Origin of the sequence: Pectobacterium brasiliense (assembly GCF_016950255.1) — a bacterium.
Classification (GTDB): Bacteria; Pseudomonadota; Gammaproteobacteria; order Enterobacterales; family Enterobacteriaceae; genus Pectobacterium; species Pectobacterium brasiliense.
Genome location: NZ_JACGFN010000001.1, coordinates 3,109,413 through 3,167,083 on the forward strand (window position 1 = coordinate 3,109,413; position 57,671 = coordinate 3,167,083).

Sequence of the window (57,671 nt, forward strand, 5' to 3'; positions counted from 1 at the left end):
GTTCAAAAAATAGTAAAAACAATATGAAACCGGTTGCATATTATTTTGTGTCTTGCTTGAATAATAAAAAAACGGACGGTGAGGTGCAGTATGAATAAGATTTTACTCTGTTGCGCAGCAGGAATGTCTACCAGCATGCTGGTACAGCGAATGGAAAAGGTCGCCGAGAAAAATGCGATCGCTGTTGAGATAAAAGCCGTGGGTTTTGAAGAATTTAATGAGCTAATTGATGAATATGACTGCTGCCTTCTGGGGCCGCAGATTAAGTATAAACTTCCTGAATTCAAAGTGATAGCTGACGAGAAAGCGAAGCCGATTGCGGTCATTAATATGGTTGATTACGGCATGATGAATGGGGAAAAAGTCCTCAATGATGCCCTGGCGATGATCAATTAGTATAACGGGAGGAATAATGAGTAAATTAAGCGAGTCATTATTCAGCGTTATCGAAAACCGTATTAGCCCCATTGCGGCAAAACTCTCTAGCCAGCGCCATGTTGTAGCAATTAAAGATGGCTTCATTGCCTCTATGCCATTTTTAATTGTCGGCTCTTTTATGATGTTATTCGCTCATCCACCTTTTAGCCCGAATAGTGAATGGGCTTTTGCGCAGTGGTGGCTGGGGATGGTGGAACGCCACGGCGAACAAATCATGATGCCCTATAACATGACGATGGGCATTATGGCGGTGTATATCACCAGCGCCATCGCTTATAACCTGGCACAAAGCTATAAAATGAACGGTTTCATGGCTGCCAGTCTGGCGCTGATGTCGTTTATGGTCGTTGCGGCGCCACAAATCGACAAAAGCCTGCCGGTCGGGTCGCTGGGCGGCGAAGGGATTTTCACCGCGATTATCGTGGCGATCTATTCGACGGAGCTGATGCACTTTTTGCAGAAGCGCAATATTGGCATCCGCCTGCCGGAACAGGTGCCGCCGAAAATCCGCCAGTCTTTCGATCTGCTGATCCCGATTCTTGCCATCTTCCTGACGCTCTTCCCGCTTAGCCTGTTTATGCAGAGCCAGTTCGGCATGCTGTTACCGCAGGCAATCATGGCCGTCTTCGCGCAGATTATCTCGGCATCCGACTCGCTCCCCGCCATCCTGATTGCGGTGCTGCTCTGCCACCTGCTGTGGTTTGCCGGGATTCACGGGGCGGTTATCGTCGGCGGCATTTTGCAGGCGTTCTGGCTGACTAACTTAGGGATCAATCAGGAAGCATTTAACGCGGGCGCACCGATCACCAAAATTTTTATTGAACCCTTCTGGCAGTTCTTCATTACGGTGGGCGGCTCGGGAGCGACCATGGGGCTGGTCTTTCTCTACTTGCGTAGCCGTTCTGCTCACCTGCGATCCATCGGCAAACTGGCCGTGGTGCCGAGCATGTTCAACATCAACGAACCGGTGATTTTTGGTTCACCCGTTGTGATGAACCCGCTGCTGTTCATCCCATTTATTACCGCGCCGCTGGTGAACGCCACCCTTGCCTATATCGCATTAAAAACCGATTTGGTGCACCGCGTGATTTCTCTTGCGCCCTGGACAACGCCGGGCCCGATTGGCGCAGCCTGGTCTACGGGGTGGGACTGGCGTGCGGTGGTGCTGGTGGGGGTACTGATTGTCGTCTCGTCCTTAATCTATTACCCCTTCTTCAAAATGTATGAACGTCAGCTGGTCGCACAAGAAGTGGGGACAGCAGAGGAGGCCGTGAGTGATGCGCGATGAAACCATTCTTGATGAAACGACAGTAATGGAACTGATTATCTATGCGGGAGAGGCGCGTTCCAGCTCAATGGAAGCGCTGAGCGCCGCCAGAAAATACGACTGGGACAGGGCTGATGAACTGCTGAATACGGCTTCTGTGGCGGCGCGCAAAGCCCATCAAATCCAGACGGCCCTGATTGGTGCTGATGAGGGCAGCGGAAAAATCCCGGTCAATCTGATTCTGGTTCACGCGCAAGATCACCTGATGAACGCGATGCTATGCCGTGAGCTGGTGGAGGAACTGATTCAACTGCATCGGGAAATCTCCGCCCTGAAACAGCTTATAAATGAATAACGTGTAAACCTGAAATAAGAAGGAAACAAGATGTCTGCTCAACAATTACCGAAAGACTTTCTGTGGGGCGGCGCGGTAGCGGCGCATCAAGTTGAAGGTGGTTGGGATCAAGGCGGCAAAGGCGTCAGCATTTGTGATGTCCTGTCCGGCGGTGCTCACGGCGTTGACCGCGTGATTACCGATGGCGTACAGCCTGGTGTCAGTTATCCAAACCATCAGGCGGTGGAGTTCTACTCCCACTATAAGCAGGATATTGCCCTGTTCGCCGAAATGGGCTTCAAATGTTTCCGCACCTCGATTGCCTGGACGCGTATTTTCCCCAATGGCGATGAGCTGGAGCCGAATGAAGCAGGCCTGCAATTCTATGACGACCTGTTTGATGAGCTGCTGAAATACAACATTGAGCCAGTGATTACGCTGTCTCACTTTGAAATGCCGCATCATCTGGTTAAGCAATACGGCGGCTGGCTGAACCGTAAAGTGGTGGATTTCTTTGTTCGCTACAGCGAAGTGGTCATGAAGCGTTACCAGTCCAAAGTGAAATACTGGATGACCTTCAATGAGATCAACAACCAGCGTAACTGGCAGTATCCGCTGTTTGGCTACTGCTGTTCCGGCGTGATTTTTACCGATCACGACAAGCCAGAGCAGGCGATGTACCAAACGCTGCACCACCAGTTTGTCGCCAGTGCGAAAGTGGTGAAGCTGGGTCATGAGATTAACCCGAACTTCAAAATTGGCTGCATGTTGGCGCTGGTGCCGATCTACCCGTGGTCATGCCACCCGGATGACGTGATGTTTGCACAGGAAGCGATGCGTGAGCGTCACCTGTTCGGTGATGTGCAGCTGCGCGGTTACTACCCGTCTTACATCCTGAAAGAGTGGGCGCGCAAAGGCTATCATATTGATATGCAGCCGGAAGATGAACAGACGCTGCGCGAAGGTTGCACGGACTATCTGGGCTTCAGCTACTACATGAGCAGCGCGGTGCAGCTGGCGGCAAAAGGCCAGAAAAAAGAAGATGCGATTACGGGCTTTGACGGTGGCGTGAAAAACCCGCATGTGAAGGCATCTGAGTGGGGCTGGCAGATCGACCCGGTTGGCCTGCGCTATACGCTGAACAGCTTCTACGAGCGTTATCAGAAACCGATGTTTATCGTCGAAAACGGCTTTGGCGCGGTAGACAAGGTGGAAGCCGACGGCAGCATTAACGATGATTACCGCATCGAATACCTCAAGGCGCATATCGATCAGATGAAGAAGGCCGTCGTCGAAGACGGCGTGGAGCTGATGGGCTATACCCCGTGGGGCTGCATCGACTGCGTGTCGTTCACCACCGGCCAGTACAACAAACGCTACGGTTTCATCTACGTAGATAAACACGATGATGGCACCGGTACCTTCAAGCGCTCGAAGAAAAAGAGCTTTGACTGGTACAAGAAGGTGATCGCCAGCAACGGCGCCGAATTATAACGGCGATTGCAGGAAACGTTGGTCACAGAGCCGTGCTTAACCGCACGGCTTTTTACGTTGCGCGTCATACGACTGTCACCCTGCTGTATTTCACTAACGACTTCATCGCTGAATCGCGTTAGCATGAAAACAGATAACTTGATGCTGGAAAAACTATGTCTGTAAAACTGATCGCTATTGATATGGACGGGACGTTGCTGACGCCCCAAAATCAAATTTCACCTGCGGTAAAAGCCGCGATAGCCGCTGCCAGAGAGAAAGGCGTACAGGTGGTGCTGGCAACCGGTCGCCCTTACATCGGTGTCGAACGCTACCTGATGGAGCTGGATTTGCAGCAGGAAGGCTGTTACTGCATTACCAATAACGGTGCGCTGGTGCAGCGTACGGTCAATGGTGACTGTGTGGCGCAAACGGCGCTGAGCTTTGATGATTATCTCTATTTCGAAGCGCTGGCCTGCAAACTGGGCGTCCATTTCCACGCGTTGGACTTCAATTTCGTCTATACCGCCAATAAAGACATCAGCCCTTACACCATTCATGAATCTCACCTGACCGGGATGCCGTTGAAGTATCGCGCAGTTGAAGAAATGGATCGCAGCCTGACGTTCCCGAAAGTGATGATGATTGATGAGCCTGAGATCTTGGATCGCGCCATCAGTCAGCTGCCACCGGAAGCCTTTGAACGCTACACCATCATGAAGAGCGCCGAATACTATCTGGAAATTCTGGATAAGCGCGTCAACAAAGGTGAAGGCGTGAAGATGCTGGCGGAGCACCTCGGCATTCCACGCGAAAGCGTCATGACGCTGGGCGACCAGCAGAACGATCTGGCGATGATTCGCTATGCGGGCATCGGCGTCGCGATGGGTAATGCCATCGACGAAGTGAAAGAAGCCAGCCAGTTCGTCACCAAAACCAACATGGAAGACGGCGTCGCTTATGCGATCGAGAAATTTGTGCTGAATGCTTGATTAGAAATATATAACGCCGAATAGCCATCAACCGATGGCTATTATTTAAAAATAATAACTCCGCTATTTATTTTTTATAAATCTATTTCCCCGTCGTCATTATTCAATAAATACATTAATAAAAATAACGGCTTTGGCTGGAAATTATTTTAATTCCAGACTGCTCGCTATTTTTTCTTTCATAACCTGAGTGATGTGATTCACCACCTGGCTGCGGGGAATTTGCGGGGGATAAACCGCGCAATACGCCATTTTTATATCAGGATTGAAAGGCTTAACGATAACCGGCGAAGGGCTGTTCAGGGCGGTAATAAAATCCACCACGCCGATGCCGACGTTTCTTGAGGCCAGCACGCAGCAGTTAGCCATTGAGGTTTCGATGGGGTTATGCAGATAGATCTGCTCTTTTCTGGAGGAGATATCGAGCTGCGCCCGCAGCGGGGTGGTTCTTCCTGGCAGAATAGCGCGCGTACCGGCCAGGTCGGCAAGCGTAACTTCATCCGCTGTGGCAAGAGGGTGATCCACCGCTAACACCGCGACAGCACTGGCGTCCGCCAGTGGTTCGGCTTCCAGCCCTTTGATGCCCGGCTGACCAAAAATAAAGCCGACGTCATACTGATTTTCAGAAATGGCGCTCGTAATATGGCTGCTGCTTTCGATGTCTAAAAACAGGGAAAGATCGGGGTATTTCTTGAGTAAGGTAGGAAGAACCTGATCTGAACAAAGAAACGAGAGCGCTTGAACGGCGGCGATGCGCAGCACGCTGCCCTTGGCGTGGCGAATTTCATCCGCAATCATCCCGATGTGATCCAACCCCAGATAAAGACGCTCGACTTCGCGATACAGCTTCATCGCCTCTGCGCGTGGAATCAGGCCGCGCCCGTCCCTATCGAACAGCTTAAGATTCAGTGCGTCTTCAAAGTCTTTAATCAGTCGGCTGACCGCAGGCTGGGTGATGTACATCATGTTGGCGGCAGCGGTGATGCCTCCGGTGAGGATGACTTTATGAAAGGCTTCAACCTGGCGGGGATTGATACGCATGCTCGTCACCTTAAAACATAACATTTGGTTATCAATTTAACACAAAATGCAATTTTTCATTATCCAATCTAGCGCATAGACTCACAATCATAAGATTTAATACACTTCATCAGTACTCAATCATGGAATAGAGGATTAGTGAATGAAGAAATCGACTCTGGCGTTATTGTTTACCGTTTTATTTTCATCTTCACCTTTGGTTTATAGCGCGGACCTGAATATCGGTTTGGCTTCCTCCACCACATCAATGGATCCGCAGTTTTATGTGAGTGGGGCGAATAGCGCAATGGCGCGCAATATTTTTGACGGTTTGGTTGTACAGGATGAAAAACAGCAGATTGCACCTGCCCTGGCAACCAGTTGGAAAGTGATTGACGACAAGACGTGGGAGTTTGTATTGCGTCCTGGCGTTAAGTTCCACGACGGCAGTGATTTTACGGCTAAAGATGTGATTGCCAGCATTAAGCGTGTTGCGCTGGCATCGAAAAACAGCCCTAGCTCTTACGCACCTTACGTCAGCGACATTGCTGAAGTAATAGAAGTGAATCCATTAACGGTGCGGATTAAGACAAAAGAGGCTTCGCCGCTGCTGCTGAATAATTTAAGTCGGATTTCGATTTTACCGGCCCGACTTGAAAACGTCCCAACGGAAACGTTGAATTCAGGAAAAGATGTGATTGGTACAGGGCCATTCAAATTTGTTTCCTGGGTGCCGGATGACCGGGTAGTCCTTAGTCGTAATGACGATTACTGGGGAGGAAAAGCAGAGTGGGACAACGTTACTGTCCGTGTATTTAAAAACAGTAGTGCACGTGTAGCAGCAGTATTATCCGGTGATGTGGACATGATTGAAAACGTTCCAACAGCCGACAGCAGTAATATTGAAAAAAATCAGCAGTTAAAAACGATTTCAACACCAGGGAATCGTGTTATTTACCTTCACATGGACCAGCAGCGAGATGAATCACCGTTCGCCAAAGGTCCTGATGGTAAAAACCCATTACTAAAAAAAGAAGTACGCCAGGCGATGTCTTTAGCTATTAATCGCCAGGCAATCGTCGACCGTGTGATGGAGGGGCAGGCTGTTGTCGCCTCTCAGCTTGTACCGAAGGGGTACCCAGGCTATTCCGCTTCCATTCCTGCGCCGGTTTATAATCCGGAGAAAGCCAAACAGGAACTGGCGGCGGCGGGTTACCCCGACGGCTTCACGCTGACCTTCCACGCGTCGAACGATCGTTATCCTAATGATTCTAAAATTGCTCAGGCCATTGGCCAAATGTTCACACGTGCCGGTATCAAAACCGAGGTTGTTACGATGCCCGGCAGTGTGTACTTCTCACGTGCGTCTCGTCTCGAATTCAGTTTGATTATGGGCGGGGCCGCGATTGAAACCGGGGAAGCTTCTGGAGTGTTGGGGCCATTGTTAGAAACCTTTGGCCCCAATGCAGGACAGGGTAATCGTGGTCGCTATTCCAATCCTGTCTTTGATAAAGCGCTGAACGAAGCACGCGTCACGCTGGATGAAACCAAACGTGATGCGTTGCTGGCTGAGGCGATGAACGTTGGCATGAACGATCTGGGTGTCATTCCAGTGATGTTCCTGTCCAACACCTGGGCGATGAAAAAGCAGTATACCTACGTGGGCCGTTCCGATGCCTACACGCTGCCATACTTCGTCCGTTCTGCGAAATAGTCACCTGTCATTTATGATTCAAATAAGGGGTGAGTATTCACCCCTTATCTATCCAACAAGGAGAGCGGAGTGAATACATTTAGCGGTGTTTTTCCCTATCTGGTGTCACCCGTCAGGCCCGATGGTCAGGTAGATAAGCCTGTTCTGGCGCAGCTCACTGAGCATCTGATTCAATGCGGTGTACATGGCGTCGTGCCGTTAGGTAGCACCGGTGAATTTGCCTATCTCTCTGCGGCTCAGCGTTTGGATGTCGTTAAAACGGTGATCGAAACGACGGCGTGCCGTGTGCCGGTTATCGCCGGTGTTGCGTCGACAACCATTCAGGATGCCGTTGAGCAAACGAAACGCTACGTCGAACTGGGTGCGGATGGCATTTTGGCGGTACTTGAAGCCTATTTCCCCCTGAAAGACGAAGGCGTCGAACAGTATTTCCGCGCCATTGCCGAAGCCGCACAGGGCAAACCGGTGGTGCTTTATACCAATCCTCAGTTCCAGCGTTCCGATTTGAGTTTGCCCGTCATTGAACGCCTGAGCCATGTGAATAACATCCGCTATATCAAAGACGCCTCGACCAATACCGGGCGCTTGCTTTCCATCATCGAACGTACCCGTGGCCGAATGGATGTCTTCTCCGCGTCCGCCCATATTCCCGCCTGCGTCATGCTGATTGGCGGCGTGGGGTGGATGGCTGGCCCGGCGTGTATCGTTCCCAAACAGAGTATTGCTTTGTATGAAGCCGCCCGCGCGGGTGACTGGAACAAAGCAATGGAGCTTCAGCGTCCGCTGTGGCGCATCAATGAAATCTTTGCCCGTTATTCCATTGCCGGCTGTATTAAAGCGGCGCTGCAATTGCAGGGATTTGCGGTAGGCGATCCGTTGCCGCCTCAGTTGCCGCTGGATGAAAAGGCGCGTAAGGAGATCGCGGATGTTTTAGCATCCGTCGATTCCCTCTAACGCAAAATACATTTTGTTATTTTTCACGCTGTAGAGGTGTGGGGTTTTCTGCACCTTGATGTTCGGCAGTACCTATTAAAAAGAGAAAAGGAATCATCGAAGGATGAGCGCTTTACCTATTATTATTGATTGTGATCCGGGGATAGATGACGCGATTGCGTTATTAAGTGCATTTGTGGCACCAGAGTTGGATATTCGCGGTATCTGCACGGTGTGCGGTAACCAGCCGCTGGACAAGACGGTGCATAACGCGCTGCAAATTGTTGAACTGGGTCAGCGTACGGATATTCCCGTTTTTGCCGGCTGCCATCGGCCACTGTTGCGCGACCCTATTCATGGCCAGTTTCACGGCGAAAGCGGACTCGGTCAGACGGTGCTGCCTGCGCCGCAAAAACAGGCCGACGCGAAACATGCGGTGAATTTTATCATTGAGCAGTGTCGTCAGGCGATCGCTGACGGCACGCCGATCACGCTCTGTACGTTAGGGCCGTTAACCAACGTGGCGATGGCGCTGCGTATGGCACCCGAGATTGCCGACGGTATTGCACGCATCGTGATGATGGGCGGCGCGTACCGCGAAGCGGGCAACCGCAGCCTGACGTCTGAATTCAATATGCTCGCCGATCCACAGGCGGCGAAGATAGTGTTTGATTCATCGATTGCCATCGTCGCGCTACCGCTGGATGTCACGCATCAGGTGATTTTAACGCCGGAATTGGTGGCGCGTTTCATTGCGTTATCTGGACGCATCTCCGCGCCGTTGGGTGAAATGATGGCGTTTTGGGACCGCAATGATATCCGTCGCTATGGCTCACGCGGCGGCCCGCTACACGATCCGCTGGTCATCGCCTGGGTGCTGGCACCGCACTGCTTCACGACGGAAAAAGCCAGCGTTTACATTGAGCAGGAAAGCGAGCTGTGCATGGGGCAGACCGTTGCCGACTGGTACGGAAAAACCGATCGTCAGCCGAATGTCGATGTGGTGACGGGGGTGGATGCTAAACAGGTTGTCGAGCTGTTTGCTGACCTATTGAGCCGCTACAGAGAGGGTGTCTGACATGGTTCGAGAACGTATTATTATTGATACCGATCCCGGCGTTGACGATGCGATAGCCATCTGGCTGGCATTGGCGTCGCCCGAATTAGACGTACTCGGGATTACCGTGGTGGCAGGTAATGTACCGCTTGCTGCGACATTGCCGAACGCCTGCAACGTGGTGGGTGTAACGGGCAGAACCGATGTGCCGATTTTTGCGGGTGCTTCGCGCCCGCTCATCCGCGATCAGGTTTTCGGTAAATACGCCCATATCGGCAAGTTTTCCTCTGACTGGGTGCCAGAAAGCACGCTGTCGCCGGAAGAGGAACACGCCGTTGATTTTCTGGTGCGAATGACGCGTCAGGCGGCGGCCGATAATAACCCGATCACCATTTGTTCACTTGGCCCGCTGACGAATCTGGCGTTGGCGCTGTGCTTCCATCCTGATGTCGCTCGCGGCATCAAACAGATTGTGTCCATGAGCTGTGCCTTTACCGCGATGGGGAATCGCGTACCGTGGGCGGATTTTAACGTTTATGCCGATCCGCATGCGGCGGAGATCGTTTTTTCTTCCGGCGTACCCATCGTCATTATGCCGTTGGATGTGACCTTTCAGGCACTGATTCAGACTGAACAGGTTGATGCCATCGCACGTAGCGGCGGTGCGCCAGGTAAGGCGATGGCGGCATTGTTACGCATGTTTGACCGTAGCGAAGTCGAGCGTTTTGGCCGTGAAGGTGGACCGATTCATGATGCGACCGTCATTGCGTGGCTGTTGAAGCCTGAGCTATTTAAGTCAAAACACGTTCGCGTCGGGGTAGAAGTTTCCGGCAAAACCATGGGTTACGTGTTTGCCGATTTTTATAACAAGCTGGGTGAGCCAGCGAATGCGCTGGTCATGCGGGAAATCGATGAACAAGGGTTCATCGGACTGATTGCCGATCGCCTGTGCCGCTATGATGTTGAAGCACTAAACGGTTCTGAGGAGCGCTAATGATCGCCTACCTGCTGAGCCGAATCGGACAAACGCTGCTGACGCTGGCTGTGATGTCGGTGCTGGTGTTTGTGGGTGTTTACATGGTCGGTAATCCGGTCGATATGCTGTTGAGTGCGACGGCCACGCCGGCGGAACGGCTGGCGGTGATTCAGTCCTTTGGTCTGGATAAGCCCGTCTGGGAACAGTACGGGCTGTTTGTCTGGAACGCCTTGCAGGGCGACATGGGCAACTCGTTTATCTTTAACCAACCAGCGCTGACGCTGATTTTTCAGCGCATGCCCGCCACGCTCGAACTGGCGATGGTGGCGTTCGTGATGGCGCTGGTTGTCGGTATTCCGCTGGGGATCTACGCTGGCCTGAAGCCGGACAGCGCGGTGTCCAAATCCATCATGACTTTCTCTATCCTCGGCTTTAGCCTGCCCACGTTCTGGATTGGGCTGGTGATGATCATGCTGTTCAGCGTGAAGCTGGGCTGGCTGCCGTCCTCTGGCCGGGGCGATACGCATGAGTTATTCGGTATTCCATTCAGTTTTCTGACCCGCGATGGTTTCGAACATCTGCTTTTGCCTGCATTTAACCTTGCGCTGTTTAAAATCTCGCTGGTTATCCGCCTGATGCGCGCGGGCGTGATGGAGTGTCTGCAACAGGATTATGTGCAATTTGCCCGTGCGAAAGGGCTGTCAGAGACCCGTATCGTGCTGGTTCATGTGCTGCGCAACACGCTGATTCCACTGATTACCGTGCTGGGGCTGGAGCTGGGGTCGCTGATCGCGTTCGCCGTCGTCACCGAAACCATTTATGCCTGGCCGGGCATGGGCAAGCTGATTATCGATTCGATCGCCGTGCTCGATCGTCCAGTCATCCTGGCTTATCTGATGATTACTGTCGTGATGTTCAGCGTGATTAACCTGCTGGTCGATTTGCTGTATGTGCTGGTCGATCCGCGTGTGCGGCTGGGAGGAGACAAGGGATGACGGGAAATACGATACACCAGCCCGCGGCCGTGCAAAAAACCGCTCATCCGGTGATGCGCGTGGTGATGGCGCTGATTAACGATAGGCTGGCGCTGTGCGGGCTGATCATGCTGGCAATTTTTGTGCTGCTGGCGCTGTTTGCCCCGCTGCTGTCGCCGCAGAATCCTTACGATCTGATGCAACTCGACATCATGGATGGCCGACTCGCGCCGGGTGCGCAGAGCATGGCGGGCATGACGTATTGGCTGGGGACGGACGATCAAGGGCGCGACCTGTTCAGCGCCATTCTGTACGGCACCCGCATCAGCCTGATAGTGGGTTTCTCCAGTGCGGTGCTTGCGCTGCTGATTGGCGCCTCGCTGGGGCTGATTAGCGCCTACGTCGGTGGAAAAACAGATGCCACGATCATGCGCATCGTGGATATCCAACTCAGCTTCCCGCCGATCCTGATTGCGCTGATCCTGCTGGCGGTGCTGGGGCAAGGCGTCGACAAGATCATCATGGCGCTGGTGGTGACCCAGTGGGCTTACTATGCGCGCACGATTCGCGGGTCGGCGCTGGTGGAGCGTCGCCGCAGCTACGTGGATGCGGCGCGCAGCATGGCGCTATCCAACCGCCGCATCCTGTTTCGCCATATTTTACCGAACTGTCTGGCACCGCTGATCGTAGTGGCGACGATGCGTATCGCCTACGCCATCATGCTGGAAGCCACGCTCTCGTTTTTGGGGATCGGGCTGCCAGTGACGGAACCGTCGCTGGGGCTGCTGATCTCAAACGGTTTTGAATACCTGATGTCGGGCGATTACTGGATCAGCTTCTTTCCGGGGCTGACGCTGCTGCTGCTAATTGTGGCGATCAATCTGGTCGGGGATGCGCTGCGCGACATCCTCAATCCGCGGAATTAATCTGTGGGAACGCCCATAGGAATAAGGGGTAACGCACACATGACAGCGCCGATTATGTCCGTTTCGCATTTGACCACTGCCTTTCAGGTGAACGGCGAGTGGATGAACGTGGTGCGGGATTTGTCCTTCACGATTGGCGAGAAAGAGACGGTCGCCGTGGTGGGGGAATCCGGTTCAGGAAAAAGCGTGATGGCGAAATCCATCATGCGCTTGCTGCCACCCGGCCAAAGCCGGGTTGAGGGTCAGATTCATTTCGACGATACCGAGCTGCTGTCGCTACCTAATAAAGCGATGCAGGACGTGCGTGGGAACCGCATCGGCATGATTTTTCAGGAGCCGATGACCAGCCTGAATCCGGTCTTGCCGATTGGCTACCAGATTACGGAAGTGCTGCGACGCCATCGCGGTATGGGCAAAGCCGAAGCGCGTGCCGAAGCGGTGCGCCTGCTGGAAAAAGTCCGTATTCCGGCGGCTAAATCACGGCTGAACGAATATCCGCAGAGCTTCTCCGGTGGGATGCGCCAGCGCGTGGTAATTGCGATTGCGCTGGCTTGCCACCCGAAGCTGCTGATTGCCGATGAGCCGACGACGGCGCTGGACGTCACGATTCAGGCACAAATTCTGACGCTGATAAAAACCCTTCAGGAAGAAGAAGGGATGTCGGTGCTGTTTATTACCCATGACATGGGCGTGGTGGCGGAAGTATCCGACCGCACGCTGGTGATGTATCAGGGTGAAATGGTGGAAAACGCCGTCACGCGGGAGATCTTCCATCATCCGCAGCAGCCCTATACCCGCATGCTGCTGTCCGCAGTGCCCAAATTAGGTTCGATGTCTGGTAGCGCATGGCCGCAGCGCTTTCCGCTGGTCGATCTCAAAACGGGAGAGCGTCAGCCGGTGCCGGAGGCGGTGAATACCGTGTCGGGCGAGGAGCCAGTGCTGACGGTAAAAAATCTGGTTACTCGATTTGATATCCGATCAGGTTTTTTCCGTCGGCTGTCCGGGCGCGTTCACGCGGTGGAAAATGTCTCGTTCGATCTCTGGCCGGGCGAAACGCTCGCGCTGGTCGGGGAATCAGGCTGCGGTAAATCGACCACGGGTCGGTCGATTATTCGTCTCAACGAGGCCGTCAGCGGTGACATTCAACTGCTGGGAAAAAATATCCTGACGGCGGATAAGCGTGAGCTGACGGATTCGCGGCGGCAGATTCAGATGGTATTTCAGGATCCGTATGAAAGCCTGAATCCGCGCATGCGGATAGGGGAAGCCATTGCCGAGCCGATGCTGTTGCACGGTCTGGCGACCCGACAGAATGTAAATGCGCGGGTAAGCGAACTACTGGAACAGGTGGGATTATCCGGCGATATGGCTTCGCGTTTCCCGCACCAGTTCTCCGGCGGGCAGCGGCAGCGCGTTTGTATTGCGCGTGCGCTGGCGCTGGAGCCAAAAGTGATTATTGCTGATGAATCGGTGTCGGCGCTGGATGTGTCCGTCAAGGCGCAGGTCATCAACCTGATGCTGGATCTCCAGCAGAAGCTGGGGCTGTCATTCCTGTTTATCTCGCATGATATGGCGGTGGTCGAACGAATCAGCCACCGCGTAGCGGTGATGTATCTCGGTGAAATCGTGGAGATCGGGCCACGTTCGGCGATCTTCGACAATCCGCAGCATGACTACACCCGACGTCTGATTTCCGCGGTGCCCGTGCCGGATCCGGATACCCGTCCGGTGCGTAATATCACTAATGATGAACTGCGCAGTCCGGTACGCGCCCCTGATTTCCACCCTCCCGCACGTCGCTATAAGCAAGTTGGAGAGGGGCATTTCGTTCTGGAGTGAACGAATCGCGTTTACTGAAAATCCAGAACGACTTAATTACAAAGTAAGCGCGATACGCTTACCATCAGGCAAGGTCACATCTAGCGTAAGCTTGCCGCCTAGGGCAGTGACATAGCGTTTCAGCGTTGACAGTTTTGGGTCATTTTCGACCTTCTCCATCTTAACAATAGATGGCTGCTTGACGCCCAATGCTAACGCAAGCTGAGTCTGCGACATGTTCAGCTCTTCGCGTAATTTCGCTAAAGTGATTTCCTGACGGATCTCAGCCGTGCGCGCTTCAATGCGGGCGCGGCTCTCCGGTGAACGTTTAGCCATCATTTCTTTAAGCGTCGCCATCTTCTTTTACCTCCGGTGATATCAGATGCGATGCAAACTCAGCGTCTGCGATCTTAATCATACGTTCGTAGAACAACTTTTCATCTTCGCCTTTCTTATCTCCCGCACATAAAACAATCGCTTTACGTGTCCGGTCAAACGCGAAGAATGTTCGGAATGGGTGGCCGCCAACCTGAACTCGAAGCTCCTTCATATTTTTGTATTTTGAGCCTTTAATCTGATCAACCTGTGGTCGCCCTAGCTGTGGGCCATCCTCTTCGAGTATAACGAGGTGTGCCAAAACCTCTTCCTGTACCGTTTCGGTTTGCTCATCAAACCATGTATCAAATAGCGCCCGTGTGACTATTTCCCATGCCAATCTGTAAAACCTCCATGTCCTGCACTCTGTAAACACACTATAACCCACAGGCTATATTAGCAAGCAATCCTTGTTAGGAATAATGGAGCCGCCTTCCAACTTCGCTCGACTTAATCCCTCTGGATGTTGAAATCTGGTAACGCGTGATGTTGCTAAATTGTATTGATTGTCCATTTTGTGATCCAGATTGTAGTACAACATATATTAATGGTACTACAATCAGGCCAAGAAAAGAGGGAAGGGGGCGGTTATTGTGCAACAGTTCGACGACGTCAGGCGGCATGGCGGGTAAAGTAAGTACAGTGATATCAATCCGTTTTGTCTCGTTGAGGTGATGATGAATAAGCAGGAATTAAGCAAAACCGACCGCATCATTCTGGATATTGGCCAACAGATCGTTGGCGGGAAATACGCGCCAGGCACGCCGTTACCCGCAGAAGCTGAGCTGTGTGAAGAGTTTCAGACCTCGCGCAACATCATTCGCGAAGTGTTCAGAGCGCTGATGGCGAAAAGGCTGGTGGAAGTGAAACGGTATCGCGGCGCGTTTGTGGCCGCGCGTAACCAGTGGAATTACCTGGATACCGACGTTCTGCAATGGGTTCTGGCAAGCGATTACGACCCACGGCTGATCAGCGCGATGAGCGAAGTACGTAATCTGGTGGAGCCGACGATTGCCCGCTGGGCTGCCGAACGGGCGACCTCAAGCGAGCTGGCAGTGATTGAAGCGGCGCTGAACGACATGATTTCTAACCATCAGAATCGCGACGCATTTAATGAAGCGGATATTCGCTTCCATGAGGCGGTATTGGCGGCGGTGCATAACCCGGTATTACAGCAGTTGAGCGTCGCGATTAGTTCCTTGCAGCGTGCGGTGTTCGAGCGCACCTATATGCCGGACGAAGACAACATGCCACGGACATTACGTGAGCATCAGGATCTCTACGATGCCATTCGGCATCAGGATATTGAAGCAGCAGAGCGGGCGGCGTTGACCATGATCGCCAGCTCGACCAAACGGTTAAAGGACATTACATGAGTGAAAGCTATATCGCCATTGACTGGGGTTCGACCAATCTGCGGGCGTGGCTGTATCTGGACGGCGTCTGTATCGACAGCGTGAAGTCTGAAGCGGGCGTCACGCGTTTGAACGGTCAGACGCCGCAGCAGGTTTTTCAGCAGATCGTTGCGCCGTGGCAGCAGCACAACGTGCCTGTCGTGATGGCGGGCATGATTGGCAGCAATGCGGGCTGGCTTTCCGTGCCGTATCTGTCATGCCCGACTCGCCTGACGGATGTCGCTCATCGCCTGACGCGCGTGGAAGAAGCCCAGCCGTTGGCCGCTTGGATTGTGCCGGGGTTGAGTATTGCGCAGGACGATAACTGCAATGTGATTCGCGGTGAAGAAACCCAGCTGATTGGCGCATATAGCGAATGTCCTTCCTCTCTTTATTTAATGCCGGGAACCCACTCGAAATGGGTGCGGGCTGATGACAGCAACGTGCTGGATTTTCGCACGGTGATGACCGGTGAACTGCATCACCTGCTGATGACACAGTCGCTAATTGGCGTGGGGCTGACCGAGCAGCAGCCGTCCTCTACCGCTTTCCAGCAAGGGCTGGAGCTGGGCTTTGCCGACGACAATATCATCCGCTGCCTGTTTGAAACCCGCGCGGCGCATGTGCTGGGGCGTCTGGAGAAAAGTGCCGTGAGCGACTGGCTATCCGGGCTGCTGATTGGCAACGAAGTCTCACAAATGCAACGCCACTATCAGGTGGCGGCCGGAGACAGCATCACACTCATCGGGTCCCCTGCGCTGACCGCGCGCTACGAAAAAGCATTACAACAAGCTGGATTGCGCTGGCAGCAGCTGGATGGCGATCGGGCTTTTCAGGCAGGAATAAGGAGCATTGTTAATGAGCTGGAATACTAATCTTCCCTTGATTGCGATTCTGCGCGGTATCACGCCGGACGAGGTGCTGGAACATGTCGCGGCGCTGCTGGATGCCGGATTCGATGCGGTAGAGATCCCGCTGAATTCGCCGAATCCGTATGAAAGTATTCAACTGGCGGTAGAGCATTTTGGCGATCGTGCCCTGATTGGTGCTGGCACGGTACTGAAAGCCGACTATGTCGATAAATTACAGGAAATTGGCAGCAAGTTAGTGGTTACGCCCAACATTTCCCCCGAGGTGATTCGCCGGGCAGTGGGTTACGGCATGATGGTGTGCCCTGGCTGTGCTACTGCGACGGAGGCCTTCACGGCGCTGGATGCGGGGGCGCAATCGCTGAAAATTTTCCCGTCATCCGCGTTTGGGCCTGACTACATCAAGGCACTGAAAGCGGTATTGCCAAAAGACGTTCCCGTCTTTGCCGTCGGTGGCGTCACGCCGGAAAACCTGAAGGATTACCTTAGTGCGGGCTGCATCGGTGCCGGGTTAGGCAGCGATCTGTATCGAGCCGGTCAGTCGGTTGACGTTACCGCGCAAAAAGCACATGCATTTGTTAACGCCTATAAGGACGCTGTTCAATGAAAATTACCAAAATCACCACGTACCGGCTGCCGCCACGCTGGATGTTCCTGAAGATTGAAACCGATGAAGGCATTGTCGGCTGGGGCGAGCCGGTTATCGAAGGCCGTGCACGCACCGTTGAAGCCGCCGTTCACGAGCTGTCTGACTATCTGATTGGGCAAGATCCGGCACGCATCAACGATATCTGGCAGGTGCTTTACCGCGCGGGCTTCTACCGCGGCGGCCCGATCCTGATGAGCGCTATCGCGGGTATCGATCAGGCATTGTGGGACATCAAAGGCAAGGCGCTGGGTGTACCGGTTTATCAGTTACTGGGCGGGCTGGTGCGCGATAAGATCAAAGCCTACAGCTGGGTGGGCGGCGATCGTCCTTCCGAAGTGATCGCAGGCATCAAGAAGCTGACCGACATTGGTTTCGATACCTTCAAGCTGAACGGCTGTGAAGAGATGGGGATCATTGATAACTCGCGCAAAGTGGATGCGGCGGTGGCCGTGGTCGCGGAAATTCGCGAAGCCTTTGGCAACAGCATCGAGTTCGGTCTGGATTTCCACGGTCGTGTGGATGCGCCGATGGCGAAAATCCTGATCAAAGAGCTGGAACCGTACCGTCCGCTGTTTATTGAAGAACCCGTGCTGGCTGAACAGGCGGAATACTATCCTCGTCTGGCGGCGCAAACCCACCTGCCGATTGCAGCGGGTGAGCGTATGTTCTCACGCTTTGATTTCAAACGCGTGCTGGCAGACGGCGGACTGGCCATTATTCAGCCTGACCTGTCTCACGCAGGCGGTATTACCGAGTGCTTTAAAATTGCCGCCATGGCGGAAGCCTATGATGTCGCGCTGGCACCACACTGTCCATTAGGCCCAATTGCACTGGCTTCCTGTTTGCATCTCGACTTTGTTGCGCGTAATGCCGTATTACAAGAGCAAAGTATGGGCATCCATTATAATAAAGGTGCCGAGCTGTTGGATTATGTTATCAATAAAGAAGACTTTGCTATGACTGACGGCCATTTCTATCCATTAAATAAACCGGGCCTCGGCGTGGAAATTAATGAAGAACTGGTTATTGAACGTAGTAAAAATGCGCCAGACTGGCGTAACCCGGTGTGGCGTTATCCTGACGGTGCCGTCGCCGAGTGGTAATGCTCGTCATACCTCAAGCTATATGGGGTGTTGAATAACCGGTAATACATAACGCATTTCCCCGGCACAATGGAATAGAGCAATCATGGATTATCACGAAATACATTATTTCGTGAGGGATTACTGTTTTATTTTATTAGCGTCGGGGAAAGTAATCTTCCATTGATCATGAGTAAGCCACCACCGGGATTTTAAAAATAAAACGCCATTATAAATAGGAAAATATAGTGAGCGTGCGCGGTTATTTATTTCATTAGAAAAATAAAGCATACCAACTGCTGGTGTTGTTGAACGTTCAAAAATAGCGGGTAATAAATATCGCAGCCCGTTTAATAAATAACAGGAACATAAGATGGATATGACATTAACTACCCGTCCTACAAAACGGCGTTATTTCACCTTGCTGATGATTTTTATTACGGTCGTCATCTGCTATGTGGATCGCGCTAACCTGGCTGTGGCGTCGGCACATATTCAGGAAGAGTTCGGCATTACAAAAACACAAATGGGCTATATCTTTTCCGCGTTTGCCTGGACTTATACGTTATGCCAAATACCCGGCGGCTGGTTCCTTGACCGCGTCGGTTCAAAGGTCACCTATTTTATCGCCATTATGGGGTGGTCGATTGCTACGTTGCTGCAAGGTTTTGCCACGGGTCTGGCGTCATTGATTGGTTTGCGTGCGGTGACCGGGCTGTTTGAAGCGCCTGCGTTTCCGACGAATAACCGCATGGTGACCAGCTGGTTCCCTGAGCAAGAACGTGCTTCTGCCGTTGGATTCTATACGTCAGGGCAGTTTGTTGGTCTGGCATTTCTTACGCCATTGCTCATCTGGTTGCAGGAGATCCTGAGCTGGCACTGGGTGTTCATTGTCACCGGCGGCGTCGGTATTGTCTGGGCAATTATCTGGCACTTTGTTTATCAGCCACCGAAGAAAAGCAAAGGGATCAATCAGGCCGAGCTGGATTACATTGCCGAAGGCGGCGGTATCGTTGATGGTGATGCCCCGACTGAGAAAAAAGCGCGTACGCCATTAACGGCGGCCGACTGGAAACTGGTGTTTAACCGCAAGCTGGTCGGCGTGTATATCGGACAGTTTGCCGTGACCTCTACGCTGTGGTTCTTCCTGACGTGGTTCCCGAACTATCTGACGCAGGAAAAACAGATTAGTGCACTGACGGCAGGCTTTATGACGACGGTACCTTTCCTGGCGGCGTTCGTTGGCGTGTTGCTGTCTGGGTTTGTGGCGGACCGTCTGGTGCGTAGCGGAAAATCGATTGGTCTGGCGCGTAAAACGCCGATTATCTGTGGGCTGCTAATTTCAACCTGCATCATGGGGGCGAACTACACCAACGATCCGGTATGGATTATGACGTTGATGGCGCTGGCATTCTTTGGCAATGGTTTTGCCTCCATCACCTGGTCGCTGGTGTCGTCGCTGGCACCGATTCGCCTGATTGGTCTGACGGGTGGGGTATTCAACTTTGTCGGCGGTCTGGGCGGTATCACGGTGCCATTGATTATTGGCTATCTGGCGCAGGATTACGGTTTTGCTCCGGCGCTGACCTATATTGCTGGCGTAGCGCTGGTCGGCGCACTGTCTTACATCTTACTGGTGGGTGAAGTGAAACGTGTAGGCTAACGCTCGTTACTCGCGTGCAGTAGGCTCTGGAAAAAACCATAAAAAAACGGACTTTCCTCTTGGTTGAGGAAAGTCCATTTAATTTTTTGATTGTTTATCAGCAGCCATTATTTGTAGATAACGGCGACGCCGCGCAGTTGGTTGTCACCTGTTGCAGACGTGATAGTGAAGGCGCTGGCACCAGCTTTTTCTGCTTTCTGAGCCAGCTGTGCTTGCAGTGAATCCAGGCTACGGGCGGTAGCACTAACGACACCCACTTTTTCCAGACTCTGTGCCTGTTGCGAAGACACCTGATCGGCAGCGAAAGTACCAAAAGACAGGGCAGACAGTACGGCAGCAGCGGCGAAGAGTTTTACGTTTTTCATGTGATGTATCCTATTCAATGTTGTTTGGAGTGAAAGGTCATTTCCTTTCGATGAAGAGGATATTACGCCGATGCAGGTAGAAGGGAAAACGGAGTTTTTTGAGAATATCTGTCAATATTTTTGATGTTTAATCTGGCGATAAGATGCACAGTCTCGATCGCCAGAATGAAGGCTATATTGCCGCCTGCTGAGGCAACGGCGGTGAAGTCGGTGCCAGCACGCGCTCAAGCACGCGGGCTTCCAGTTCTGCCAGTTTTGCCGATCCACGACGTCGTGGTCGTGGCAAATCAACCGTGATGTCCAGTCCTACGCGGCCTTCTTCGATCAGAATAACCCGGTCGGCCAGCGCAATAGCTTCGGAGACATCGTGCGTCACCAGCAGTACGGTGAACCCGTGTTGGAGCCACAGATTTTCGATCAGGCTTTGCATCTCGATGCGGGTCAAGGCATCCAGCGCCCCAAGCGGTTCATCCAACAGCAGCAAACGTGGATGGTGAATGAGCGCGCGTGCCAGCGCGACGCGCTGTTTCTGACCACCGGACAGCGCGGCTGGCCAGTCATTCGCGCGATCTGCCAGCCCGACGGAGGCTAGCGCCTCCTGCGCTTTCTCACGCCAGTTGCCGCGCAGCCCCAGCCCGACATTATCGATCACCTTTTTCCACGGTAGCAGCCGTGCTTCCTGAAACATCAGTCGTGTGTCGTCTTTCGCGCTACTGAGCGGCGCGGTGCCGGTCAGCAGTTGGCCGCTGCTGGCCGCTTCCAAACCCGCGAGCAGGCGCAGCAGGGTGCTTTTACCGCAGCCGCTGCGACCGACGATGGCAACAAATTGCCCGGACGGAATGCGCAGTTGCACATCATTCAGTACGGTGCGGTGGCCGTAGTGCTTGGTGATAGCATCCAGCGCCAGCGGCGTCCCCTTGGTGAGCGGCGACGGTGAATGCGCGTGCGTTGCAGAATCGGTAAAAGCGGTCATGATGCGTCCCCCGATGAGGTTTGATAAGCCGGATTCCAGCGCAGCCAAATGCGCTCCAGCCCTTGAGCGCTGACATCGGCCAGCTTGCCGAGCAGGGCGTAAAGAATGATGGCGACCACCACCACGTCCGTTTGCAGGAACTCACGGGCGTTCATGGCGAGGTAACCGATGCCGGAGTTGGCAGAGATAGTTTCCGCGACGATCAGCGTCAGCCACATAAAGCCCAGCGCAAAACGAATGCCGACCATGATGGACGGCAGCGCGCCGGGCAGCACCACCTGAGAAAACAGGCTCAGGCCGGACAATCCGTAGCTGCGTGCCATCTCCAGCAGGCCGCGATCGATGTTTTTAATGCCGTGATAAGTGTTGAGATAAACCGGGAACAGCGTGCCCAGCGCCACCAGAAAGATCTTGGCCGCCTCATCAATGCCGAACCACAGAATCACCAGCGGAATCAGCGCCAGATGAGGAACGTTGCGGATCATCTGCACTGAGCTGTCCAGCAGACGCTCGCCCCAGCGCGACAGCCCGGTGATAAAGCCAAGCACCAATCCGATGCTGCCACCGATAGCAAACCCGATCAGGGCGCGCCAGCCGCTGATAGCCAGATGCTGCCACAGTTCGCCGCTAGAGATGAGCGACCAACCTGCGGTAATCACCGAACTGGGCGCAGGCAGAATCCGGTTGGATAGCCAACCGAACTCGACGGATACCTGCCACGCAACCAGCAGCGTTACGGGGAGCAGGAAAGGTGCAAAGCGCTGTGCCAGTGAAGAGAGCGTTCTTGCCATGATCGATTCCTCAGCTTTGCGAGACTTTACGCGGCACATAGCGGTTAGCAATCAACTCTCCCGCGGTGTTCACCGTATGCAGCGGCGTAGGTTGCTGCGCCAGATCGAGGTGTGGGAACAGCAATTCACCCACGCGATATGCCTCTTCCAGATGCGGATAGCCGGACAGAATGAAGGTATCAATGCCGAGATCGGCGTATTCCTGAATGCGCTCGGCCACCGTCGGACCATCGCCAACCAGCGCTGTGCCTGCGCCGCCGCGTACCAGACCGATACCAGCCCACAGATTTGGGCTAATCTCCAGCTTGTCCTTTTTACCACCGTGCAGGGCGGCCATGCGCTGCTGACCAACGGAATCGAAACGCGCCAGCGCCGCCTGCGCATCGGCGATGGTTTTTTCATCCAGATGAGAAATCAGCCGATCGGCGGCCTGCCAGGCTTCTTCGGTGGTTTCCCGCACGATGACGTGCAGGCGAATACCGAAGCGAACCTCACGCCCCTGTGCCGCCGCTTTGGCGCGGACTTCCGCCAGCTTTTCTTTAACCTGCTCAGGCGGTTCGCCCCACGTCAGGTAGAGATCGACCTGTTCTGCCGCCAGATTCTGTGCCGCCTCGGAAGAGCCGCCAAAGTAGAGCGGCGGACGCGGCTGCTGCACGGGCGGGTATAGCAGTTTGGCGTCTTTGACCTGAATGTGTTTCCCTGCGAAATCGACGGTTTTGCCTTCCAGCAGCCTGCGCCAGATGTGGGTAAATTCCGCCGAGGCTTCGTAGCGCTCTTCGTGGCTGAGGAACAGCCCTTCGGCGGCCAGTTCTTCCGGGTCGCCGCCGGTCACCAGATTGAACAGCGCGCGTCCGTTAGACAGCCTGTCTAGCGTGGCGGCCTGACGGGCGGCGATGGTGGGGGAAATCACGCCGGGGCGTAGGGCGACGAGAAACTTCAGCCGCTGCGTCACCGGAATGAGTGATGCCGCAACCAGCCAGGAATCCTCGCAGGAGCGGCCTGTCGGCAGCAGCACGCCGCCAAATCCTTGCCGCTCGGCGGCTTGCGCCACCTGTTGCAGATAGCTGTAGTCAACATGACGTGCGCCCTCGGTGCTACCAAGATAGCGACCGTCTCCGTGGGTGGGCAGAAACCAGAATACGTTAAGACTCATGGTGTGAACTCCTTGAACAGTCTTGTTTGGGGTAAACAAAAGGGTGTGCGACAGGCAAATTAGTTCGCCTTGGGACGCCAGACGCGCTCTGCGATATTGACCTTCACTGGCACCAGACGATTTTCATAAAACAGGTCGGCAGTGGATTGCTGGGCCTTGATCGTGGCAGCATCCAGCGGTTCGACGGTAGTCGGTGGACGATGGTCGAGCGCCGTTTCAATCACTTTTTCCGGCAGCCCTACCGCGTTTGCCAGCAGCGTGACGCTTTGCGCCCGGTCGCTGATCGTTAAGGCATCCGCTTTGGTTAGCACGTCCAGTACCTGACGAATAAAGGTGCCGTGCGCCTCGGCGTAAGGACGGCCAGCCAGATAGAAGGAGCCGGTTTTCTCCAGCCCGCTGCTGTCGATCAGCACGCGAACGCCGCCTTCCAGCAGCGCGGCGGAATAGTAGGGATCCCAGATTGCCCATGCATCGACGTTGCCTTGCTGGAAGGCGGCGCGGGCGTCAGCTGGGGTTAGGTAGGTCGGTTTGATATCGGTGAATTTCAGCCCGTCGCGTTGCAGCGCTCGCAACAGCGTATTGTGTGCGCTGGAACCTTTCTGGAAGGCGACTTTGCGGCCTTTTAAGTCAGCAACGGTTTTCACCGGGCTGTCTTCCCGCACCAGAATCACTTCGGCCTGAGGCTTCGGCGGTTCGACGCCGACATACAGCAGGTCAGCACCAGCGGCCTGCGCAAAAATAGGGGGGATATCACCGGTGCCGCCCAGATCGATGCTGCCCACATTGAGCGCTTCCAGCATCTGCGGGCCGGCGGGGAATTCAACCCAGCTGATTTTGGTGTTGGGGAACTGTTTTTCCAGCAGCTGGTGTGATTTTGCCAGCACCAGACTGACCGAACCTTTCTGATAGCCGACGCGCAGCTGCGTTGGCACGCTGTCCTGTGCATAGGCGGCGGATACGAGCAGCAGGGCGCTGGCGGCCAGAATAGCGGGGAGCTGACGTAGCCGCGCTGTCAGGTTGCTCCACAATGGTGCGTTTTCTCCACGTCCTTCCGTGACCGATTTTTTCATCATCAATGACATGCTTATGGCCCCTCCCTTATAACTAAAAATTAAAATACAGCGAGAAAATGCAACATCAGGTGATAAACATAGCAGGGGGAGGACGGGCTTTTTAAATCTCAATTTGTCGTTTTTATAGTCAAAAGTAGAAAATGCCTGAAATCAGCACACTTAGCGTAATAAGCGCGGCAATAGTGAGTTTTACCCGTCCTTCACGTCTGAAACACGTTTTCCATGACCTGCCTCACATTGTTTCCCGCAATGTCTATCATTTCGTGAACCTATTCTCATATATTGATTTTTTTCATGGAAAACGGTTTCCGTTGTGTTTCCATGATGATGTTTCCAATGGACGTGTTTATTCACGATGCTTTTATTGATGACGTTTTTTTATTCGTAACGCTTTTTATTCATAACGTAATACGACGGGGTATTGAAAATGAAAAGGATCATGCTTTGTTGTTCCGCTGGGATGTCTACCAGCCTTTTGATGAGAAAGATGAAGGAGGCGGCCAGCGCACGTAGTCTGGACGTCGAGATTGCCGCCTACGCCGCCCATGAATTTGATGAGCAGGTCGGGAAGTATGACGTTGTGCTGCTGGGGCCACAGGTGAAATATATGCTGGCGTCCTTTCAGGAGAAAGCCGAGGGAAAAGGCGTGCCCGTGGCAGCGATAGACATGATGGATTACGGTATGCAGCGCGGTGACAACGTGCTGGATTTTGCCTTTTCACTGATCGAAAAATCAGGACAACCGCTATGAGTGGCCTCTATCAGTCGATGGTAAATATCATCGAGCAAAAAATTACCCCGCTGGCGGGTGTGGTGGGACAACAGCGCCACATCATCGCGATTCGTGATGGATTTATCGCCGCGCTGCCTTTTATGATCATCGGTTCATTTATGCTGGTGTTCATCTTCCCGCCGTTTGCACCGGATACCACGCTGGGATTTGCCCGCGCGTGGCTCGATTTCTCCGTTGCTTATCGTGAACAACTGATGCTGCCGTACTACCTCAGTATGGGGGTCATGACCTTCTTTATCTCGGTGGGGATTGGGGCCAGCCTTGGCAAGCACTACAAGCTGGATCCGATCATGACCGGTCTGCTGGCGCTGATGGCATTCTTGCTGGTGGCTGCGCCTTATCAGGATAAGCAAATTTCCACCCAGTACTTCTCTGGGGAAGGGATTTTTACCGCGATTCTGACCGCGATTTATGCGGGTGAAGTGTATGCCTGGCTGAAGAAACGCAACATTACGATTCGCCTGCCGAAAGAGGTGCCGACCGGCGTGGCGCGTTCGTTTGAAATTCTTATTCCCGTGCTGGTCATCGTCGCGACGCTGCATCCGTTTAACCTGTTCATCCAGTCTGTGACCGGCATGATTATCCCAGAAGCTATTATGCATCTGCTTGCACCGCTGATTTCGGCGTCGGATTCGCTGCCTGCGATTCTGATTTCGGTATTTATTTGCCAGATTCTGTGGTTTGCCGGGATTCACGGCGCGCTGATCGTCACCGGGATTATGAATCCGTTCTGGATGACCAACCTGGCGCTGAATCAGGCTGCACTGTCAGCCGGTGCGCCGCTACCGCATATTTATTTGCAGGGCTTCTGGGATCACTACCTGCTGATAGGCGGGGTCGGTTCCACGTTACCGTTGGCCTTTTTGTTACTACGTAGCCGAGCCGTTCATCTGCGCACCATTGGCCGCATGGGCGTGGTACCGAGCTTTTTCAACATCAACGAACCGATTCTATTTGGTGCGCCGATCATCATGAATCCGCTGCTGTTCCTGCCGTTTATTTTCGTGCCGATGGTTAATGCCGTCATTGCCTATACGGCGACGAAGCTCGGTTGGATTGCGCAGGTCGTTTCCCTGACGCCGTGGACGACGCCTGCGCCGATTGGGGCATCATGGGCGGCGAACTGGGCGTTCAGCCCGGTGATCATGTGTCTGCTCTGTATGGTGATGTCGGCCGCGATGTATTACCCGTTCCTGAAAGTCTATGAGCGCACGCTGCTTAAACAGGAGCAGGAGAAACAACAGCAGGCCGCAGGCGAAGCCAGCGCCAGCGCATAAACACGAGTGAAGCAGAGAGGAACGTATGCACGATCATCTTCAGAATGATTTTCGCTTTCCCGCGAATTTTTGGTGGGGTAGCGCCAGCTCGGCACCGCAAACGGAAGGCGAAAGCCTCAATTATGGTAAAAGCGCCACCGTGTGGGACGAATGGTTTGCCACGCAGCCCGGCCGTTTTCACCAGCAGGTTGGGCCAGCGGATACCTCCACGTTTTATCAGCACTGGCGTGAAGATATCGCGCTGCTGAAGACGCTGAATCACAACACGTTCCGAACGTCGATCTCGTGGGCGCGGCTGATTCCCGATGGCGTCGGTGAACCCAATCCGCAGGCAGTCGCGTTTTATAATCAGGTCATTGACGAAATGCTGGCGCAGGGCATCACGCCGTTTATCAATCTGTTCCATTTTGATATGCCGATGGTGATGCAGCGGTTGGGCGGCTGGGAAAATCGAGCGGTGGTGGTGGCCTATGCGGGCTATGCGGCGACCTGCTTCCGCCTGTTTGGCGACAGGGTAAAACACTGGTTTACGTTCAATGAGCCGGTGGTGCCGGTGGAAGGCGGGTATCTGTATGATTTCCACTACCCGAACGTGGTGGATTTCAAGCGTGCTGCGACGGTGGCGTACCATACGATGCTGGCGCATTCGCTGGCGGTAAGGGCGTATCGCGCGCAGTTTCAGGACGGGGAAATTGGCATTATCCTCAATCTGACGCCTTCCTACCCGCGTTCTCAGCATCCGGCCGATGTTAAAGCCGCCAACATCGCCGATCTGATGTTTAACCGCAGTTTCCTCGATCCCGCATTGAGGGGCGAATATCCGCAGGAACTGGTCGATCTGCTGCATCGATACGGCCAACTGCCGATCTGCCAGCCTGACGATCGTGCGCTGCTGGCCGATGGGATTGTCGATCTGCTGGGGATTAACTACTACCAGCCGCGCCGTATTCAGTGCCGCGACAGTCTGGTTAACCCTGATAGTCCGTTTATGCCCGAGTGGTTCTTCTCCAGCTATGAAATGCCAGGGCGAAAAATGAACCCCTATCGCGGCTGGGAAATTTACGAACCGGGCATTTATGACATTCTGACCAACCTGCGGGTGAATTACGGCAATCCGCGCTGCTTTATTTCGGAAAACGGCATGGGTGTCGAGAACGAACAGCGTTTCGACGCTAACGGCCAGATTCAGGATGATTACCGCATCGATTTTGTCCGTGAACACCTGAAGTATGTACACAAAGGGATCGCGGAAGGTAGCAACTGTCTCGGCTACCATATGTGGACGTTTATCGATAACTGGTCGTGGTCGAATGCCTACAAAAATCGCTATGGCTTTGTGCAACTGGATTTGGCGACGCAAAAACGCACGGTGAAGAAAAGCGGGGAATGGTTCGCGGCGACAGCGGCCGAGAATGGCTTTCAAGGTATAACGTCGTAAGTCTATCCACGTCGGTGTGGCATTCAGCCACACCGAATTCATCGCCTTTCCTGCTTTCCCACGAATCTCTTTCGCATAAATAAAAAAACCGGCTTGCCCTGATGAGGAGGCAAGCCGGAAAGAGGGTAATACGTGATGCTTACAGGATGGCTAACTGGGATAAAAACTCAGGGTAAACAACGATTAGTTGAAGATTACCGCAGAGCCACGCAGCTGATCGTTACCGGTCGCAGACGTGATGGTATAAGCTTTAGCGCCTGCTTTTTCTGCTTTCGCCGCGAGCTGAGCCTGTAGTGAGCTGAGGTCTTGAGCGGTAGCGGTAACGACGCCTGCTTTTTCCAGGTTTTGAGCCTGTGCAGGAGATACGTATTCAGCAGCAGAAGCACCGAAAGTCATGGTAGCGAGAACAACAGCAGCGGCGATAGTTTTTACGTTTTTCATGGTGTCTTATCCTTTTCTGATTTGATAGGTGAAAGGGGGCTGCCCTTTCGATATGAAGAATGTTACGCCGATGCTAATAAATTAAAAAACGGATGTTATTGAGTTAGTCTTTCTATTTTTTTGAATGACATTTATCGATGTTGTTTGTTTTTTTTAAATTAAAAACAATAAGTTATACATAAAACTGAAATTGATTTACAAAAAATTGACTGATATTGAATAAGTGGGGTGATGTCTTGTATATTGAGGTTCAGCTAACGTTTAATGCTACTGGTCATCAACTTACCAATATTAATTGCTGGTCATGTGATGGGAATTGGCTGGTTTATGACATAAGACCCTATGGATCTTCATTCTCAGGGCTGACCATTGAGCGCATACACCTGAAAAGCCGGGAAACCGAGGTGATTTATCGGGCGACGGCGGGGGCGCACGTGGGCGTGGTGACCTGTAGCCCGCAGGAACCGCTGCGCTATGTCTTTATCCACGGGCCAGAAAACCCAGATGGCGAGTGGCAGTATGATTTTCACCATCGGCGTGGAACGATAGTGGCGGATCGTCAGCGCGATGAGGCCATCACGCTCGATGCTTTCTCCATTACGCCGCCTTATCAGGCCGGTGCGCTGCGCGGCGGTACGCATGTCCATGTCTTCAGCCCGGATGCCAGCCGCCTGAGCTTTACCTATAACGACCATGTGCTGCATGAGCGCGATCCGGCATTGAACTTGCGCAATGTGGGCGTAGCCGTGCCGCTACAGGCCGTCACCGTTGAAAAACACCATCCGCGTGAATATGACGGTAGCCACTATTGTGTGTTGGTTAGCAGAACGACGCCGCAGCCGCAGCCCGATAGCGATGAGATCAATCGTGCCTATGAAGAAGGTTGGGTAGGAACGGCGGGCTATATCCGACAGGATGGTTCGCGACAGCGCTGGGCACTGGCGTTTATCGGCGATACGCGTGCGGCGGACGGGACAACGGTGCCTGAGATTTTTATTGTCGACTTGCCGGATGCGCTGGAAGAGTACGCCAAAGTGGGCGATGCGCCACTGGCGGGGACGACAACGTCAATGCCTGCGCCGCCAGCGGGCGTGCAGCAGCGGCGTTTAACGTTTACGCACTCGCATCGTTATCCTGGTCTGGTGAATCAGCCGCGCCACTGGCTGCGAGCGTCGCCCGACGGCAGTGAGATTGCTTTCCTGATGCGGGATGAGGCAGGCGTGGTGCAGCTGTGGACGCTTTCCCCGAACGGCGGTGAGCCAAGGCAGGTAACGCGCACGGAACACGGCGTACAGTCGGCCTTTAACTGGCACCCGGATGGACGTTCTCTGGCGTTTGTGTCTGATAACAGCATCATGCTGTGTGAGGCGAAAAGCGGTGAGCTTGTTCGGCTAACGGCGCGGACCGACAGCGCACCGAGTGCGGATGCCGTGGTCTTTTCCCCTGATGGGAAACACATTGCATATATGCGAGAGATTGACGGCTTTAATCAGCTTTTTGTTGTGGCGACGGCGTAACCTGCACGCGCTGATTCAAGGTGAATGCAGGGCTATCAAAGCTGATTATGAGGCATAGTGGCGAGCTGTGAGCTGGCGGTCTGATTTTGCTCTTCGCTGTGTGAAATACGTTCGCGCGTCGACAGTTTGTTCTTATCGCTGCCTGCACGATAGTAGTCGTAGGGCAGCAGCAGGGTGTCGGCCACTGCCGAGAACGGCAGGTCGATAGCGACCAGCGGCATCATCACCCAGCTGGTGTCGTCGTCGCGCAGCATATCCACACCGGCGCGCGTGCCGGAATAGTATCCCTGATCGCCTCCGGTATGCGTCATCACGCTGGAGCAACCGCTGGTTGTCACCGCGCCACTGCCGGTGATGATGAAAGAGAACAACGCACTTTTCAGTAAGGTCATATTATCTGTCCATTAAGAACCTGCTGCCAGAGTGGGTTCCAGAGCCTGCCTATCTTGAGTGTATGTGATAACGCCCGCAGTGCGAGTGAATATTGCATGAAACCCAGCGATTTTTCCTTTTTGCCTCTTGAAAGTCTGAGGGGGGTCACCATATTGATAATAAGTCGGAAGAAAACGATACGCCGTCAGGGTATCTGTCCCGGCTGTGAGCCTGTCCCTAGGGAAGGTAAAAAATAAATCCTCGCTGCATGTTTAGGAGGCTGTTTTATGCGTAACCCCGATTTTTCCCCACTGTACCGTTCCGCTATTGGTTTTGATCGCCTGTTTAATCTCTTAGAAACCGGGCAGACCCAGAGTAACGGCGGCTATCCTCCCTACAACGTCGAACTGGTTGACGAGAACCAATACCGCATTGCGATTGCCGTAGCTGGCTTCGCTGAGCAGGAACTGGACATCACCGCGCACGACAACGTATTGATTGTAAAAGGTGCCCACGCCGGTGAACAGATTGCTCGTAACTACCTGTACCAAGGGATTGCCGAACGTAACTTCGAGCGTAAATTCCAACTGGCCGAACACATTCAGGTAAAAGGTGCCAATCTGGAAAACGGGCTGCTGTATGTCGATCTCGAACGTATCGTGCCGGAAGCGATGAAGCCGCGTCGGATTGAAATCAAGTAAATCAACATCACGTTATTTGCACGAATCGCGCATTGCCTGAAACGGCAGTGCGATGAATGAACGCTTCGTCTGCCGAATGGGGACGACGCCAGCTATAGAACTGTGGCTGGCATAGGGTATGCCCGTATGGGCACCATTAATCTCGCTTCTTAGAAGGAGTCATATTATGCGTAACTACGATTTATCACCTTTATTGCGTCAGTGGATCGGTTTTGACAAATTAGCCAGCTCAATGCAAGGCGGTCAGGAACCGATTGATTTTCCTCCGTATAATATCGAGAAGAAAGACGACAACCACTATCGCATCACGCTTGCGCTGGCAGGGTTCCGACAGAGCGATCTGGACATTGAAGTAGAAGGCCCGCGCCTGACCGTGAAAGGCAGTCCGGCACCGTCCCAGAAAGCCGTGGAATATCTGCATCAGGGGCTGGTGTTTAAGCCTTTCACGCTGAGCTTCACGCTGGCCGAGCATCTGCATGTGTCCGATGCACACTTTGAAAATGGCCTGCTGCATATCGATCTGGTACGTGACGTGCCGGAAGCCTTGCAGCCTCAGCGTATCGCCATCAATAGTGACCGTCCGGCATTGAACCAGCAGCCTGCTGAAGATGCCTCATAACGCGATATCCGCATTATTTGTTTGATGATTTCCCGCGCTCGTATCATTACGGGCGCGGTTTTGTGTTGCCCGCCACGTTTCCCACCCCGGCATTCTGCCAGAATCAAAATATACTCATCATAGAGTATAGCGTCAGTGACATTTCCCAATAAAAACGTCCGCAAAGGATACGGGTATGAGTGATATCGCACTTACCGTGAGTATGCTGGCGCTGGTTGCGGTTCTGGGGTTATGGATCGGCAACTGGCGGATTTATGGCGTCGGTTTAGGGATTGGCGGGGTCCTGTTCGGTGGGATCATCGTCGGGCATGTTGCCCATCAGTACCAGATTCAACTGAATGATGACATGCTGCACGTCATCCAGGAGTTCGGGCTGATCCTGTTTGTCTATACCATTGGCATTCAGGTCGGGCCGGGTTTCTTTTCCTCTTTGCGGGTATCTGGCCTGCGACTCAATGCGTTTGCGCTGCTGACGGTGTTCCTCGGCTGCGTGGTGACCGTCCTGCTGCACAAACTGCTCAATATTCCTTTGCCCATTATCCTCGGTATTTTCTCCGGTGCGGTGACCAACACGCCGTCGCTGGGTGCGGGTCAACAGATTCTGACCGATCTCGGTTCGAGTTCCGCATTGGTGAACCAGATGGGGACGGGCTATGCAATGGCGTATCCGCTGGGGATCTGTGGCATTTTGCTGGTGATGTGGCTGATGCGCGTGCTGTTTCGCGTCGCGGTGGAGAACGAGGCAAAGCAGTTTGAAGTCAGCAATGGTCTGCATCATGAGCAACTGCACACCATGAATGTGTCGGTGACGAATAGCAATCTGCAAGGGCTGGCGATTCAGGCTGTGCCGATTCTGAACCGCGACACTATCGTCTGCTCCCGCCTGAAACGCGGTGATGAACTGATGGTGCCGTCGCCGCAGACGCTTATCCAACTGGGCGATTATCTGCATCTGGTTGGGGCGAAAAACGATCTGGAGCAGGCGCGTCTGGTTATCGGCAATGAGGTTGAGACATCGCTCTCAACGCGTGGCACGGACCTGCACGTTGAGCGGGTGGTGGTGACAAATGAGAAGGTGCTGGGACGTAAGATTCGCGATCTCAATCTGAAGCAAAACTATGATGTCGTGATTTCGCGCCTGAACCGTGCGGGCGTCGAGCTGGTTGCCAGCAATCAGGCTAGCCTGCAATTTGGCGATATTCTGAATCTGGTCGGGCGAAAGGCGGCGATCGATGCGGTCGCGGATATCGTGGGAAATGCGCAGCAAAAACTCCAGCAGGTACAGATGCTGCCCGTCTTTATCGGCATTGGGCTGGGCGTACTGCTGGGCTCGATACCGCTGATTATTCCCGGCTTTCCCGTCGCGCTGCGGCTCGGGCTGGCGGGTGGGCCACTGGTGGTCGCGCTGGTGCTGGGGCGCATCGGCGGGATCGGTAAACTTCACTGGTTTATGCCGCCCAGCGCGAATCTTGCGCTGCGTGAACTCGGCATTGTGCTGTTCTTATCGGTGGTGGGGCTTAAATCTGGCGGCGACTTCGTCGATACGTTATTGAACGGCGATGGGGTGTGGTGGATTGGTTATGGCGCGCTAATTACCATTGTGCCGCTGCTGCTTGTCGGCGTACTGGCGCGGACGCTGGGTAAGATGAACTACCTGACGCTGTGCGGCATGTTGGCGGGCTCCATGACCGATCCGCCTGCGCTGGCGTTTGCCAATGGGCTACACCCGACCAGCGGTGCGGCGGCGCTATCGTATGCGACGGTTTATCCGCTGGCGATGTTTCTGCGCATTATGTCGCCGCAGCTGTTAGCCGTACTTTTTCTTACCCTCTAAATGTTATCAACTGGATAAAAAATAATATTTTCTCGCCGAGTAATGGCGATTTATTTCTTTATTTCTTAATAGGGAAATACCTGAGTGGATAAATAAGGAATGGATAACTGACTGTCTGGAAAAGAATTATATTACCACTATTAGGTATAAGGTTTTTTTATCATTGCGTTGTCGTTAATTTCGTTAATTTTATGTTCTTTAAATGTCAATTATTATTGAATTTCAAGGGTTTTTTATCAGGAAATTAAAACCACGATGGTTTCTTAAATAAATTAATGAACCACTTTAGTAACTAAAGTTACGCTATTTTATAGGCGCATTATAATACTATCTCTTCATTAATCACTTGATTTGATTAGACGAGAGAAGCACCCTGAACCCTTGTTTTCTCGTCTTTTTTTCCGCAGATGATTCCTGTTGCGTTGTTTTCAGCAGGGTGACGAAGGAAGAATAACGAAATACCCACTCCTCCGCACGGGACATCCGTCGTGAATATCTCCTGAATAATTTGAGTGTGACTCGAAGTATGACGGGGAATACAGAATCCGTTTTAATGAAGAGTGGTGTTCTTATGTCTGCGAATAACAGCAGGTTGATAAAGCTTCTAGTTATCCTTTGTATCGCCGGTGGCTTATGGTTATTGCCGGTTCCTGACGGGGTTAAACCCGATGCCTGGCATCTGATGGCGATTTTCATTGCCACCGTTGTCGGTCTGATTCTCTCTCCTTACCCGCTTGGCGCGATGGCGATGTTCAGCCTGACCTCGGTCGCCATATTAGGGTTATTACCCATTAAAGATGTGCTGACGGGCTTTAGCGATCCCACCATTTGGATGATCGCCTGTGCCTTCTTTATTTCTCGCGGCTTTATCAAAACCGGCTTTGGTCGACGCATTGGTCTGCTGTTCATCAGCAAGCTGGGGAATAGCTCTCTCGGTCTGGCGTATGGTCTGGTGTTTACCGACCTGATGTTCGCTCCGGCCATGCCTTCCACATCTGCACGCTGCGGCGGGATCATCACTCCGCTGTTCCGGTCAATCTCCGAAGCCTATGACTCCACGCCGGAAAAAGGCACACAGCGTCGCATTGGTGCGTTTCTGGTACAGTCCATTTTCCAGTGTAACGCCGTGACTTCCGCGATGTTCATGACCTCCATGGCGGGTAACCCGATGGTGGCGAAGCTGGCTTCTCAGTTTGGTATTCACATCAGTTGGACGGATTGGGCGTTGGCGACACTGCTGCCGGGCTTCCTGTCTTTGGCGCTGATTCCTTACCTGATCTACCGTTTCTATCCGCCTGAACTGAAGAAAACCTCAGAAATGCGTGCGATTGCCGTCGAAAGACTGCGTGAAATGGGCAAAATGACCCGCGACGAGTGGGTGGTGCTGGGCGTGTTCCTGGGTCTGGTGACCTTCTGGGTGCTGGGTTCTACGCTGAATATCGATGCAACCCTGACCGCGCTGGCTGGCCTGAGCGTGCTGTTGCTCAGCCGTGCGCTGACCTGGGACGACGTGGTCAGTGAGAAAGAAGCCTGGCACACCGTGGTGTGGTTTGCCGTACTGATGACGCTGGCTGGCCAGCTCAACAAAATGGGTCTGATTGCCTGGCTGGGTGGATTGGCCGGTAATGCCGTGAGTGGGATGCACTGGCTGCCAATGCTGGGTCTGCTGTTGCTGGTGTACTACTACAGCCACTATCTGATGGCGAGTGCGATTGCCCACATCAGCGCCATGTATGCCATTTTCGTCTCTATCGCGCTGGCAGCCGGTGCACCGCCGATGCTGACCGTGCTGGTATTCGGTATCTTCAGTAACCTGTTTATGTCCACGACTCACTACTCCAGTGGTCCGGCACCGATTTTGTTCGGCACCGGCTACGTGCCGCTGGGAACCTGGTGGAAGATCGGTTTCCTGGTCAGTCTGGTCATCATCCCTATCTGGTTGGGTATTGGCGGAATGTGGTGGAAACTGCTCGGTTTCTGGTAAAACGCAGATACCCACAGGCTTTCCTGATGCGAAACATTCCTGATACAAAAAATGTACCGCAACGTTAAGCCTGATTTCCTTTCTTCAAGCCTACGCCCTGTCCTTGTGACGGGGCGTATGCATCACGGCACGCGAAACGCGACGAAACAGTATAAGATAACGGTGTGATGATGGTGGTTTCGGAGAGTGACATGGGCAAGAAAAAGGCACCGCTAAAGCTGGGAACATCGGTGTTTCTTATGGTGTCGGTTGTGCTTGGTGCGGTGTTGCTGGTGGTCTATTCCTTGCTGTTTTTTCGCATTAATCAGCTTTCAGAAGATCATCTGCGAGAAAAAGCCTTTGCCATTGCTCGCACATTTGCCGCTTCTCCCGTGGTTATTGATGAACTTAAAGGGATTGGTCGGCCTGAGGACGTGCAGGCGGCTGCGGAGACGATTCGTCAGCGTAATCAGCTGCTTTTCGTCACTGTCACGGACATGGATACGGTGCGCCATAGCCACCCTGAACCGGAAAGAATCGGTGAGCATTTTGCCGGTCGGGATATCTACCCGGCGCTGTTAGGCATGGAGAATACGTCTATTAACCGGGGGACGCTCGATCCCGCGCTGCGGGTCTTTACACCGGTTTTCGACAGCAACCATAAGCAGGTTGGCGTTGTTGCGCTGGGGATTGCCTTAACCAGCGTGCAGAAGGTGATCAGCGATAATCGCTGGATGATTCCCTGGACGCTATTGGCGGGGGCGCTGGTCGGCTGGCTGGGTACGTTGATTCTGGTGAAGGTGCTCAAGCGCATTATGCTGGGATTCGAGCCGTTTGAGATCTCGAACCTGTTTGAACAGCGCAACGCGATGCTCAAGCACATCAAAGAAGGCGTTATCGCAGTCGATCAGGATGGCCGGATTACGGTCATCAATGATGAGGCGCGACGGCTTTTCCGGCAGAATAAGCCGCAGGGCAGTGAAACGCCGGCTCCGAAGCCCGCGGAACGCGTCAGCGACCAGTGGCTTGAACATCTGCACCTGAAACAGGTGCTGGAGAGCGGTACACCGCGGCGTGATGAAGAGATTAACTTTAACGGTCACCTGCTGCTGACTAACACCGTGCCGGTTTTTGTGAAGGGCGACATTATCGGCGCGATTGCGACATTCCGTGATAAAACGGAGATCAGCCAGTTGCTGCAACGGTTGAGCGGGATGTCCTACTATGCGGATGCGCTGCGTGCGCAGTCGCACGAGTTTATGAATAAGCTGCACGTTATCCTGGGGATGCTGCACTTAAAATATTACTCGCAGCTGGAAGATTATATCCTGAAGACCGCCAATAATTATCAGGCGGAAATTGGTTCGATTATTCGTAAAGTGAAATCGCCAGTGATTGCCGGCTTCCTGTTGGGTAAAATCAACCGCGCACGCGATCTCGGCATTACGCTCTCCATCAGCGAGGAGAGCCTGCTGCCGGATACCGATGATGTCGATGCCACCAATGAATTGATTACCGTATTGGGTAATCTGATTGAGAATGCGATGGACGCGATTGATGGACAGGAAAACTGTGAAATCAGCGTGAGCTTCCATCATCAGAACGGCCGCCTCCACTGTACCGTGGGGGATGATGGCCCCGGCATTTCACCGGAGAGTCAGGCGCGCATTTATGAACAGGGATTCTCTACCAAAGGCAGCGGGCGCGGTATTGGCCTGTACCTGACCAAACAGAGTCTGGAGAAGATTGGCGGCACTATCGAGTTTGAATCAGAACCTGAGGTGTACACCCAGTTTTTCGTTACTATTCCTTATCAAGCAAGGCTGTTTGACCATGATTAATGTACTGATTGTTGATGACGATGCCATGGTTGCAGAGCTTAACAAATCTTATCTGAACCAGGTTTCTGGATTTAGCTGCTATGCGACCGTCCCCACATTGCAGCAGGCGCGCAACCTGCTGATGCAACCTGACTCGGAAATCGATTTGGTACTGCTGGATATTTATATGCAGCAGGATAATGGACTGGACCTGCTGCCGACTATTCGTGAATTCAGTGAAAAGACGGACGTCATCATCATCTCGTCTGCCAGCGATGTGTACACCATCAAGAAAGCGCTGCATTACGGTGTGGTGGATTATCTGATTAAGCCTTTCCAGTTCTCGCGTTTCGAACAGGCGCTGACCGCCTATCGTGAAGAGGCGAATTTGTTCAAGCACCGCGATTTTGTTGGGCAGTCGGATATTGATAACCTGATTCGTCGTACCAGCAGTAGCACAGTTAGCGAACGTAAGAAATTGCCGAAAGGGCTGACCAGCCTGACGCTGCGTACCGTCTGCGAGTGGATTGAAGGCAACCAGGGCATCGAGTTCTCTACCGAAATGCTGGCGAATGCGATTGGTATCTCCCGCGTCTCCTGCCGTAAGTACCTGATCTACCTGTCTGATACTGGCATCCTGACCACCAATATTCTGTACGGCTCTACCGGCCGACCGGTGTATTTATATCGTCTGCTGCCTGAAAAACAGGACTCGCTGCGCCAGTACTGTGAATAAAAGGCTGTGAATAAAAAGCGGTAAATAAATCGCGCTGAAGAATAAGGTACACAGAGACGAGGCGGGAGCGATCCCGCCTTGTGCTATCACAATTCAGTGACGATGAAACCAAATGGAGTTGGTTTAGTGGAACACGATAAATTTATGCAGTACGGCCGCGGGTTAGGGCTGTGGCGGAACCCACGGGAAAATATTAAGCCTGAGCCAATAAATTACTTCAGGGATGACCCGATTTATCTCACGCCCTCAAAAGGAGAGTGGGTTAATCAGATCCAAGAGTGCAAGAAAGAAAATAACCCATTAGAGAACGGTGTGTTTATCTGGACCGAAATTAAGGGTACAGGTCACGCCTTTGTCTCTGTTCATGAGGGTAATAGTGCTTCTGTTTTCACTTATGGTCGATTCGGTAGACGGTCTGGTGCTGGCGAGACTGTCGGGGGATTATTAGAAGGGATGCATGATGTTAACAAGTGAATGTAAGACGGTTATGCGCTGGGGAGGAATAGCATTAGTAACCTTTGTATATTATCTGTGGCTCTTTCTTGCTATTTTTCCGTTAGATGATAAAGGGGACATGCCACTGGGTAAGGTGGTTACTATCGAATATCATGAGGCCGTGATAGAAAATATTTATAAGGCCACAGATAATGTTCTTGAGGTTGCTTTAATTGGTTTTCCTGTGTGCATGACTCTGATTCTGATCATTTTCAAGAAAGTTAGATAGTTGTGGTCAGCAAACGGAACTGAATGTCATATGTGGAATGAGACAAACGAGGCGGGAGCGATCCCGCCTTGTGCTATCACAATTCAGTGACGATGAAACCAAATGGAGTTGGTTTAGTGGAACACGATAAATTTATGCAGTACGGCCGTGGGTTAGGGTTATGGTGTAATCCACGGGAAAATATTAAGCCTGAGCCAATAAGTTACTTCATGGATGACCCGATTTATCTCATTCCCTCAAAAGGGGAATGGATTAATCAGATCCAAGAGTGCAAGAAAGAAAATAACCCATTAGAAAACGGTGTATTTATCTGGACAGAAATTAAGGGGACAGGTCACGCCTTTGTCTCTGTTCATGAGGGTAATAATGCTTCTGTTTTCACTTATGGTCGATTTGGTAGACGGTCTGGTGTTGCCGGGGCTGTCGGTGATGGCATCTTAAATTTTTTGCAGTTTGAAGATGCCAGAACATATTACCGAGAAGAGTTGTACCAAACAGAAGCTAAGGTTTTTCTCATTACAGATGCGAATCCTACGATTGCTCGATTGTACTTTGAAAAGCTATGGCGTTCAGGGGGCAAAGTGAAAGAAACAATCAAGATGGGAGAAAGCACTAAAAGAAACGGTCGTACAGTCGATCAATATGATGTGACAGGCGTGAACTGTACAACCCATGTAACAAAAGGCGTGAAGATTGCGGGATCACAGATATTTGAGGGAGGATATACCACTCACGCTCAGATACGGATTAATTACGAAGAAGATTTTGCCGTGCCGGTATCGCTACAGCGGTATTTAGAACGAAAAAACGCTGAATCATCGATGCTTGTTGTTGATATGACCAGTGAGTTTAGAAAGCAGTACCCGAACACTGATAACTATACACCGATAAGCGAAGATACCACTTTAAGAGTCGTGTCCGAGGTTGTTTCTGGTATAGGTAAAATTTCACCTTATTCTGGTGGTACTGTCGGTGGGCTATTAGAAGGGATGCATGATGTTAACAAGTAAGTGCAAGACTTTTATTCGATGGTTCAGTATTTTCTTTGTCTCTTTTTTTTATTTGATAAGCATTGCTCTTTTTTCTTTTGGACATGTTCAAGATAAGGAAAGAATGGTTTTTTTATCTGATAAAACAGTGCCAGTTGAATACCATTTTGCGATATTAGCTGATATGCGAGAATCTATGGATTCCATGTATTCAGCCGTATTAATTGGTTTCCCCATCTGTATGAGCCTGATTCTGATCATTTTCAAGAAGGTTAGATAAGAATGCGGTTGATGGCGGATTGGAGCGCAGTTCTGAACCTGTTGCACCGATAACGGCATAGCTGGAACGCTGTGTATACGGGCTTAAATGGTTTTTCTCATTCAGAATAAGGTTTCCCCCTGATTGGGGGAAACCATGATACTAAGATTAAGCAACCCAGCCCAGCAGCAGCGTTGCGGCGATGACGGTAGATGCGCCGCCGATACGGGTAGCGATCTGTGCGAACGGCATCAGGGACATACGGTTAGAAGCAGACAGAATAGCCACGTCACCCGTACCGCCCAGCCCGCTGTGGCACGTGGTTACGATGGACGCTTCAATTGGATACATGTTCAGATAAGGTGCAATCAGGAAGCTCACCAGCGCCATGGACAGCACCACAGAACCACAGACGATGACATAACCCACAGAGAATACTGCGACGACGCTTTCCAGCGGGATATACAGCATGCCCAGTCCGATCATCAGCGGCCACACCAGAGAACTGGATACGAACTTGTAAACGCTGTGTGCGCCAGTTTCCATAATCGCAGGAATCACGCGTCCGTATTTGCAGAGGACGGCGATCAGAATCATCAGCACTGGGCCTGGGATGTGTACCAATTTCTCAAACAGTCCACCAACGATGAAGAAGGCGCAAATCATCAGCAATCCGCCGCCCATCAGATGAAAATCGACCGGTTTTGGTGCTTCATTGACGGCAAACATCGCGTTGTCTTCATCGCTGCGAACCAGACGCCCTTCGCCGTTCAGATCCTTGCGGCGCATACCCAGACGGGATAACACGCCGGCACACAGAATCGCGAAGATGTTACCGACGACGGCTGCGGGCGCTAGCTGAGCAACATAGACATCCGGGCTTTCTCCCAGAATGGCAGAGTAGGCTAGAGATAATGGCAGGATGCCTTCACCGATACCGCCGCCGATGATTGGCACGATAATGAAGAAGAAGGTGTGATAGAAGCTATAGCCGCACAGTTTACCAACCAGCAAACCGGTTGCCAGCGCGGTTGCGGTGCCGATGACCAGCGGGACGAACATGCGCACCATCCCCTGAATCAGGATTTTGCGGTTCATACCCAGAATACTGCCGACCACCAGACAGGCGATAACGAAATACAGGAAGTTCGCCTCTTTCATCAGCAGGTGGACGGTTTTCATGGTGTTGTCGTTGAACAGCTCAAAATACACCATAACGGACGGTACCATCAGGCACAGAATGGCCGGGCCGCCGATATCTTTGAACACGGGAATGTTGCTGCCAATGTGTGCCAGTAAAAAACCCATCGTCATGATGACGGCGAAACCGCCAATCATATTTTTAGGCAAATATCCTTCGTAGGCAGCGATAGCGACAATGGCGGCAATCGCCATAAAAAGTGCAACGGGAACGGAGCCGATTTTCTTTTTAAAAAATCCCCCGATAAACGATTCTTGTGTTTCCAGAGCGAGATCGTTCTCACATAAAATATCAGTTTCAATTTTTTTCATTATATTCACCCTGCTAGGACAGTTGGTACAGAAAGAAATGACATACCTGCCGTGTAATATCGTTGAGATATTGGTAATGCATCGTTATCGACGCATCTTATTGGCTTTTTGCTTGCCGATATCGGTGTGGATATCGAGCGTTGCTAATGCCAATGGCGGCGGAATGTTTATTATCAGAAAGCAGAAAAATACGTTTTTTTCTTTTTTATCAGTTAGTAACAAAAAGATAAGGGATGGTTGATGTTATTTAACAATGAATCCTGTTGGAGAGTAATCTAGCATGAGGGAATGTTAAAAATAATACGTTAATTACGTATTTGTGAACTTATCAGCAACTCTATTTTAAATAACTTATATTGTTTTTTTGTAATTAAAATAATTTATCGAGGGAATGTTAGGGGTTAAAACAGAAGGAGAGGTAACTCACAGAGTGAAAAATACCACTTTATGAGAATAAGTAAATAGCGTGTTTTCATTTTAGTGAAAATATTTATTTAACTAAAATAGCCAATTAATTATTGAGCAATATCATTTTATCCTCGGTAAGGGCCCTGTGCCTGCCCCTGCCGCGCAGGACAAAATGCGTTCTCGACCCTGCATCAGCCGCCTTTTTATCTATGCTTTATCTAACGGATGTATCCAGCAATGGCTCTCTGGTCATGGTTATCCCACGGATAAAGAACGATGAAGAGCGATCTTGCGGCTCGTCGAAGGAGGGGGAAACAACGTTTCTTATGCCGTATAGAGTTTTTTTATGTAGCGTAGATAGTCATTTGCCTACTTATGGTGCCGCGGCAAATATCAGAATTTCTTATTATCCGTCAGGATTTTCACCTGCTGTTAACGTTTTTAACAAAAAATAGTGCTCAAATCTTGGACATGTAAGACCAGATGACTATAGTTTTTTTAATGGTGATAATTTCTTTATGTCCGCAAGCTATCGGTTTTTATCGCTGTTTTTTCCGAAAAAGGCAAAACATACACCTTTTGTAAGGTGATGAACTTGTATTTTATCTTTTAAGAAAATGTAAGGAAATTTTGTAAATCCTTACTGCTTATATTGACGTCACCGCCATCTGTTGAGAAATTGAGGGCGTCATAGGGATATAAGGAGGAAAGCAGCGGCTTGTCTGAATGATTCTACGTCTTCATCCAGCATCCGTGAGCGGGTTGTGGCGCGTCAAGGTATACGTTGTAGTTATTATGACTATATCCAACAGCGTGGCGGCCATCGGTTTTGGTAACCCCTTTCCTCTTCCTCATTATTTTAATTTTGCCTTCGGGCGACAGGGTACAGACCACAGTTCGTAAAAATACAGGTCTGGCCAACCATACCCAATTGATTTCGAGATGCAGAACGGAATATCAGCGCTGTTAACCACTGTGCGTTTAACGACAGAATTAACGCGTATGCAGCTTGGAGTATGGCGGGTATAGCACACAACATCATCCACAATGGAGCACAAGTAATGGAAAAATCCCTGGTTAAATCAAGGGTGTTGAAGTTCGGCCTTGGCTTGCTCGCCCTGTCCGTCGCTGCAGGCGTTCAGGCAAAGACGCTGGTGTACTGCTCAGAAGGCTCCCCGGAAGGTTTTAACCCACAGCTGTTCACCTCCGGTACAACGTTTGATGCCAGCTCTATTCCTATTTATAACCGCCTGGTGGAATTTAAAGACGGTACCACGGACACCGGTCCGGGTCTGGCTGAAAAATGGGATATTAGCGAAGACGGCAAAACCTATACTTTCCATCTGCGCAAAGGCGTGAAATGGCAAGACAGTAAGGATTTCAAACCTTCTCGTGAATTCAATGCCGATGACGTGATTTTCTCCTTCATGCGTCAGCAGGATGCCAACCATCCGTACCACAAAGTATCTGGCGGCAGCTATGAATACTATCAGGGTATGGGTATGCCGGAACTGGTCAGCAAAATCGAAAAAGTAGACGACTATACCGTCCGCTTTGTGCTGAACCGCCCTGAAGCGCCGTTCCTGGCAAACCTGGCGATGGACTTTGCTTCCATCCTATCAGCGGAATACGCGGATAAGATGCTGAAAGCCGGTACGCCAGAGAAGATTGACCTGAACCCAATCGGTACAGGCCCGTTCCAGCTGCAGCAGTACCAGAAAGATTCCCGTATTCTGTACAAAGCCTTTGAAGGCTTCTGGGGTACTAAGCCTGGTGTTGACCGTCTGGTCTTCTCCATCACGCCAGATGCGTCTGTACGTTACGCCAAGCTGCAAAAAGACGAATGCCAGATCATGCCGTATCCAAACCCGGCCGATCTCGCGAAGATGAAAGAAGATAAGAACATCACGTTGATGGAACAGCCTGGCCTGAACGTTGGCTATCTGGCTTACAACGTTGAGAAAAAGCCGCTGGATAACGTCAAGATTCGCCAGGCGCTGAACTATGCGGTTAACAAGTCTGCCATTATCGAAGCGGTCTATCAGGGAGCCGGCCAGGCCGCAACTAACCTGATCCCGCCGACCATGTGGGGCTACAACAACGACGTTAAAGACTACAGCTACGATCCTGAGAAAGCGAAAGCGCTGCTGAAAGAAGCGGGTATGGCTGACGGTTTCTCTATCGACCTGTGGGCAATGCCGGTACAGCGTCCGTACAACCCGAACGCGCGTCGTATGGCAGAAATGATTCAGTCCGACTGGGCGAAAGTTGGCGTGAAAGCCAAGATCGTCACCTACGAGTGGGGCGAGTATCTGAAGCGTGCGAAAGACGGCGAGCACCAGACCGTACTGATGGGCTGGACTGGCGACAATGGGGATCCAGATAACTTCTTCGCGACCCTGTTCAGCTGCGATGCGGCTAAAAATGGCTCCAACTACTCCAAGTGGTGCTATAAGCCGTTTGAAGACTTGATCCAACCGGCGCGCGCCGTTTCCGATCACGAAAAACGTATTGAACTGTACAAGCAGGCACAGGTTGTGATGCACGATCAGGCTCCGGCGCTGATTGTCGCGCACTCTACCGTGTACGAACCTGTACGTAAAAACGTGAAAGGTTATGTGGTTCAGCCGCGTGGTGTGCATAGCTTCAACAACGTGACGTTGGATTAAGTCAGCCACTAGATTTCACGGACACTAAAAACCCCGACCTTGCGGTTTCTCGTTAGAGGAGCCGTGGAGGCGGGGTTTCTTGCCCGTTAAATTTATGGTTGTCTTCCTTGCCCGCTATCCTGCGGGCCGTCGCACACGACGTTTAAAATCGCACCTGGCGATTTTTTAGCTGTGAGCAATGATAAGCCTGCTGGCCAATGAGCCAACGGGCATGAATAGAGAGTTCGGGATATGTTGCAATTCATACTCCGGCGTTTGGGGTTAGTTATCCCAACGTTTATTGGTATCACCCTATTAACCTTCGCGTTCGTACACATGATTCCGGGCGACCCGGTGATGATCATGGCGGGGGAACGGGGTATTTCCGCCGAGCGTCACGCGCAGTTGCTGGCTGAAATGGGGCTGGATAAGCCGCTTTGGCAGCAATACCTCCACTATATTGGCGGTGTGATGCAGGGCGATCTGGGGATCTCCCTCAAGAGTCGTATCCCCGTGTGGGAAGAATTTGTGCCTCGCTTCAAAGCGACGCTGGAACTGGGTATCTGCGCGATGATGTTTGCTATCGCGGTGGGGATTCCGGTTGGTGTGCTGGCTGCGGTCAAACGCGGTTCCATTTTCGATCATACCTCTGTTGGCCTGGCGCTGACGGGCTACTCCATGCCTATCTTCTGGTGGGGCATGATGCTGATTATGCTGGTCTCCGTTCAGCTTGATCTTACCCCCGTTTCGGGACGCATCAGCGACACGATTTTCCTTGATGACAGTATGCCGCTAACCGGCTTTATGCTGATCGATACCCTGTTCTGGGGCGAGGAAGGCGACTTTATCGACGCGGTTGAACACATGATCCTGCCTGCCATCGTGCTGGGCACCATTCCACTGGCGGTGATTGTGCGTATGACGCGCTCCGCGATGCTGGAAGTGCTGGGTGAGGATTACATTCGTACCGCTCGCGCCAAAGGGCTGAGCCGTCTGCGTGTGATTGTCGTACACGCGTTGCGTAATGCGATGCTGCCGGTGGTAACGGTAATTGGTTTACAGGTCGGTACCATGCTGGCCGGGGCGATCCTGACGGAAACCATTTTCTCCTGGCCGGGGCTGGGACGGTGGTTAATCGATGCGTTGCAGCGTCGTGACTATCCGGTGGTTCAGGGCGGCGTACTGCTGGTGGCAACCATGATCATTCTGGTGAACCTGCTGGTAGATGTGCTCTACGGCGTGGTTAACCCACGCATCCGTCACAAGAAATAAGGGGAAGGCTAAGATGACACACGTCACTGAACCTGTTGTAAATAGCGCACCGAAGCCGATGACCCCGCTACAGGAATTCTGGCACTATTTTAAACGTAACAAAGGGGCGGTCGTTGGCATGGCGTATGTCGTGCTGATGCTGATTATCGCCATTGGCGCCAACGTGTTGGCTCCGCATGCGCCCGCTGAGCAGTTCCGCGATGCGTTGCTTCGCCCGCCGGTCTGGCAAGAGGGTGGAAGCTGGCAGTTTATTCTGGGAACGGACGACGTCGGGCGTGATGTCCTGTCCCGCCTGATGTACGGCGCACGTCTCTCTCTGCTGGTTGGCTGTCTGGTCGTCGCACTGTCGCTGGTGCTTGGGGTGATCTTCGGCCTGCTGGCCGGATATTTCGGCGGTGTGGTCGATGCACTCATCATGCGTATCGTCGATATCATGTTGGCGCTGCCGAGCCTGCTGCTGGCGCTGGTGCTGGTGGCCGTCTTCGGACCTTCGATTGTGAATGCCTCGCTGGCGTTGACCTTCGTGGCATTGCCGCACTATGTCCGTTTGACCCGCGCAGCGGTGCTGGTGGAAGTCAATCGCGATTACGTCACGGCTTCACGCGTGGCGGGAGCCAGCTCGATGCGTCAGATGTTCGTCAACATTCTTCCGAACTGCCTGGCACCGTTGATTGTGCAGGCTTCTCTCGGCTTTTCTAACGCCATTCTTGATATGGCTGCTTTGGGTTTCCTCGGTATGGGCGCACAGCCGCCAACACCAGAATGGGGCACCATGCTGTCGGACGTTTTGCAGTTTGCGCAAAGCGCCTGGTGGGTGGTGACGTTCCCCGGTCTGGCGATCTTACTGACGGTATTGGCGTTTAACCTGATGGGGGACGGTTTGCGTGACGCTCTCGACCCCAAACTCAAGCAGTAGTAGAGGTAGAGAGATGGCGTTGCTCAATGTAGATAAACTGTCGGTTCACTTTGGTGATGAGGATCTGCCGTTTCGTGCGGTCGATCGTATCAGCTACCAGGTTGAACAAGGTCAGGTCGTCGGTATCGTCGGGGAATCCGGCTCCGGTAAGTCCGTCAGTTCGCTGGCGATTATGGGACTGATTGATTACCCCGGCAAAGTGATGGCCGACAAGCTGGAATTTAACCAGCGTGATTTAACAAAAATTTCTGAAAAAGAACGGCGTAATCTGGTGGGTTCTGAAGTCGCGATGATTTTCCAGGACCCGATGACCAGCCTGAATCCGTGTTATACCGTGGGCTACCAGATCATGGAAGCTATCAAGGTGCATCAGGGCGGTAATCGCAAAACCCGTCGTCAGCGTGCGATTGACCTGCTGACGCTGGTCGGGATTCCCGATCCAGGTTCGCGTCTTGACGTGTATCCGCACCAGCTTTCCGGCGGGATGAGCCAGCGCGTGATGATCGCGATGGCGATTGCCTGTCGGCCGAAGTTGCTGATTGCCGATGAGCCGACCACGGCGCTCGACGTGACCATTCAGGCGCAGATCATCGAACTGTTGCTCGAATTGCAGCAGCGAGAAAACATGGCGCTGATCCTGATTACCCATGATTTGGCGCTGGTGGCTGAAGCGGCACACCACATCATCGTGATGTATGCCGGGCAGGTGGTGGAATCAGGCAAAGCGGCAGATATTTTCAGCGCGCCCCGTCATCCGTATACCCAGGCATTGCTGCGTGCGCTGCCGGAGTTTGCGGCAGATAAATCCCGACTGGCATCGTTGCCGGGTGTGGTACCGGGTAAATATGACCGCCCGAACGGCTGTCTGTTAAACCCGCGCTGTCCCTATGCGCAAGACCGCTGCCGTCAGGAAGAACCTGCACTGCGCGATATTCCTGGTCGTCAGGTGAAATGTCATACACCGCTGGATGATGCGGGGAGGCCAACCCTATGAGTGAACTGAACGCACCATCGCAGCCGTATTTGCTGCATGCGATAGATTTGAAAAAACACTATCCGGTGAAAAAGGGCTTTTTCGCGCCAGAACGGATGGTGAAAGCGCTGGACGGCGTTTCCTTTACGCTGGAACGCGGTAAAACGCTGGCAGTGGTCGGAGAGTCCGGTTGTGGAAAATCCACGCTGGGTCGCCTGCTGACGATGATCGAAACCCCGTCTGATGGCGAACTGTACTATCAGGGACAGGATCTACTGAAGCACGATCCTGAAGCACAGAAGCTACGTCGGCAGAAGATCCAGATCGTTTTCCAGAATCCGTACGGATCGCTGAACCCGCGTAAGAAAGTCGGCCAGATCCTGGAAGAACCACTCCAGATCAACACGGAACTGTCAAAAGCTGAACGTCGTGAAAAAGCGTTGGCGATGATGGCAAAAGTGGGGCTGAAAACGGAGCATTACGACCGTTATCCGCATATGTTCTCTGGCGGTCAGCGTCAACGTATCGCTATCGCCCGTGGATTGATGCTGGACCCAGACGTGGTGATTGCCGATGAGCCCGTTTCAGCGCTGGACGTGTCGGTTCGTGCGCAGGTGCTGAACCTGATGATGGATTTGCAGCAGGATCTGGGGCTGTCTTACGTCTTCATCTCGCACGATCTGTCCGTTGTTGAACATATTGCTGATGAAGTGATGGTGATGTATCTGGGCCGCTGTGTGGAGAAGGGCAGTAAAGATGCCATTTTCAACAACCCGCGCCACCCGTATACGCAGGCGTTACTGTCCGCGACGCCGCGCCTGAACCCGGATTTACGCCGTGAACGCATCAAGCTGACGGGTGAACTGCCCAGCCCGCTGAATCCACCGCCGGGCTGCGCGTTCAATGCGCGCTGCCAGCGCTGCTTCAGCACTTGCACGCAGTTCCAACCGCAGTTGAAAACCTACGGCGAACAGCAGGTCGCTTGCTTCGCTGTCGATCAAGACGAACAGGGCACCGCTGTAGCCTAGTTTGCCTTCGATGCCCCCATGCCGCGGTGTGGGGGTTTTGGTTTTTGCCCCACGCTATTCCGTCATATTTGAACAAACTTCACCCACCGTCTGCGACTAACCTGAAAGGCCGTTGGCTGGAAGTATCGGGCTTTATGGCCGGGATGCTCATCACTATTACCGTCGAGCGGGGGAGGATAGTGATTGAGACGGAGATTAATCTCTAACTCTACGCACAATAAACCGCAGATAAAATAAAGCCGGAAGGATCGTTGGGATCGCTTCCGGTTTTATTAATCATCACTCACGGAAGTATAAGTAGGTTTTGCTTTTTTTATGTTTACGTATAAATCTTTATCGTCCAACCTCCACCAATATTCATTATATGATGAAGGTTTTTTATATTCATAAATTGAAACAATACCAAGCAACCCACATGGGGTTTCGGACATAAAATCCCAGCCATTCTTCTCAGCAAAAAACATATCGAGATCTTCGTCATACCATATAGAAAAACCTTTTTTATCAAGAATGTTTAACGCTGTGTTATATACATTACTATATTCTGACAAAGTAGGCATATATACTCCATATTTGTATTAATAAAAGATTAACTAATTATGCCGCCCGAACGGGTCATAGCGGTAGAACCAGCGTTCGCCCGTCGGGGTGTCGACAACCCGGAGCTGGTTGCGGCTGTCTCTGCGGTAGGTAAAGTAGAGAGGGCGAATTAGAGAAGCGCAATCCGCCGTTTACCGTGGGTAACTTAAGATCATTCAGCGGATTACGCCTTCAGATAATATGCCCTACAGCCTAATCTGATACTCCAACCTTTTTAAAGAAGCATCCATCAATACCAACTTCCTCAAGATATTTTGAAAATCTCTCGGTGAAGAAATAGTTAAGATTATAGAGATAATCTCTAAATACAAGTTCATCATCGTGTATTTTTAAAAATTCATATCTACTATTATCTTCCATTTCTTCATAAGCATCCCATGACTCAGCATCAATTGATTTTTTTACATTAAGAACGTTCATAAAAAAAAACCTTCTATTGTTAGACGTTCTTATAGGTAAAAATTCAGCTTTCCCAAATAGAAAGTCTTCAATTTTATCTTTTAATTCCTCACTTATGAGAAGCAACCTTGCATGATAATGTGATATGTTAAAATCTTCTCTTTTTTCTTTCTCTTTCTTTGTTTTTCCTTGAAAGATATCAAAATTATATAATTCCCATTCATCGACTAATGAACGCCCATCATATAAATTCATATTTTTAATAATTTCACTGCCTTCAGCGGGAAGGTAATATTTAAATATATCGATATCTGCTTCTAGCGTGTAAATGTTCATTGTTACCTCAATATTTAAACGTCCCTGAAACAAGTGAATCTCTAATGCTGGATAGTGCAGAATTCACATTTTCTGTAAGCTTACTCAGGCCACCTCCCGCACGCATTTCTGCTCTTTGCATAATCCTAGTAATCTCTTGATAATATTTATCGGTGTGGATAACTCGATGATAAGCACCAGGCTGCGGAGATATTTTCTTGATATGCTTTAAAAACACACCGTTTACAGCATCATCAATTTTGATTCCAGCCTTGTCTAAAATGCTTCTTGCTATATCAGCCCGCCTATCTGCGCCAGCTACTATATGGTGTGCTGCAGACCCCCAATATTTATGCCACCCAATTGTCATATAGCCAGCATTTTGAGCTAAGAGCTTATTTGCCGCTTTCATATTACTCGCTAGTATTCGAGCGCAACCAGCCAACCCAAACGGATCAACCCAGTCCATCGGGTTATGTACGTATCCGTAATTATTCTCCCCACCCAGCACCCCTATAGGGTCAGGCGAGACGTAGCAACCATCGTTCGGGTCGTAGTACCGAAAACGGTTATAGCATAACCGGCCGCCTGTCTGCGCACCAACCGCCCGGCTTGGGTATTCCTGCTGGTTGTGTTTTGGCAGGCAGGCTACCGCCTGCTATGACATAGCCAATTTGTAGTTTCTTATAATATCAGTGGGTTGAATTGATTACATTAGTGGTTGTGGTATCAAGCCACATGGCGGGATACGCACCGCAGAATGGCAGACCGAACTTGCCGTCAGCGATTAACCTTAAAGGCAGCTGGCTGAAGAGTCGGGCTTTATAACCTAGATGCCCACACTATTACCATTGAGCGGGGACAGGATAGTGATTGAGGCGGAGACTAATCTCTGACGCTGCGCACGATAAACAGCAGATAAAAAATAGCCGGAAGGATCGTTGGGATCGCTTCCGGCATGTTTTACACCTTTTCTATAATGGCATTAGATATATTAAAATTATTTAGAGTGTTCATTATATGCTCAGATACTGCTAATCGTTGATCCTCTGATAAGAAGATCTCTTTCCCATTAATAAATTTCATCCAATAAAAATTGGGCAACGGCTTTCCTGGATAAATTTCATTAAACTCATCCGATTGAGTAACAATGATTTTTTCAAAAAAAATATTATCTTGAACAGTGTTTTTTAATTCATTGGCTAATCTTTCCGTTACAATAAAGCACGGATAGCACTCCAATAAATCATCACCAAGCCATCCCGAAAAACATAGCTCCAATTTTTTCACAACAGGAGGATGTACACTGCTATTCATCACTGTTCCGTCACCAAGCTCTCCAGCAACTTCGGGTTCAATATAATAAACACTTGACATGAGATCACCTTATTGGCGGATTGAAGAGGCTACCGAACATATTATCAATTTCAGTAGCCTTGTTTAACACATCTGTACGACTAGGAGATGCATTCATTTTATAAAATCTATTCCACTCTATCCTAATTTTGCTTAAATGAATGTCAGAGTTAATTTCTTTAGGAATCCCTCGCAAATTAGGTAATGAATGCATCTCTGACGAGCTAAATAGCCCAGGATAACGTCTTAATACTTGTTGTTCTATTGCGTGATGCACAACAACTTTTCCTTGCAAAGTTGGATGTGCGGCAAAAAAGGTCGCTTTATAATCACTGTTAAGAGAGGAACCAACTCTAGCTTTACTTGGGAACTTTGAAGCTGCTCTAGCCGATTTACTGGATGCAATATTATCCAGAACTCTCTGCCTAATTATTGGACAACCAGCCAACCCAAACGGATCGACCCAATCCAGCGGATTCTGAACATACCCGTAATTGTTATCACCCCCCAGCACCCCTATAGGGTCAGGCGAGACGTAACAACCACCGTTCGGGTCGTAGTACCGAAAACGGTTATAACATAGCCCGCTTTCGGTGTCACGGTACTGTCCGGCAAAGGCAAGTCCCGGGTCGGCAGAGTCTTCCGTGGAGCCTGGTCGCTGGCCCCAGAGGGTGCTTTTTGGTGCCTGCCAGCGCAGGGTGCCGTCGGGTCGGTACAGAGCCTGCGGTTCGCCGTTCTGGCTGCTGGTAACAAAATCGGTTTCCCAGCGTCCGTCAGTATCCTGCCGTTGCTGAACCAACAGCTCCCAGCTGTTGTGTACCCAGTGGCGGCGGGCAATGCGTTCACCGTTGCGGTAATGGCGCACTTCAGCGATTTGGTCGCCGTCCCACAGGTAGCGGATATCGTCCTGCGTCTGCTCACAGCGTTTGCCGGTACGTCGTCCGAATGGGTCATAGCGGTAGAACCAGCGTTCGCCCGTCGGGGTGTCGACAACCCGGAGCTGATTGCGGCTGTCCCAGCGGTAGTGCCAGACCTGAGGGCGGTAACCCGGCTGAACCACCTGTTTACGGATGAGTCGCCCGGTTTTGTCGTACTGGTAATGGGTATCGTCGTGCTGAGTCAGCCTGCCCGCCTGCCATTCGGTGAGTCGGGAGGTCTCCTGCGGCAGGCCGTTGCGGGTATAGCTATAGGCTTCGTCAGTGTCGACCGCACGCCCTGCGCCACCGCTCAGGACGGACAGCACGCGTCCGGTGGCATCCAGACGATAGCCCCGGGTTTCATGGTTATGGCGAACGCCAGCCAGATTGCCCGCGCCGTCATACAGGTATTCTCTTGTCTGTGTGGCGTGGAGGCGACCGTCCTGCTGTTGGCCGCTCATCTCGCGCGTCAGCCACCCCATCACATCATATTCGCGGTGTTGGGCGAATGCCCCGCCTGAACGGGACGCTTCCCGTCCGGCGGCATCATGAACAAGGGTGAGCTCCGCGCCGTCCGGCAACTGCACCTGTTGCAGTTCACCCGCCGCGCTGTAGCTGAACGTGCTGGTCAGTGCATCATCGCTCGCGTCTTCCCAGGCCAGCGTCCGCGTCACGGTGCGTGCGGTATCATCAAACTGGCGGGTGAGCAGGGTGCCGTTCAGCCACTCCTGTACCACCCGGTCACGGAGGTCATACTCCAGTTGGACATGACTGGTCGCGGAGGTGACCTCGGTCAGCCTGCCTGCGGCGTCATAGCGATAATGCAGGGTATCGTCTGGTGCGGTTTCTTTGATGAGCAGTCCGCGTCCGTCATACAGAAAGTGGCGGGTTTCGCCTTCGCCATTACGGATGGCGATGCAGTGGCCGTCTTCGTCATAGGTGTAGTGGGTGTCGGTGCCCGCCATATCCCGCTCGCGGATGACCCGCGCATCGGCATCCAGCCACCATTGCCAGCGGTTGCCGTCTGGGGCGATAACGGCGACCAGTTGCTGGCTCTCTTTGTCGTACTCGTAACGCCAGGTGCGATCTTGTGCATCTGTTCGTGAGGTGAGCAGGTCAAAGGGGCCGTAGCTCTGGCGCCACAGTGCGCCGTTGCCGTCCACGTAGCTCAGCAGGTTGTTATGCTTGTCGTACTGGCGTTTTTCTTCTTTCTCATCGGGGCGTATCAACTGCTCCGGCAGCTTCCAGCTCGCACGACGATAGCCCAAACGGTACTGCGCGCCGTCCGGCCTCTGCCACTGCACGACTCTGTCCTGCTGGTCATATCGTAGCTGCTGGGTACGCCCCAGCGCATCGCTGGCACTCAGCAATCGTTGGCGATGATCGTAACGCAGCCGCGCCTGAACCTCGCCCGCCTGATCGCTCACCTGCGTCAGCAGGCCATGACGGTTCCAGGTAAATCGTACTTCGCGGGTATCCGGCCCTGTGAGTTTCTCCGGGTTGCCGGCCTCATCGAACGCCCATTGCCAGATGCGCCCCAGCGGGTCGGTGATGCCGCATAACCGCTGTGCGTCGTCGTAGTCATAGGCCCAGGCATGACCGCTGCCGTCGATGAAGGCGCTGACCAGACCGCTGTCGTCCAGATAGGTGAACTCAACCACCCGGCCAGCTGGGGAAACCTCACGTAGCAGGTTGCCGTGGTCGTCGTAGTCGTAGCGGGTGACGTGCCCTAACGGGGATTTTTCCCAGCTCATTAGGTGCAGATGGTTGAAGCCAAACTCGCTGCGCTGACCTAATCCGTCGGTCATTACGACACGATCGTCGAGATACTCAAAATGCGCCGTCAGGTAGCCGTCGGCGCAGGTGGTGTAGACACATCGACCCTGATGATCATAGTCGTAGCGCGCCCAGGTCTGGTCGTTGTCATGCCAGCGCGTGAGTCGGTTTTTTTTGTCGTAGTCGTAGAACAGATGATAGGCATGGGCAGCATCGGCCTCGACCAGCCGGCCCTGTTCATCCTGCCGGTATTCAGCCAGTAGGGTTTTCTGCCCGGTATCAATACGCTGTATCTGGTGCAGATACTCGCCTCGCCACACCAGCAGCAGCTCGATATCATCACTGTGGCGTATCTTGCGCAGATAGCCTTTTGGATCGCGGATCAGGGTAATGCGGTTGTCGTGTGGGTCATGTATCGAAGACAGGAGCAGCCGATCGCCCTGGGGCACATCGAATTCACGCCATGTAAGGCTCTCACGGTCCCATAGGCTAAAGCCCTTTGCCCGCCGATACAGGGTAAAAGCTGGATAGAGCGGACAAAATACCGACTGCACATCCTGATGGAAGGTGAAATCGATGTCGTATCCCTGCGCCAGTGTGATGACGACGTGAGTATTCAGGCCATCACGGCTGACCTGTGCCGTTTCGCTCCAGGTATCGTACCAGCCGCGTCCCAGCAGCCCGGTATGGGTGGCAGCGGAACGGTAAGTGCGCTCAAAAAGCAGAGGAAGTGTTTGCCCCAGTTCAATATCCTGACGCATCTCGATCACATCCCCGCTGGGAATGTAGACCGGATCTTTCAGGAAGCCGCGAGTCGCTTCCTTAATGCGTGCCAGGCCTTTGCTATTTTTAAAACCTTTGCTGGCACAGCGAACGGCTCTCCGTAACCCCACCGCCATTCTTAACGCGCCCATGCGCATGCCTTTCAGCACCGCGGTTGGCCCACGTGTAAACAGCTTGCCGAGTCCTTTGAACATACCCCGGCTGGGCGGAACCAGAAACTCGACTGCAATCAGTAGCGCTTTTTCCCACCAGCTGAATTCGTCACTAATTTCCAGACAGGTTTGCTGGCCGGAACCAAAAAAGACGGTTGATGCCCCTTCCTTGATGGTGGCACCACAGACGGTTTTATCGTCGATGCGCGCGGCGGGTGAGCCATTGACGTAGACGGTCTCACTGCCTTGCGCAATGAGCTGGGGCGAGTTGTGCTTGGTGCAAGCGACGGTGTCGACTTCGGCACGGGAAATGGGCTGCTTCTCCGCAAACACCGTACCCGAACCAGAAGAAACGGGCCCAAACGGCGGCGCGCCGCTGTCGACCATCGCGGAGACCTTGCTGGAGACGCTGCTGATCAGTCCCCCAAGCAGGCTGACCGCGCCAAATCCCACCGCCAGTTTGACTGCCCCGACAACCAGCGCCGCCCCCATGCCGCCCGTTCCGACAACGGCGACGGCAATGGCTCCCGCGACCGCCGCAGCGGCGGCAAATACCACCGCCGCCACAACCGCCCCTGCGATCGCTCCAGCCAGCGCGCCGAGAAAGCTTTTGTGCTTGATGGTTTTGCCCGGTGATGTCGGGGGTTTTCCCTGACCCGGTTGAGGGCGACCCGCAGGCGGCGTCGGGCCTTTGCCTGCGTGCATGGCTCCGACGCGGGCAACACGGTTCAGAATGTCACTCAGCATGATGACTCCTTTCAGGTGGCAGCTTTAAAGGTCTCGACCACCGCCAGCATTGCTGTTTTCTGCTCCGCACTGAGCTCGCCTGCTACGGTTACGGTAAACGTCATCAATAGCTCACCGCGCACCTGCATCACGACAACCTGATGCATCGGCCCTTCCGGTGACCGCCAGGTATATTCCAGACCGTGTGCGGGTTGCCCATCCAGCGTCAATGTCCAAACGCCGCGCTCTTCATACCCTTTCAGGTGTGCTGCAAACTGGGCCAACGTCTGCTGATAAACCGTCTCTGCCGTCAGACCGAAGTCAATCGGGGTACGGTTAACAACCAGATTGATGGCATCTCCCGGCAGGACAAAAACATGGAGTGATTCATCGCGCCAGTCGGCGGGGATAGCCAGCGTCCCTTCATTCATCTGATACATAGTCATCCTTAATTCAAATCGATACGGGTGCCGTTCAGCGTCAGGTTATTCCCGACGATCTCAATATCCCCGCTGTGCTTGATTGAGATATAGCCCGCACCCGTACCAATCTGAATGCTGCCATCTTCGGCGTGGATAAAGATATCGTTCGTCACCCTCAGCGTTTCATTGTCTTCCACGACGGTGCTCCGGTTTTTCTTCACCACCACCGTTTGCTCCCCTTGGATCTCAGTAATCTGATCGGCAATGACGGAGACCGTCTGGTTCTGCTGCACGACGACCGTCTGATCGCGGCCAATGTTTTCGTTGTGATCCACATTCACCGATGTACTGCGGTTATTCAGCACCACGGTGTTCATGTCTTTCTGAGCATGGATAAACACTTCTTCCTGACCAGCCTGATCCTCAAAGCGCAGTTCGTTGAACCCAGCGCCTTTGTGGGTTGTGGTGCGCAGTGTGGTGCGCGTTTTGTTGGCGGGCAGCGGGTAGGGTGATGGATTGGTCGCGTGGAAGGTTCTGCCCGTCACGATGGGCTGATCCGGGTCACCTTCGAGGAAACTCACAATGACTTCATGGCCGATGCGCGGAATAGCGATCAGGCCGTACTGGCCACCGGCCCAGCCTTGGCTGACGCGAACCCAGCAGGAACTCTGGTCATCGCTCGCGCCGTAGCGGTCCCACGGGAATTGCAGTTTCACCCGGCCGTATTGGTCGCAGTAAATCTCTTCACCCGCCGGGCCGACAACGGTGGCGATTTGCGGGCCATCGACCATCGGCTTGTACGGCAGATCGGCGCGCCAGGTGGTGCTGGCTTTCACGACCTCGAAGCTGTTGCTGTAGGTGGTCGGTTCGCCGCCGCTTTCTTCTTCCAGCGCCTGCGGCTGCTGTCCACTATGAGTGATGGCAACCAGTTGCCAGGCGATATTGAGTGCCAGATTGGGGTGTTCAGTTAAGGTAAAACTGCTGCCCGGCATCAGTTCGGCGGCATTGGATTCGCCCGAGCCGGTCATCGCGCCCGCTCGCAGCGCGTCCAGCCGATAGCCGGTAAAGGCTTTGCCGCTTGGGTCTTGCTTAAAACGACCGGGGTAGTCGAAGTGTTGATAGCTTTCGCGCTGGTGCTCCAGCTCACCACTCATCTTGTTGTGCAGCAATCCGTAAGCTGGGGTTTTGAAGCTGTAATCCTTCAGCGCCACCTCGGCAGTTCGCACGGCCTCGGCATAGCGGAAACGGCGTACATACGCCCCTTCGCTCAGCCCCTGTGTGGCAAGGTTGAAAAACAGTTCAGGGCCTTTGGCCAGCGCGCCGGCATCGTCGGCAAAAACCAGCCGATGTTTGCCTTCCTCAAACTCATGGAAGAAGTACAGACCTTCCTCTGCGGCCAGCCGGGTAATAAAGGCTAAATCACTTTCCCGATACTGCACGCAGTATTCCCGCACCGCGTGCTCGTTACGCAGCGCAAAGGCGTAGTCGGTGATGCCGGATTCTTCGAGCAGCGCGCCAATAATGGCTTCCGGTTTCTGTGCCTGAAAAATACGGGCGTTAGTGCGTAGCCCTAAACGCCACAGCGCTGGACGGACCTCCGCCTGATAGCGCGTGCGGCGAAAACCGGTGTCGCCCTGTGCGAACGCGCTGACAATGCCGCTCACGCGTCTTTGGAG

General features: G+C 52.5%; 55 protein-coding genes (1 of these 55 only partly in view). 37 read left to right on the top strand and 18 right to left on the bottom strand.

Annotated elements, in window-relative coordinates:
- Positions 1-90: 90 nt before the first annotated feature.
- The 5 genes from H4F65_RS13825 to yidA all read left to right on the top strand — a co-directional run bounded on the left by H4F65_RS13825 (position 91) and on the right by yidA (position 4,504).
- Entirely contained in the window at positions 91-396 is a 306-nt protein-coding gene (locus tag H4F65_RS13825; protein WP_039317538.1) for a PTS sugar transporter subunit IIB, read from the top strand.
- Between the two features lie 16 nt (positions 397-412).
- Positions 413-1,726: a PTS cellobiose transporter subunit IIC gene (locus H4F65_RS13830; protein ID WP_010281200.1), complete on the top strand. Its 1,314-nt coding sequence runs from the start codon at positions 413-415 to the stop codon at positions 1,724-1,726.
- A complete protein-coding gene (locus tag H4F65_RS13835) occupies positions 1,716-2,060 on the top strand; it encodes a PTS lactose/cellobiose transporter subunit IIA (RefSeq protein ID WP_010281197.1) in 345 nt (114 codons plus the stop codon). Before H4F65_RS13830 ends, H4F65_RS13835 begins: the two co-directional genes overlap by 11 nt.
- Positions 2,061-2,090: 30 nt before the next feature.
- Positions 2,091-3,533: a 6-phospho-beta-glucosidase gene (locus H4F65_RS13840; protein WP_010281193.1), complete on the top strand. Its 1,443-nt coding sequence runs from the start codon at positions 2,091-2,093 to the stop codon at positions 3,531-3,533.
- 155 nt (positions 3,534-3,688) lie between these two features.
- Positions 3,689-4,504 (top strand): sugar-phosphatase, encoded by an 816-nt coding sequence (gene yidA, locus H4F65_RS13845; RefSeq protein ID WP_010281188.1) that lies wholly within the window; start codon positions 3,689-3,691, stop codon positions 4,502-4,504.
- 144 nt (positions 4,505-4,648) lie between these two features.
- On the opposite strand, the gene H4F65_RS13850 is transcribed toward yidA, so the two are convergent.
- Entirely contained in the window at positions 4,649-5,545 is an 897-nt protein-coding gene (locus tag H4F65_RS13850; protein ID WP_010281186.1) for a LysR family transcriptional regulator, read from the bottom strand.
- A 142-nt stretch (positions 5,546-5,687) separates the two neighbouring features.
- Here H4F65_RS13850 and H4F65_RS13855 point away from each other — a divergent pair, with 142 nt between their 5' ends.
- The 7 genes from H4F65_RS13855 (at position 5,688) to H4F65_RS13885 (ending at position 13,943) form a co-directional block, all read left to right on the top strand.
- Positions 5,688-7,238, top strand: coding sequence for an ABC transporter substrate-binding protein (locus H4F65_RS13855; RefSeq protein WP_010281184.1), 1,551 nt, complete (start codon positions 5,688-5,690; stop codon positions 7,236-7,238).
- Positions 7,239-7,307: 69 nt separating this feature from the next.
- Positions 7,308-8,192, top strand: a complete 885-nt coding sequence (locus H4F65_RS13860; protein WP_010281181.1) for a dihydrodipicolinate synthase family protein — start codon at positions 7,308-7,310, stop codon at positions 8,190-8,192.
- 103 nt (positions 8,193-8,295) lie between these two features.
- Positions 8,296-9,249, top strand: a complete 954-nt coding sequence (locus tag H4F65_RS13865) for a nucleoside hydrolase (RefSeq protein ID WP_010281177.1) — start codon at positions 8,296-8,298, stop codon at positions 9,247-9,249.
- Between the two features lies 1 nt (position 9,250).
- On the top strand, positions 9,251-10,222 hold the full coding sequence (locus H4F65_RS13870) for a nucleoside hydrolase (protein WP_010281174.1): 972 nt from the start codon (positions 9,251-9,253) through the stop codon (positions 10,220-10,222).
- Entirely contained in the window at positions 10,222-11,199 is a 978-nt protein-coding gene (locus H4F65_RS13875) for an ABC transporter permease (RefSeq protein ID WP_010281173.1), read from the top strand. Before H4F65_RS13870 ends, H4F65_RS13875 begins: the two co-directional genes overlap by 1 nt.
- Positions 11,196-12,104: an ABC transporter permease gene (locus H4F65_RS13880; RefSeq protein WP_010281171.1), complete on the top strand. Its 909-nt coding sequence runs from the start codon at positions 11,196-11,198 to the stop codon at positions 12,102-12,104. Before H4F65_RS13875 ends, H4F65_RS13880 begins: the two co-directional genes overlap by 4 nt.
- A gap of 39 nt (positions 12,105-12,143) precedes the next feature.
- The gene (locus tag H4F65_RS13885) at positions 12,144-13,943 is read left to right on the top strand and encodes an ABC transporter ATP-binding protein (RefSeq protein ID WP_010281169.1); all 1,800 of its coding nucleotides are present in this window, start codon (positions 12,144-12,146) and stop codon (positions 13,941-13,943) included.
- Between the two features lie 36 nt (positions 13,944-13,979).
- Here H4F65_RS13885 and H4F65_RS13890 read toward each other — a convergent pair whose 3' ends face one another.
- Entirely contained in the window at positions 13,980-14,279 is a 300-nt protein-coding gene (locus H4F65_RS13890) for a helix-turn-helix domain-containing protein (protein WP_010281167.1), read from the bottom strand.
- Entirely contained in the window at positions 14,266-14,637 is a 372-nt protein-coding gene (locus H4F65_RS13895; RefSeq protein WP_039320151.1) for a type II toxin-antitoxin system RelE/ParE family toxin, read from the bottom strand. The genes H4F65_RS13890 and H4F65_RS13895 overlap by 14 nt, the downstream gene beginning before the upstream one ends.
- A 337-nt stretch (positions 14,638-14,974) precedes the next feature.
- On the opposite strand from H4F65_RS13895, the gene dgoR reads away from it, so the two are divergent.
- The 5 genes from dgoR (at position 14,975) to H4F65_RS13920 (ending at position 19,954) form a co-directional block, all read left to right on the top strand.
- Positions 14,975-15,673: a D-galactonate utilization transcriptional regulator DgoR gene (dgoR, locus tag H4F65_RS13900; RefSeq protein WP_005976717.1), complete on the top strand. Its 699-nt coding sequence runs from the start codon at positions 14,975-14,977 to the stop codon at positions 15,671-15,673.
- Positions 15,670-16,566, top strand: a complete 897-nt coding sequence (locus H4F65_RS13905) for a 2-dehydro-3-deoxygalactonokinase (RefSeq protein WP_010281154.1) — start codon at positions 15,670-15,672, stop codon at positions 16,564-16,566. Before dgoR ends, H4F65_RS13905 begins: the two co-directional genes overlap by 4 nt.
- Positions 16,550-17,167 (top strand): 2-dehydro-3-deoxy-6-phosphogalactonate aldolase, encoded by a 618-nt coding sequence (locus tag H4F65_RS13910; protein ID WP_010281152.1) that lies wholly within the window; start codon positions 16,550-16,552, stop codon positions 17,165-17,167. Before H4F65_RS13905 ends, H4F65_RS13910 begins: the two co-directional genes overlap by 17 nt.
- Positions 17,164-18,312, top strand: a complete 1,149-nt coding sequence (gene dgoD / locus H4F65_RS13915) for a galactonate dehydratase (protein WP_010281150.1) — start codon at positions 17,164-17,166, stop codon at positions 18,310-18,312. Before H4F65_RS13910 ends, dgoD begins: the two co-directional genes overlap by 4 nt.
- Before the next feature lie 352 nt (positions 18,313-18,664).
- Positions 18,665-19,954: an MFS transporter gene (locus H4F65_RS13920; RefSeq protein WP_010281148.1), complete on the top strand. Its 1,290-nt coding sequence runs from the start codon at positions 18,665-18,667 to the stop codon at positions 19,952-19,954.
- Positions 19,955-20,061: 107 nt separating this feature from the next.
- On the opposite strand, the gene bhsA (H4F65_RS13925) is transcribed toward H4F65_RS13920, so the two are convergent.
- From bhsA (H4F65_RS13925) to H4F65_RS13945, 5 genes are all read right to left on the bottom strand, one after another.
- Entirely contained in the window at positions 20,062-20,319 is a 258-nt protein-coding gene (bhsA, locus tag H4F65_RS13925) for a multiple stress resistance protein BhsA (protein ID WP_010281146.1), read from the bottom strand.
- Positions 20,320-20,491: 172 nt separating this feature from the next.
- Entirely contained in the window at positions 20,492-21,292 is an 801-nt protein-coding gene (gene ssuB / locus H4F65_RS13930) for an aliphatic sulfonates ABC transporter ATP-binding protein (RefSeq protein ID WP_010281144.1), read from the bottom strand.
- Positions 21,289-22,083 carry an aliphatic sulfonate ABC transporter permease SsuC gene (gene ssuC / locus H4F65_RS13935; protein WP_010281140.1) on the bottom strand — a complete coding sequence of 265 codons (795 nt, stop codon included), beginning with the start codon at positions 22,081-22,083 and terminating at the stop codon, positions 21,289-21,291. Before ssuC ends, ssuB begins: the two co-directional genes overlap by 4 nt.
- Positions 22,084-22,093: 10 nt before the next feature.
- On the bottom strand, positions 22,094-23,236 hold the full coding sequence (gene ssuD, locus H4F65_RS13940) for an FMNH2-dependent alkanesulfonate monooxygenase (RefSeq protein WP_010281139.1): 1,143 nt from the start codon (positions 23,234-23,236) through the stop codon (positions 22,094-22,096).
- Positions 23,237-23,295: 59 nt separating this feature from the next.
- Positions 23,296-24,318, bottom strand: coding sequence for a sulfonate ABC transporter substrate-binding protein (locus tag H4F65_RS13945; RefSeq protein ID WP_010281136.1), 1,023 nt, complete (start codon positions 24,316-24,318; stop codon positions 23,296-23,298).
- Positions 24,319-24,603: 285 nt separating this feature from the next.
- Here H4F65_RS13945 and H4F65_RS13950 point away from each other — a divergent pair, with 285 nt between their 5' ends.
- From H4F65_RS13950 to H4F65_RS13965, 4 genes are read left to right on the top strand one after another with little or no spacing between them, the layout of a single operon-like run.
- Positions 24,604-24,822, top strand: a complete 219-nt coding sequence (locus H4F65_RS13950; RefSeq protein ID WP_010281133.1) for a hypothetical protein — start codon at positions 24,604-24,606, stop codon at positions 24,820-24,822.
- On the top strand, positions 24,737-25,060 hold the full coding sequence (locus H4F65_RS13955; RefSeq protein ID WP_039320155.1) for a PTS sugar transporter subunit IIB: 324 nt from the start codon (positions 24,737-24,739) through the stop codon (positions 25,058-25,060). The genes H4F65_RS13950 and H4F65_RS13955 overlap by 86 nt, the downstream gene beginning before the upstream one ends.
- A complete protein-coding gene (locus tag H4F65_RS13960; protein WP_010281130.1) occupies positions 25,057-26,379 on the top strand; it encodes a PTS cellobiose transporter subunit IIC in 1,323 nt (440 codons plus the stop codon). The genes H4F65_RS13955 and H4F65_RS13960 overlap by 4 nt, the downstream gene beginning before the upstream one ends.
- Before the next feature lie 25 nt (positions 26,380-26,404).
- On the top strand, positions 26,405-27,817 hold the full coding sequence (locus tag H4F65_RS13965) for a glycoside hydrolase family 1 protein (protein ID WP_010281126.1): 1,413 nt from the start codon (positions 26,405-26,407) through the stop codon (positions 27,815-27,817).
- Between the two features lie 183 nt (positions 27,818-28,000).
- Here the strand turns inward: H4F65_RS13965 and bhsA (H4F65_RS13970) are convergent, their stop codons facing one another.
- Positions 28,001-28,258, bottom strand: coding sequence for a multiple stress resistance protein BhsA (gene bhsA, locus H4F65_RS13970; protein ID WP_010281124.1), 258 nt, complete (start codon positions 28,256-28,258; stop codon positions 28,001-28,003).
- Positions 28,259-28,494: 236 nt separating this feature from the next.
- Between bhsA (H4F65_RS13970) and H4F65_RS13975 the strand changes: the two genes are divergently transcribed.
- The gene (locus H4F65_RS13975; protein ID WP_172645010.1) at positions 28,495-29,775 is read left to right on the top strand and encodes a YidR family protein; all 1,281 of its coding nucleotides are present in this window, start codon (positions 28,495-28,497) and stop codon (positions 29,773-29,775) included.
- A 35-nt stretch (positions 29,776-29,810) separates the two neighbouring features.
- On the opposite strand, the gene H4F65_RS13980 is transcribed toward H4F65_RS13975, so the two are convergent.
- Positions 29,811-30,167, bottom strand: a complete 357-nt coding sequence (locus H4F65_RS13980) for a YceK/YidQ family lipoprotein (RefSeq protein ID WP_010281118.1) — start codon at positions 30,165-30,167, stop codon at positions 29,811-29,813.
- 267 nt (positions 30,168-30,434) lie between these two features.
- Here H4F65_RS13980 and ibpA point away from each other — a divergent pair, with 267 nt between their 5' ends.
- The 9 genes from ibpA to H4F65_RS14025 all read left to right on the top strand — a co-directional run bounded on the left by ibpA (position 30,435) and on the right by H4F65_RS14025 (position 39,554).
- Entirely contained in the window at positions 30,435-30,848 is a 414-nt protein-coding gene (gene ibpA / locus H4F65_RS13985; RefSeq protein WP_010281116.1) for a small heat shock chaperone IbpA, read from the top strand.
- A gap of 166 nt (positions 30,849-31,014) precedes the next feature.
- The gene (gene ibpB / locus H4F65_RS13990) at positions 31,015-31,467 is read left to right on the top strand and encodes a small heat shock chaperone IbpB (protein ID WP_010281114.1); all 453 of its coding nucleotides are present in this window, start codon (positions 31,015-31,017) and stop codon (positions 31,465-31,467) included.
- A 175-nt stretch (positions 31,468-31,642) separates the two neighbouring features.
- Positions 31,643-33,301 carry a putative transporter gene (locus H4F65_RS13995; protein ID WP_010281113.1) on the top strand — a complete coding sequence of 553 codons (1,659 nt, stop codon included), beginning with the start codon at positions 31,643-31,645 and terminating at the stop codon, positions 33,299-33,301.
- 571 nt (positions 33,302-33,872) lie between these two features.
- Positions 33,873-35,285 carry an anion permease gene (locus tag H4F65_RS14000; protein WP_010281111.1) on the top strand — a complete coding sequence of 471 codons (1,413 nt, stop codon included), beginning with the start codon at positions 33,873-33,875 and terminating at the stop codon, positions 35,283-35,285.
- Between the two features lie 191 nt (positions 35,286-35,476).
- Entirely contained in the window at positions 35,477-37,105 is a 1,629-nt protein-coding gene (locus H4F65_RS14005; RefSeq protein ID WP_039320161.1) for a sensor histidine kinase, read from the top strand.
- The gene (gene dcuR / locus H4F65_RS14010; RefSeq protein ID WP_010281107.1) at positions 37,098-37,820 is read left to right on the top strand and encodes a two-component system response regulator DcuR; all 723 of its coding nucleotides are present in this window, start codon (positions 37,098-37,100) and stop codon (positions 37,818-37,820) included. The genes H4F65_RS14005 and dcuR overlap by 8 nt, the downstream gene beginning before the upstream one ends.
- A 126-nt stretch (positions 37,821-37,946) precedes the next feature.
- A complete protein-coding gene (locus tag H4F65_RS14015) occupies positions 37,947-38,294 on the top strand; it encodes a hypothetical protein (RefSeq protein WP_010281102.1) in 348 nt (115 codons plus the stop codon).
- Entirely contained in the window at positions 38,281-38,544 is a 264-nt protein-coding gene (locus H4F65_RS14020; RefSeq protein WP_010281099.1) for a hypothetical protein, read from the top strand. The genes H4F65_RS14015 and H4F65_RS14020 overlap by 14 nt, the downstream gene beginning before the upstream one ends.
- Before the next feature lie 116 nt (positions 38,545-38,660).
- Entirely contained in the window at positions 38,661-39,554 is an 894-nt protein-coding gene (locus tag H4F65_RS14025; protein ID WP_010281098.1) for a hypothetical protein, read from the top strand.
- A gap of 406 nt (positions 39,555-39,960) precedes the next feature.
- Here the strand turns inward: H4F65_RS14025 and H4F65_RS14030 are convergent, their stop codons facing one another.
- Positions 39,961-41,304: a 2-hydroxycarboxylate transporter family protein gene (locus H4F65_RS14030; RefSeq protein ID WP_010281094.1), complete on the bottom strand. Its 1,344-nt coding sequence runs from the start codon at positions 41,302-41,304 to the stop codon at positions 39,961-39,963.
- Between the two features lie 1,469 nt (positions 41,305-42,773).
- Here H4F65_RS14030 and dppA point away from each other — a divergent pair.
- The 6 genes from dppA (at position 42,774) to H4F65_RS14060 (ending at position 48,755) form a co-directional block, all read left to right on the top strand.
- Complete coding sequence (gene dppA / locus H4F65_RS14035; RefSeq protein WP_010281092.1) at positions 42,774-44,381, top strand: dipeptide ABC transporter periplasmic-binding protein DppA; 1,608 nt, start codon at positions 42,774-42,776, stop codon at positions 44,379-44,381.
- Positions 44,382-44,612: 231 nt separating this feature from the next.
- Positions 44,613-45,632 carry a dipeptide ABC transporter permease DppB gene (gene dppB / locus H4F65_RS14040; protein WP_010281089.1) on the top strand — a complete coding sequence of 340 codons (1,020 nt, stop codon included), beginning with the start codon at positions 44,613-44,615 and terminating at the stop codon, positions 45,630-45,632.
- 13 nt (positions 45,633-45,645) lie between these two features.
- Positions 45,646-46,548, top strand: a complete 903-nt coding sequence (gene dppC / locus H4F65_RS14045) for a dipeptide ABC transporter permease DppC (protein ID WP_010281086.1) — start codon at positions 45,646-45,648, stop codon at positions 46,546-46,548.
- 13 nt (positions 46,549-46,561) lie between these two features.
- Positions 46,562-47,542 (top strand): dipeptide ABC transporter ATP-binding protein, encoded by a 981-nt coding sequence (dppD, locus tag H4F65_RS14050; protein ID WP_010281083.1) that lies wholly within the window; start codon positions 46,562-46,564, stop codon positions 47,540-47,542.
- Positions 47,539-48,549 (top strand): dipeptide ABC transporter ATP-binding subunit DppF, encoded by a 1,011-nt coding sequence (dppF, locus tag H4F65_RS14055; protein WP_010281080.1) that lies wholly within the window; start codon positions 47,539-47,541, stop codon positions 48,547-48,549. Before dppD ends, dppF begins: the two co-directional genes overlap by 4 nt.
- A gap of 26 nt (positions 48,550-48,575) precedes the next feature.
- Positions 48,576-48,755 (top strand): SymE family type I addiction module toxin, encoded by a 180-nt coding sequence (locus tag H4F65_RS14060; RefSeq protein ID WP_072014221.1) that lies wholly within the window; start codon positions 48,576-48,578, stop codon positions 48,753-48,755.
- Between the two features lie 66 nt (positions 48,756-48,821).
- On the opposite strand, the gene H4F65_RS14065 is transcribed toward H4F65_RS14060, so the two are convergent.
- The 7 genes from H4F65_RS14065 to H4F65_RS14095 all read right to left on the bottom strand — a co-directional run.
- Positions 48,822-49,109, bottom strand: a complete 288-nt coding sequence (locus H4F65_RS14065) for a hypothetical protein (protein WP_010281076.1) — start codon at positions 49,107-49,109, stop codon at positions 48,822-48,824.
- Positions 49,110-49,341: 232 nt separating this feature from the next.
- The gene (locus H4F65_RS14070; RefSeq protein WP_010281073.1) at positions 49,342-49,884 is read right to left on the bottom strand and encodes a hypothetical protein; all 543 of its coding nucleotides are present in this window, start codon (positions 49,882-49,884) and stop codon (positions 49,342-49,344) included.
- Positions 49,885-49,891: 7 nt separating this feature from the next.
- Positions 49,892-50,506, bottom strand: a complete 615-nt coding sequence (locus H4F65_RS14075; RefSeq protein WP_085996933.1) for an RHS repeat-associated core domain-containing protein — start codon at positions 50,504-50,506, stop codon at positions 49,892-49,894.
- 320 nt (positions 50,507-50,826) lie between these two features.
- Positions 50,827-51,240: a hypothetical protein gene (locus H4F65_RS14080; RefSeq protein ID WP_010281065.1), complete on the bottom strand. Its 414-nt coding sequence runs from the start codon at positions 51,238-51,240 to the stop codon at positions 50,827-50,829.
- 4 nt (positions 51,241-51,244) lie between these two features.
- On the bottom strand, positions 51,245-55,594 hold the full coding sequence (locus H4F65_RS14085; protein ID WP_236146240.1) for an RHS repeat-associated core domain-containing protein: 4,350 nt from the start codon (positions 55,592-55,594) through the stop codon (positions 51,245-51,247).
- Positions 55,595-55,605: 11 nt separating this feature from the next.
- Positions 55,606-56,013 (bottom strand): DUF1795 domain-containing protein, encoded by a 408-nt coding sequence (locus H4F65_RS14090; RefSeq protein WP_010287508.1) that lies wholly within the window; start codon positions 56,011-56,013, stop codon positions 55,606-55,608.
- Positions 56,014-56,021: 8 nt separating this feature from the next.
- Positions 56,022-57,671: the 3' portion of a type VI secretion system Vgr family protein gene (locus H4F65_RS14095; protein WP_010287505.1), read on the bottom strand. The gene runs 204 nt beyond the window's last position; 1,650 of the gene's 1,854 nt are visible here — the last part of the coding sequence; its start codon lies beyond the right edge, outside the window; its stop codon occupies positions 56,022-56,024.

Coding starts and splice junctions, on each gene's coding strand:
- H4F65_RS13825 (WP_039317538.1), top strand. CDS start 91: ATGAATAAGATTTTACTCTGTTGCGCAGCAGGAATGTCTACCAGCATG.
- H4F65_RS13830 (WP_010281200.1), top strand. CDS start 413: ATGAGTAAATTAAGCGAGTCATTATTCAGCGTTATCGAAAACCGTATT.
- H4F65_RS13835 (WP_010281197.1), top strand. CDS start 1,716: ATGCGCGATGAAACCATTCTTGATGAAACGACAGTAATGGAACTGATT.
- H4F65_RS13840 (WP_010281193.1), top strand. CDS start 2,091: ATGTCTGCTCAACAATTACCGAAAGACTTTCTGTGGGGCGGCGCGGTA.
- yidA (WP_010281188.1), top strand. CDS start 3,689: ATGTCTGTAAAACTGATCGCTATTGATATGGACGGGACGTTGCTGACG.
- H4F65_RS13850 (WP_010281186.1), bottom strand. CDS start 5,545: ATGCGTATCAATCCCCGCCAGGTTGAAGCCTTTCATAAAGTCATCCTC.
- H4F65_RS13855 (WP_010281184.1), top strand. CDS start 5,688: ATGAAGAAATCGACTCTGGCGTTATTGTTTACCGTTTTATTTTCATCT.
- H4F65_RS13865 (WP_010281177.1), top strand. CDS start 8,296: ATGAGCGCTTTACCTATTATTATTGATTGTGATCCGGGGATAGATGAC.
- H4F65_RS13870 (WP_010281174.1), top strand. CDS start 9,251: ATGGTTCGAGAACGTATTATTATTGATACCGATCCCGGCGTTGACGAT.
- H4F65_RS13875 (WP_010281173.1), top strand. CDS start 10,222: ATGATCGCCTACCTGCTGAGCCGAATCGGACAAACGCTGCTGACGCTG.
- H4F65_RS13880 (WP_010281171.1), top strand. CDS start 11,196: ATGACGGGAAATACGATACACCAGCCCGCGGCCGTGCAAAAAACCGCT.
- H4F65_RS13885 (WP_010281169.1), top strand. CDS start 12,144: ATGACAGCGCCGATTATGTCCGTTTCGCATTTGACCACTGCCTTTCAG.
- H4F65_RS13890 (WP_010281167.1), bottom strand. CDS start 14,279: ATGGCGACGCTTAAAGAAATGATGGCTAAACGTTCACCGGAGAGCCGC.
- dgoR (WP_005976717.1), top strand. CDS start 14,975: ATGAATAAGCAGGAATTAAGCAAAACCGACCGCATCATTCTGGATATT.
- H4F65_RS13905 (WP_010281154.1), top strand. CDS start 15,670: ATGAGTGAAAGCTATATCGCCATTGACTGGGGTTCGACCAATCTGCGG.
- H4F65_RS13910 (WP_010281152.1), top strand. CDS start 16,550: ATGAGCTGGAATACTAATCTTCCCTTGATTGCGATTCTGCGCGGTATC.
- dgoD (WP_010281150.1), top strand. CDS start 17,164: ATGAAAATTACCAAAATCACCACGTACCGGCTGCCGCCACGCTGGATG.
- H4F65_RS13920 (WP_010281148.1), top strand. CDS start 18,665: ATGGATATGACATTAACTACCCGTCCTACAAAACGGCGTTATTTCACC.
- bhsA (WP_010281146.1), bottom strand. CDS start 20,319: ATGAAAAACGTAAAACTCTTCGCCGCTGCTGCCGTACTGTCTGCCCTG.
- ssuB (WP_010281144.1), bottom strand. CDS start 21,292: ATGACCGCTTTTACCGATTCTGCAACGCACGCGCATTCACCGTCGCCG.
- ssuC (WP_010281140.1), bottom strand. CDS start 22,083: ATGGCAAGAACGCTCTCTTCACTGGCACAGCGCTTTGCACCTTTCCTG.
- ssuD (WP_010281139.1), bottom strand. CDS start 23,236: ATGAGTCTTAACGTATTCTGGTTTCTGCCCACCCACGGAGACGGTCGC.
- H4F65_RS13945 (WP_010281136.1), bottom strand. CDS start 24,318: ATGTCATTGATGATGAAAAAATCGGTCACGGAAGGACGTGGAGAAAAC.
- H4F65_RS13950 (WP_010281133.1), top strand. CDS start 24,604: ATGGAAAACGGTTTCCGTTGTGTTTCCATGATGATGTTTCCAATGGAC.
- H4F65_RS13955 (WP_039320155.1), top strand. CDS start 24,737: ATGAAAAGGATCATGCTTTGTTGTTCCGCTGGGATGTCTACCAGCCTT.
- H4F65_RS13960 (WP_010281130.1), top strand. CDS start 25,057: ATGAGTGGCCTCTATCAGTCGATGGTAAATATCATCGAGCAAAAAATT.
- H4F65_RS13965 (WP_010281126.1), top strand. CDS start 26,405: ATGCACGATCATCTTCAGAATGATTTTCGCTTTCCCGCGAATTTTTGG.
- bhsA (WP_010281124.1), bottom strand. CDS start 28,258: ATGAAAAACGTAAAAACTATCGCCGCTGCTGTTGTTCTCGCTACCATG.
- H4F65_RS13980 (WP_010281118.1), bottom strand. CDS start 30,167: ATGACCTTACTGAAAAGTGCGTTGTTCTCTTTCATCATCACCGGCAGT.
- ibpA (WP_010281116.1), top strand. CDS start 30,435: ATGCGTAACCCCGATTTTTCCCCACTGTACCGTTCCGCTATTGGTTTT.
- ibpB (WP_010281114.1), top strand. CDS start 31,015: ATGCGTAACTACGATTTATCACCTTTATTGCGTCAGTGGATCGGTTTT.
- H4F65_RS13995 (WP_010281113.1), top strand. CDS start 31,643: ATGAGTGATATCGCACTTACCGTGAGTATGCTGGCGCTGGTTGCGGTT.
- H4F65_RS14000 (WP_010281111.1), top strand. CDS start 33,873: ATGTCTGCGAATAACAGCAGGTTGATAAAGCTTCTAGTTATCCTTTGT.
- H4F65_RS14005 (WP_039320161.1), top strand. CDS start 35,477: ATGGGCAAGAAAAAGGCACCGCTAAAGCTGGGAACATCGGTGTTTCTT.
- dcuR (WP_010281107.1), top strand. CDS start 37,098: ATGATTAATGTACTGATTGTTGATGACGATGCCATGGTTGCAGAGCTT.
- H4F65_RS14020 (WP_010281099.1), top strand. CDS start 38,281: ATGTTAACAAGTGAATGTAAGACGGTTATGCGCTGGGGAGGAATAGCA.
- H4F65_RS14030 (WP_010281094.1), bottom strand. CDS start 41,304: ATGAAAAAAATTGAAACTGATATTTTATGTGAGAACGATCTCGCTCTG.
- dppA (WP_010281092.1), top strand. CDS start 42,774: ATGGAAAAATCCCTGGTTAAATCAAGGGTGTTGAAGTTCGGCCTTGGC.
- dppB (WP_010281089.1), top strand. CDS start 44,613: ATGTTGCAATTCATACTCCGGCGTTTGGGGTTAGTTATCCCAACGTTT.
- dppC (WP_010281086.1), top strand. CDS start 45,646: ATGACACACGTCACTGAACCTGTTGTAAATAGCGCACCGAAGCCGATG.
- dppD (WP_010281083.1), top strand. CDS start 46,562: ATGGCGTTGCTCAATGTAGATAAACTGTCGGTTCACTTTGGTGATGAG.
- dppF (WP_010281080.1), top strand. CDS start 47,539: ATGAGTGAACTGAACGCACCATCGCAGCCGTATTTGCTGCATGCGATA.
- H4F65_RS14065 (WP_010281076.1), bottom strand. CDS start 49,109: ATGCCTACTTTGTCAGAATATAGTAATGTATATAACACAGCGTTAAAC.
- H4F65_RS14070 (WP_010281073.1), bottom strand. CDS start 49,884: ATGAACATTTACACGCTAGAAGCAGATATCGATATATTTAAATATTAC.
- H4F65_RS14080 (WP_010281065.1), bottom strand. CDS start 51,240: ATGTCAAGTGTTTATTATATTGAACCCGAAGTTGCTGGAGAGCTTGGT.
- H4F65_RS14085 (WP_236146240.1), bottom strand. CDS start 55,594: ATGCTGAGTGACATTCTGAACCGTGTTGCCCGCGTCGGAGCCATGCAC.
- H4F65_RS14090 (WP_010287508.1), bottom strand. CDS start 56,013: ATGTATCAGATGAATGAAGGGACGCTGGCTATCCCCGCCGACTGGCGC.